The 54,998-nt window shown below is 67.6% G+C and carries 56 protein-coding genes (2 of these 56 cut by a window edge); 29 read left to right on the top strand and 27 right to left on the bottom strand.

What is annotated here, in order from left to right; genetic code table 11:
- Nucleotides 1–866, top strand: partial view of a multifunctional CCA addition/repair protein gene (locus AC3WLY_RS16210; RefSeq protein WP_492310633.1) — the 3' portion only. 376 nt of this gene lie to the left of the window's left edge; 866 of the gene's 1,242 nt are visible here — the last part of the coding sequence; the start codon falls outside the window, past its left edge; the stop codon is at nucleotides 864–866.
- Between the two features lie 43 nt (nucleotides 867–909).
- Here the strand turns inward: AC3WLY_RS16210 and AC3WLY_RS16205 are convergent, their stop codons facing one another.
- On the bottom strand, nucleotides 910–1,710 hold the full coding sequence (locus AC3WLY_RS16205; protein ID WP_310135574.1) for a helix-turn-helix domain-containing protein: 801 nt from the start codon (nucleotides 1,708–1,710) through the stop codon (nucleotides 910–912).
- Nucleotides 1,711–2,311: 601 nt separating this feature from the next.
- Here AC3WLY_RS16205 and AC3WLY_RS16200 point away from each other — a divergent pair.
- Nucleotides 2,312–4,162: a M24 family metallopeptidase gene (locus AC3WLY_RS16200; protein ID WP_492310634.1), complete on the top strand. Its 1,851-nt coding sequence runs from the start codon at nucleotides 2,312–2,314 to the stop codon at nucleotides 4,160–4,162.
- Between the two features lie 49 nt (nucleotides 4,163–4,211).
- On the opposite strand, the gene AC3WLY_RS16195 is transcribed toward AC3WLY_RS16200, so the two are convergent.
- From AC3WLY_RS16195 to flgA, 3 genes are all read right to left on the bottom strand, one after another.
- Nucleotides 4,212–4,652: a flagella synthesis protein FlgN gene (locus AC3WLY_RS16195; protein WP_072437544.1), complete on the bottom strand. Its 441-nt coding sequence runs from the start codon at nucleotides 4,650–4,652 to the stop codon at nucleotides 4,212–4,214.
- 77 nt (nucleotides 4,653–4,729) lie between these two features.
- A complete protein-coding gene (flgM, locus tag AC3WLY_RS16190) occupies nucleotides 4,730–5,059 on the bottom strand; it encodes a flagellar biosynthesis anti-sigma factor FlgM (protein ID WP_175963350.1) in 330 nt (109 codons plus the stop codon).
- A 118-nt stretch (nucleotides 5,060–5,177) separates the two neighbouring features.
- Nucleotides 5,178–6,431, bottom strand: a complete 1,254-nt coding sequence (flgA, locus tag AC3WLY_RS16185; RefSeq protein ID WP_072437542.1) for a flagellar basal body P-ring formation chaperone FlgA — start codon at nucleotides 6,429–6,431, stop codon at nucleotides 5,178–5,180.
- A 204-nt stretch (nucleotides 6,432–6,635) separates the two neighbouring features.
- Here flgA and flgB point away from each other — a divergent pair, with 204 nt between their 5' ends.
- The 13 genes from flgB (at nucleotide 6,636) to AC3WLY_RS16120 (ending at nucleotide 20,072) form a co-directional block, all read left to right on the top strand.
- Complete coding sequence (flgB, locus tag AC3WLY_RS16180; protein WP_175963352.1) at nucleotides 6,636–7,124, top strand: flagellar basal body rod protein FlgB; 489 nt, start codon at nucleotides 6,636–6,638, stop codon at nucleotides 7,122–7,124.
- A gap of 42 nt (nucleotides 7,125–7,166) precedes the next feature.
- Nucleotides 7,167–7,592 carry a flagellar basal body rod protein FlgC gene (gene flgC / locus AC3WLY_RS16175; RefSeq protein WP_006485701.1) on the top strand — a complete coding sequence of 142 codons (426 nt, stop codon included), beginning with the start codon at nucleotides 7,167–7,169 and terminating at the stop codon, nucleotides 7,590–7,592.
- Between the two features lie 52 nt (nucleotides 7,593–7,644).
- Nucleotides 7,645–8,385 (top strand): flagellar hook assembly protein FlgD, encoded by a 741-nt coding sequence (flgD, locus tag AC3WLY_RS16170; protein ID WP_175963353.1) that lies wholly within the window; start codon nucleotides 7,645–7,647, stop codon nucleotides 8,383–8,385.
- A 27-nt stretch (nucleotides 8,386–8,412) separates the two neighbouring features.
- On the top strand, nucleotides 8,413–9,654 hold the full coding sequence (flgE, locus tag AC3WLY_RS16165; protein ID WP_175963354.1) for a flagellar hook protein FlgE: 1,242 nt from the start codon (nucleotides 8,413–8,415) through the stop codon (nucleotides 9,652–9,654).
- A 19-nt stretch (nucleotides 9,655–9,673) separates the two neighbouring features.
- On the top strand, nucleotides 9,674–10,432 hold the full coding sequence (gene flgF, locus AC3WLY_RS16160) for a flagellar basal-body rod protein FlgF (protein WP_072437539.1): 759 nt from the start codon (nucleotides 9,674–9,676) through the stop codon (nucleotides 10,430–10,432).
- A gap of 34 nt (nucleotides 10,433–10,466) precedes the next feature.
- A complete protein-coding gene (gene flgG / locus AC3WLY_RS16155) occupies nucleotides 10,467–11,255 on the top strand; it encodes a flagellar basal-body rod protein FlgG (protein WP_175905256.1) in 789 nt (262 codons plus the stop codon).
- Nucleotides 11,256–11,276: 21 nt separating this feature from the next.
- Nucleotides 11,277–11,966, top strand: coding sequence for a flagellar basal body L-ring protein FlgH (flgH, locus tag AC3WLY_RS16150; protein WP_072437537.1), 690 nt, complete (start codon nucleotides 11,277–11,279; stop codon nucleotides 11,964–11,966).
- Between the two features lie 5 nt (nucleotides 11,967–11,971).
- Nucleotides 11,972–13,150 carry a flagellar basal body P-ring protein FlgI gene (locus tag AC3WLY_RS16145; RefSeq protein ID WP_072437669.1) on the top strand — a complete coding sequence of 393 codons (1,179 nt, stop codon included), beginning with the start codon at nucleotides 11,972–11,974 and terminating at the stop codon, nucleotides 13,148–13,150.
- Nucleotides 13,151–14,137, top strand: coding sequence for a flagellar assembly peptidoglycan hydrolase FlgJ (flgJ, locus tag AC3WLY_RS16140; protein ID WP_492310635.1), 987 nt, complete (start codon nucleotides 13,151–13,153; stop codon nucleotides 14,135–14,137).
- A gap of 244 nt (nucleotides 14,138–14,381) precedes the next feature.
- Nucleotides 14,382–15,137, top strand: coding sequence for a flagellar brake protein (locus tag AC3WLY_RS16135; protein WP_310135539.1), 756 nt, complete (start codon nucleotides 14,382–14,384; stop codon nucleotides 15,135–15,137).
- 171 nt (nucleotides 15,138–15,308) lie between these two features.
- A complete protein-coding gene (gene flgK / locus AC3WLY_RS16130; RefSeq protein ID WP_492310636.1) occupies nucleotides 15,309–17,240 on the top strand; it encodes a flagellar hook-associated protein FlgK in 1,932 nt (643 codons plus the stop codon).
- Nucleotides 17,241–17,257: 17 nt separating this feature from the next.
- Nucleotides 17,258–18,493 (top strand): flagellar hook-associated protein FlgL, encoded by a 1,236-nt coding sequence (gene flgL, locus AC3WLY_RS16125; protein WP_175963358.1) that lies wholly within the window; start codon nucleotides 17,258–17,260, stop codon nucleotides 18,491–18,493.
- Between the two features lie 271 nt (nucleotides 18,494–18,764).
- Nucleotides 18,765–20,072 (top strand): solute carrier family 23 protein, encoded by a 1,308-nt coding sequence (locus AC3WLY_RS16120; RefSeq protein ID WP_310135532.1) that lies wholly within the window; start codon nucleotides 18,765–18,767, stop codon nucleotides 20,070–20,072.
- 45 nt (nucleotides 20,073–20,117) lie between these two features.
- Here AC3WLY_RS16120 and AC3WLY_RS16115 read toward each other — a convergent pair whose 3' ends face one another.
- The 4 genes from AC3WLY_RS16115 to AC3WLY_RS16100 form a co-directional block, all read right to left on the bottom strand.
- Entirely contained in the window at nucleotides 20,118–20,585 is a 468-nt protein-coding gene (locus AC3WLY_RS16115; RefSeq protein WP_492310637.1) for a hypothetical protein, read from the bottom strand.
- Between the two features lie 192 nt (nucleotides 20,586–20,777).
- Nucleotides 20,778–21,284, bottom strand: coding sequence for a spore coat protein U domain-containing protein (locus tag AC3WLY_RS16110; RefSeq protein ID WP_492310638.1), 507 nt, complete (start codon nucleotides 21,282–21,284; stop codon nucleotides 20,778–20,780).
- Nucleotides 21,285–21,482: 198 nt separating this feature from the next.
- Nucleotides 21,483–21,989, bottom strand: coding sequence for a Csu type fimbrial protein (locus AC3WLY_RS16105; RefSeq protein WP_425132755.1), 507 nt, complete (start codon nucleotides 21,987–21,989; stop codon nucleotides 21,483–21,485).
- A 907-nt stretch (nucleotides 21,990–22,896) separates the two neighbouring features.
- A complete protein-coding gene (locus tag AC3WLY_RS16100) occupies nucleotides 22,897–23,781 on the bottom strand; it encodes a transcriptional regulator GcvA (protein ID WP_175963362.1) in 885 nt (294 codons plus the stop codon).
- A 96-nt stretch (nucleotides 23,782–23,877) separates the two neighbouring features.
- Here AC3WLY_RS16100 and AC3WLY_RS16095 point away from each other — a divergent pair, with 96 nt between their 5' ends.
- From AC3WLY_RS16095 to AC3WLY_RS16050, 10 genes are all read left to right on the top strand, one after another.
- The gene (locus AC3WLY_RS16095) at nucleotides 23,878–24,504 is read left to right on the top strand and encodes a chromate transporter (protein WP_492310639.1); all 627 of its coding nucleotides are present in this window, start codon (nucleotides 23,878–23,880) and stop codon (nucleotides 24,502–24,504) included.
- Nucleotides 24,501–25,028: a chromate transporter gene (locus AC3WLY_RS16090; protein WP_152864145.1), complete on the top strand. Its 528-nt coding sequence runs from the start codon at nucleotides 24,501–24,503 to the stop codon at nucleotides 25,026–25,028. The genes AC3WLY_RS16095 and AC3WLY_RS16090 overlap by 4 nt, the downstream gene beginning before the upstream one ends.
- A gap of 58 nt (nucleotides 25,029–25,086) precedes the next feature.
- On the top strand, nucleotides 25,087–25,806 hold the full coding sequence (locus tag AC3WLY_RS16085; RefSeq protein ID WP_175963364.1) for a YoaK family protein: 720 nt from the start codon (nucleotides 25,087–25,089) through the stop codon (nucleotides 25,804–25,806).
- Between the two features lie 484 nt (nucleotides 25,807–26,290).
- Entirely contained in the window at nucleotides 26,291–27,412 is a 1,122-nt protein-coding gene (locus tag AC3WLY_RS16080) for a porin (protein WP_111017804.1), read from the top strand.
- Between the two features lie 375 nt (nucleotides 27,413–27,787).
- Nucleotides 27,788–28,015, top strand: coding sequence for a hypothetical protein (locus AC3WLY_RS16075; RefSeq protein ID WP_175963365.1), 228 nt, complete (start codon nucleotides 27,788–27,790; stop codon nucleotides 28,013–28,015).
- A 244-nt stretch (nucleotides 28,016–28,259) separates the two neighbouring features.
- Nucleotides 28,260–29,615 (top strand): glutathione-disulfide reductase, encoded by a 1,356-nt coding sequence (gene gor / locus AC3WLY_RS16070; RefSeq protein ID WP_492310640.1) that lies wholly within the window; start codon nucleotides 28,260–28,262, stop codon nucleotides 29,613–29,615.
- An 86-nt stretch (nucleotides 29,616–29,701) separates the two neighbouring features.
- Nucleotides 29,702–30,076, top strand: coding sequence for a hypothetical protein (locus AC3WLY_RS16065; protein ID WP_175963367.1), 375 nt, complete (start codon nucleotides 29,702–29,704; stop codon nucleotides 30,074–30,076).
- Nucleotides 30,077–30,188: 112 nt separating this feature from the next.
- Nucleotides 30,189–30,860, top strand: coding sequence for a CsgG/HfaB family protein (locus tag AC3WLY_RS16060; protein WP_204426390.1), 672 nt, complete (start codon nucleotides 30,189–30,191; stop codon nucleotides 30,858–30,860).
- Between the two features lie 66 nt (nucleotides 30,861–30,926).
- Nucleotides 30,927–31,370, top strand: coding sequence for a DUF4810 domain-containing protein (locus AC3WLY_RS16055; RefSeq protein ID WP_492310641.1), 444 nt, complete (start codon nucleotides 30,927–30,929; stop codon nucleotides 31,368–31,370).
- A gap of 10 nt (nucleotides 31,371–31,380) precedes the next feature.
- Nucleotides 31,381–32,046: a DUF799 domain-containing protein gene (locus AC3WLY_RS16050; protein WP_425132752.1), complete on the top strand. Its 666-nt coding sequence runs from the start codon at nucleotides 31,381–31,383 to the stop codon at nucleotides 32,044–32,046.
- Between the two features lie 124 nt (nucleotides 32,047–32,170).
- Here the strand turns inward: AC3WLY_RS16050 and AC3WLY_RS16045 are convergent, their stop codons facing one another.
- The 11 genes from AC3WLY_RS16045 to AC3WLY_RS15995 all read right to left on the bottom strand — a co-directional run bounded on the left by AC3WLY_RS16045 (nucleotide 32,171) and on the right by AC3WLY_RS15995 (nucleotide 45,070).
- Nucleotides 32,171–33,472 carry an NAD(P)/FAD-dependent oxidoreductase gene (locus tag AC3WLY_RS16045; protein WP_492310642.1) on the bottom strand — a complete coding sequence of 434 codons (1,302 nt, stop codon included), beginning with the start codon at nucleotides 33,470–33,472 and terminating at the stop codon, nucleotides 32,171–32,173.
- A gap of 20 nt (nucleotides 33,473–33,492) precedes the next feature.
- Complete coding sequence (locus AC3WLY_RS16040) at nucleotides 33,493–34,797, bottom strand: NAD(P)/FAD-dependent oxidoreductase (RefSeq protein WP_492310643.1); 1,305 nt, start codon at nucleotides 34,795–34,797, stop codon at nucleotides 33,493–33,495.
- A 112-nt stretch (nucleotides 34,798–34,909) separates the two neighbouring features.
- Complete coding sequence (locus AC3WLY_RS16035; protein ID WP_492310644.1) at nucleotides 34,910–36,484, bottom strand: DUF3138 family protein; 1,575 nt, start codon at nucleotides 36,482–36,484, stop codon at nucleotides 34,910–34,912.
- A gap of 101 nt (nucleotides 36,485–36,585) precedes the next feature.
- Nucleotides 36,586–37,425 carry an ABC transporter permease subunit gene (locus tag AC3WLY_RS16030; RefSeq protein WP_034179243.1) on the bottom strand — a complete coding sequence of 280 codons (840 nt, stop codon included), beginning with the start codon at nucleotides 37,423–37,425 and terminating at the stop codon, nucleotides 36,586–36,588.
- The gene (locus AC3WLY_RS16025; RefSeq protein WP_492310645.1) at nucleotides 37,422–38,408 is read right to left on the bottom strand and encodes an ABC transporter permease subunit; all 987 of its coding nucleotides are present in this window, start codon (nucleotides 38,406–38,408) and stop codon (nucleotides 37,422–37,424) included. The genes AC3WLY_RS16030 and AC3WLY_RS16025 overlap by 4 nt, the downstream gene beginning before the upstream one ends.
- 10 nt (nucleotides 38,409–38,418) lie before the next feature.
- Complete coding sequence (locus AC3WLY_RS16020; protein WP_175963374.1) at nucleotides 38,419–39,573, bottom strand: ABC transporter ATP-binding protein; 1,155 nt, start codon at nucleotides 39,571–39,573, stop codon at nucleotides 38,419–38,421.
- Nucleotides 39,574–39,761: 188 nt separating this feature from the next.
- A complete protein-coding gene (locus AC3WLY_RS16015; protein WP_072437505.1) occupies nucleotides 39,762–40,877 on the bottom strand; it encodes a polyamine ABC transporter substrate-binding protein in 1,116 nt (371 codons plus the stop codon).
- Nucleotides 40,878–40,938: 61 nt separating this feature from the next.
- Nucleotides 40,939–42,372, bottom strand: a complete 1,434-nt coding sequence (locus AC3WLY_RS16010) for an aspartate aminotransferase family protein (RefSeq protein ID WP_492332692.1) — start codon at nucleotides 42,370–42,372, stop codon at nucleotides 40,939–40,941.
- A 38-nt stretch (nucleotides 42,373–42,410) separates the two neighbouring features.
- Nucleotides 42,411–43,748, bottom strand: a complete 1,338-nt coding sequence (locus AC3WLY_RS16005) for a glutamine synthetase family protein (RefSeq protein WP_492310203.1) — start codon at nucleotides 43,746–43,748, stop codon at nucleotides 42,411–42,413.
- Between the two features lie 28 nt (nucleotides 43,749–43,776).
- The gene (locus tag AC3WLY_RS16000) at nucleotides 43,777–44,562 is read right to left on the bottom strand and encodes a gamma-glutamyl-gamma-aminobutyrate hydrolase family protein (RefSeq protein WP_492310204.1); all 786 of its coding nucleotides are present in this window, start codon (nucleotides 44,560–44,562) and stop codon (nucleotides 43,777–43,779) included.
- A gap of 283 nt (nucleotides 44,563–44,845) precedes the next feature.
- On the bottom strand, nucleotides 44,846–45,070 hold the full coding sequence (locus AC3WLY_RS15995; RefSeq protein ID WP_072437498.1) for a hypothetical protein: 225 nt from the start codon (nucleotides 45,068–45,070) through the stop codon (nucleotides 44,846–44,848).
- 411 nt (nucleotides 45,071–45,481) lie between these two features.
- Between AC3WLY_RS15995 and AC3WLY_RS15990 the strand changes: the two genes are divergently transcribed.
- The gene (locus AC3WLY_RS15990) at nucleotides 45,482–46,033 is read left to right on the top strand and encodes a cupin domain-containing protein (protein ID WP_072437665.1); all 552 of its coding nucleotides are present in this window, start codon (nucleotides 45,482–45,484) and stop codon (nucleotides 46,031–46,033) included.
- A gap of 84 nt (nucleotides 46,034–46,117) precedes the next feature.
- Complete coding sequence (locus AC3WLY_RS15985; protein WP_310135489.1) at nucleotides 46,118–47,608, top strand: aldehyde dehydrogenase; 1,491 nt, start codon at nucleotides 46,118–46,120, stop codon at nucleotides 47,606–47,608.
- A gap of 63 nt (nucleotides 47,609–47,671) precedes the next feature.
- Here AC3WLY_RS15985 and AC3WLY_RS15980 read toward each other — a convergent pair whose 3' ends face one another.
- Complete coding sequence (locus AC3WLY_RS15980; protein WP_047899211.1) at nucleotides 47,672–47,872, bottom strand: heavy-metal-associated domain-containing protein; 201 nt, start codon at nucleotides 47,870–47,872, stop codon at nucleotides 47,672–47,674.
- Between the two features lie 347 nt (nucleotides 47,873–48,219).
- Here AC3WLY_RS15980 and AC3WLY_RS15975 point away from each other — a divergent pair, with 347 nt between their 5' ends.
- Nucleotides 48,220–48,552, top strand: a complete 333-nt coding sequence (locus AC3WLY_RS15975) for a cupredoxin domain-containing protein (RefSeq protein ID WP_034179235.1) — start codon at nucleotides 48,220–48,222, stop codon at nucleotides 48,550–48,552.
- A gap of 12 nt (nucleotides 48,553–48,564) precedes the next feature.
- Complete coding sequence (locus AC3WLY_RS15970) at nucleotides 48,565–49,401, top strand: FTR1 family iron permease (RefSeq protein ID WP_492310205.1); 837 nt, start codon at nucleotides 48,565–48,567, stop codon at nucleotides 49,399–49,401.
- A 92-nt stretch (nucleotides 49,402–49,493) separates the two neighbouring features.
- Here the strand turns inward: AC3WLY_RS15970 and AC3WLY_RS15965 are convergent, their stop codons facing one another.
- The 7 genes from AC3WLY_RS15965 to ttcA all read right to left on the bottom strand — a co-directional run.
- Nucleotides 49,494–49,712 carry a DUF6566 family protein gene (locus AC3WLY_RS15965; protein ID WP_072437493.1) on the bottom strand — a complete coding sequence of 73 codons (219 nt, stop codon included), beginning with the start codon at nucleotides 49,710–49,712 and terminating at the stop codon, nucleotides 49,494–49,496.
- A complete protein-coding gene (locus AC3WLY_RS15960; protein WP_492310206.1) occupies nucleotides 49,712–50,206 on the bottom strand; it encodes a hypothetical protein in 495 nt (164 codons plus the stop codon). The genes AC3WLY_RS15965 and AC3WLY_RS15960 overlap by 1 nt, the downstream gene beginning before the upstream one ends.
- A 92-nt stretch (nucleotides 50,207–50,298) precedes the next feature.
- Nucleotides 50,299–50,619, bottom strand: a complete 321-nt coding sequence (locus tag AC3WLY_RS15955) for a helix-turn-helix domain-containing protein (RefSeq protein WP_034179231.1) — start codon at nucleotides 50,617–50,619, stop codon at nucleotides 50,299–50,301.
- Complete coding sequence (locus tag AC3WLY_RS15950; RefSeq protein WP_072437489.1) at nucleotides 50,612–50,977, bottom strand: type II toxin-antitoxin system RelE/ParE family toxin; 366 nt, start codon at nucleotides 50,975–50,977, stop codon at nucleotides 50,612–50,614. Before AC3WLY_RS15950 ends, AC3WLY_RS15955 begins: the two co-directional genes overlap by 8 nt.
- 130 nt (nucleotides 50,978–51,107) lie before the next feature.
- Complete coding sequence (gene glmS, locus AC3WLY_RS15945) at nucleotides 51,108–52,925, bottom strand: glutamine--fructose-6-phosphate transaminase (isomerizing) (protein WP_492310207.1); 1,818 nt, start codon at nucleotides 52,923–52,925, stop codon at nucleotides 51,108–51,110.
- Between the two features lie 55 nt (nucleotides 52,926–52,980).
- Nucleotides 52,981–54,342 carry a bifunctional UDP-N-acetylglucosamine diphosphorylase/glucosamine-1-phosphate N-acetyltransferase GlmU gene (gene glmU / locus AC3WLY_RS15940; protein WP_492310208.1) on the bottom strand — a complete coding sequence of 454 codons (1,362 nt, stop codon included), beginning with the start codon at nucleotides 54,340–54,342 and terminating at the stop codon, nucleotides 52,981–52,983.
- A gap of 135 nt (nucleotides 54,343–54,477) precedes the next feature.
- On the bottom strand, nucleotides 54,478–54,998 hold the 3' portion of the coding sequence (gene ttcA / locus AC3WLY_RS15935) for a tRNA 2-thiocytidine(32) synthetase TtcA (protein ID WP_034179228.1). Its footprint extends 472 nt past the window's final position; the window shows 521 of its 993 coding nt (coding positions 473–993); the start codon falls outside the window, past its right edge — the gene reads right to left on this strand; it ends in the stop codon at nucleotides 54,478–54,480.

The following is a 54,998-nucleotide window of genomic DNA, read 5'->3' as shown; positions in this document are numbered from 1 at the left end:
TGTTCCGGCACGTGAGCGACGCGTTCGTCGAGGATCCGGTGCGGATCCTGCGCATTGCGCGCTTCGCCGCGCGGTTCGCGGATTTCACGGTCGCCGACGAAACGCTCGCGCTGATGCGTCGGATGGTCGACGCGGGCGAGGTCGACGCGCTGGTGCCCGAGCGCGTGTGGCAGGAAATCGCGCGCGGGCTGATGGAGGCCAAGCCGTCGCGCATGTTCGCGGTGCTGCGCGACTGCGGCGCGCTCGCGCGCGTCCTGCCCGAGGTCGATGCGCTGTGGGGCGTGCCGCAGCGCGCCGACTACCATCCGGAAGTCGATACGGGCGTGCACGTGATGATGGTCGTCGACTACGCGGCGAAGCAGGGCTATTCGCTGCCGGTGCGCTTCGCGGCGCTCACGCACGATCTCGGCAAGGCGACGACGCCGGCGGACGTGCTGCCGCGCCACGTCGGCCACGAGGGCCGCAGCGTCGACCTGCTCAAGCCGTTGTGCGAGCGGCTGCGCGTGCCGAACGATTGCCGCGATCTCGCGCTCGTGGTCGCACGCGAGCACGGCAACCTGCATCGCGTGATGGAGATGGGCGCGGCCGCGCTGGTGCGGCTGTTCGAGCGCAGCGACGCGCTGCGCAAGCCGGCGCGTTTCGCCGAGATGCTGCAGGCGTGCGAATCGGATGCGCGCGGGCGGCTCGGGCTCGACGCGCAGCCGTATCCGCAGGCCGAGCGGCTGCGCGTGGCGCTCGCGGCCGCGCGCAGCGTCGATGCCGGCGCGATCGCGCGCGGCATCGGCAGCGAAGCGGAGAAGATCAAGGAGGCCGTGCATCGCGCGCGGATCCAGGCCGTCGCGCAGGCGCTCGCGATCGGCGAATAGGGGGCAGGTATGAAAGGGGCGGGCGGCGCGCGCCCGCCAGCCGTTACGGCTTCTTGCGCGCGGCTGCCTTGCGCACCGGGGTCGCGGCCGCCGGACGTTTGCCGGCGGATGCGCGCGGCTTGGCCGTGGCCTTCTTTTCCGCCGCGCCGGCCGGCCGTGCCGGATCGGCGTCGCGGCCGCGTTTCGGCGCCGGTTCGCGGCGGCTCGCGCGCGGCTCGCCCGGCGCAATGCGCACGCCGGGCTCGGGCTGCCTGATTTCCATCGTCGCGGACACGAATTCGGCGCAACTGTCGTCGAACAGCGGCAGTGTGCCGACCACGATCAGTTCGGCGGGCCCGTCGCCCACGTTGGCGACGCGATGCCGCTTGCGCGCGTCGAAGTGCAGCGAGTCGCCGGGCGCCAGCGGGTAATCCTTCTTGCCGACCGTGTAGCAGATGCGGCCGGTCAGCACGTAGACGAATTCGTCGCCGCCGTGCGACACCCATTCCGAGCGGTAGCCTTCCATCATCTGCACCTTGACCGCGTTGATCTGGCTGCCGTCGAACGTGGTGGACAGCCGTTCGTACCACTGCGACGCGCTGTCGACCGCGTACGGCTTGCGGCTGCCTTCGTGCGAATCGGGCTGCGCCTGGCGCGGCTGGTCGATCAGCGCGCCGAGCGGCACGCCCAGCGCCTTCGCGACATTGACGAGCGACGACAGCGAGATACCCGTGAGATGGCGCTCGACCTGCGACAGGAACCCGACCGACAGCTTCGCTTCGGTCGCGACTTCCAGCAGCGTCTTCTTCGCTTCCCGGCGCAGGCGGCGAATGCGCTGGCCGATACGCATGAGGTCTGAATCCATGAATCTCTTTCGTGGCAACGAGTCGGGAGGCAAGGGCCTGTTCCCGCTAATAACGGGCTTGCGCTGGCTACCAGAAGGGCCGAGCGCAAGGAATGCGACGAAGCGAATACTCGACGTATTCGCGAGGAGCATGACGCCGTGCTTGGCCCTTCTGGTGGCCAGCCCCACGAATGATTTTTCCCAAACAGGGGAACGTGCGTTGCCGGAGGGGCGGTGCAGCCGCCGGGACGTTGCTTTCCGCGCATCGCACGAAGCACGGCCGTCGGGACGACGATGCCGGCGCATTGTACCGCGCGGTGTCGCCGGGCGAGGCCACGGTGCGCCTGCGTGCGGAACCGTGCCGCCGATTTTAGTCCTACGAAAATTTTGGCTTGACCTCAATTTCAGCGTGCTCTAGATTCTGTCGCGCGCATCAAACAAAGTTAAGTGAGACAAAAATTTCCGCGGACCTGCCGCTGGCACTGCACAGCGGCCCGGCGACGTGCAGTGCCGCGCGTCGCCCGACCATCGGCGCCGTGTCGCGACACGCCTGCTTCAGGCATGCGGCCGGCCGCGTCACGCCGCCGGCCGCCGACAACAATGGATAAAACGTGGGCATCCGATGATCGATCGACTGAAATACAGCTTCTCCGGCCTTCCCCCGTACGACGCGTCCGTCGCCGACGCGCAGGCCGGCCTGTCGCGCCTGCTCGACGCCGCGCGGCTCGACGCGGTGGTGGTCACGTCGCAGGACGAATACGTCACCGAGTACCTGCCGCGCAGCAATAACCCGCGCTACGCGCTGTCGGGCTTCGACGGCTCGGCCGGCTGCGGGATCTTCCTGAGCGCGGAGACTGCGCAGGTGCTCGGCGTGCCGCCGTTCGTGCTGTTCGTCGATGGCCGCTATCACCTGCAGGCCGAGCAGCAGTGCGATCCGGCGCGCGTGCGCATCGAGAAGCTCGGGATGAACCTAACGATCTGGCAGGCGATGGCCGACTGGCTGGTCGCGCATGCGAGCCGGCTCGCGCGGGTCGGCTACGACGCGCTGCGGATCAGCGTCGCGCAGCGCGACCGTCTGCTCGAGCAGACGCAGGCCGCGGTGCTCGACTGGACGAGCCTCGCCGATCGCGAGATCGACCGCGCGATCGCGCTGCCGGGCTGGGTCGTCGAGCGGCCGATCTTCGAGCTGCCGGAATCGATGACGGGCCTGAGCGTCGCGCAGAACATCGACACGCTGAACCGCAAGCTCGCCGCGCATACCGGCGCGGCCGACGGCAAGGCCGCGTTCTTCACCTGCGCGTCGGACGATCTCGCGTATCTGCTGAACAGCCGCGGCTATCACATCCCGAATGCATCGTCGCATCTCGGCTTCCTGTTCTCGGTCGGCGGGGAGGTCGCGCTGTTCCTGCCGGAAGGCTGCGACCGCTGCGAAGTCGCGCTCGAGTCGTATCCGGCGCTGCACGTGATCCGGCGCGACGTCGCGGCGCTCGAGCGCTTTCTCGCGCAGTTCGCGGTCGATCACGTGTGCTACGGCTTCGAATCGGTGAACTGCGCGCTCGTCGACGCGGTCAGCCGCGTGTGGCCGCACGCGCGGCATGCCGACTTCAATCCGGTCGAGGCGATGCGGGCCGCGAAGACGCCGGCGGTGCTCGACCGGTTCCGCGACGCGTTCGCGCGCAGCTCCGCGGCGATCGCCGAGACGATGCGCTGGGCGAAGGCCGGCGAACCGGGCGCACGCCACACCGAATACGACCTGGCGCGCACGATCAACGACGCGTACGGCGCGCGCTCGGCGGTCGCGCTGACGTTTCCGTCGATCGCGGCGAACGGCGCGAACAGCGCGTTCGCGCATTACACGGCGGCGAGCGCCGACGTCGAGCTGACGGAAGGCGAACTCGTGCTGCTCGACAGCGGTGCGTACTACGAAGCCGGCTTCGCGACGGACTGCACGCGCGTCGTGCTGCGCCGCACGCGCGCGGACACGGTCGCGCAACCGTGGCAGCGCGAGATCTACACGGTCGCGCTGAAGGCCTGCATCAAGGGGCTCGTCACGCGCTTCCCGGCCTCGGCGACGGGCGGCGACGTCGATGCGCTCGTGCGGCAGGTGTGCCGCGATCACGGCCACGACTTCGGCCACGGCACCGGGCACGGCGTCGGGATTCACGTGCACGAAGGCGGCGTGCGTTTCGCGCCGGGCGCGAAATACGGGCTGGTGCCGAATGCGGTGATTTCGGTCGAGCCGGGCATCTACGTGCCGGGCAAGGGCGGCGTGCGGATCGAGAACATCGTGATCATCCGGCCGGACGAAGCGCAGCCGGATACGGTGACGTTCGAGAACATCGTGACGGTCGGCTACGACTGGGACCTGATCGATCTCGACCTGCTGGACGACGACGAGCGCGCGTACCTGCGCGACTACGAGCGGCTGTGCGTGGCGCGCGGCACGCAGGTCACCGCGTGTCCGCTGTTGTAAGGAAGGGCAAGGCAGGCGCGCGGCCGTCGGGCGGCCGCGCGGCGCGACGTCAGCGCGTCAGCGCCGACACGCGCCCGTCGGGGCCGTAGACGCCGGCCGGTGCGGGCGCCGAGCGCAGCACCGCGAGCGCGCGCTCGTTGTAGTCCATCCGGATCCGGATCAGCATCCCGTTGTTCGCGTTGGCCTGGCGCGCGCGTTCGGCGGCCTGCTGCAGCAACTGCCAGCGGCCGGCGAGGCGTGCATCGCGCTCGGCGGCCTGGTCCATCCCTTTCTTGCCCGATGCAAAGCCGAGCGCGGACAGCTGCGTGTCGCGCGTGCGTTCGAGCTGCGCGAGCCGGTCGATCAGCTCGCTCTTCTTCTCGACGATCCCGGGCAGCATGTCGAGCGGCTCCGCCGTCGTCAGCGCTTTTTCCTCGTAGGCGAGCAGGGACGCGAACGCCTCGACCGTCGCGTGTTCGTCGTTGACCGTGGCCAGCAGCTCTTCTCTCATCGCGTCATGCTCGTCGCGCCGGAGCGCGGGGTGCGGCGCGCCGGCAAACCGGGGGGACCGGCCGCGAGGCGGCCGGCTCAGCTGCCCTGCGGGCGCTGCTGTTGCAGCAGTTCGCGGGCGGTGTTCAATACGCCGTCGGCAATCTTGTTCGCATCGATCGTCAGCGTGCCGTTGTTCAGCGCTTCCTTGATCGACTGGACCAGGCCCGTGTCGATATCGGCGTTGCCGGACGCGGATGCCGAGCGCAACTGGCCGGACAGACCCGACAGGTTCACGGTCGCGTCGCCGCCGGTCGATCCTGCGTCGGCCGCCTGCGCGGACGACTGGGCCGCGCCGGATTGTGCACGGGCCGCGCCGTTGCCGGTCGGCGCGAGGGGGCTCGGTTTCGGAGTGGAATCGATCTTCACGATGGGTTTCCTGTACGGTTTGACCCAGATAACGGCCGGGTCGGCCCGAACTTTAGCATCGTGAGCCCGAAATTCTCCGAATAAACAATTCTTTGCAATCTTGCGGCGGGATCCGTCCCTACAGCGGAATTTCCACGGTGCCGGCGTCCTTGACGATTGCCGTGACGATCTGGCCCGCCGCCATCCGCACCCGCACCGACTGGCCGGGCGCCGCATTCGCGAGCACGCTGCCCTCGGCCGAAATCGTGAAACCGGGGCCGGCCGCGACGACCCGCACCGTCTGGCCGGCCGATACCGACGCCGCGCTCTTCAGCATGTCCTGCCGCAGCGGCAGCCCGGCCGAGATGCGCGCGAGCGCGGTCGAGCCGACCGCCTGCGCCGGATCGGTGATCACCGCGAGCGGCAGCACCGTCAGGTCGCCGTCGCGCGCGACCAGGTCGGCCGCGCCCAGCGGCTCGCCGGGCGCGATCTGGCGCGCGGCGACGTAATAGGTGGCCTGCACGGCGACCTTCGCCTGCAGGTAGACGGTCCACGGCCGTTCGCCCGCGCAGCGCACGCCGACCGTCGTGCGGCCCCACAGGCGCGCGCCGGTCGGCAGGAACGGCTCGAGCGTCGTGCACGCGGCGAGCCCGCGCGGAAACGCGGTCGTGACCGTCGCGGTGGTCTTGCCTGGCAGGCCCGCGATCTGCTGCTGCAGGAACGCGAGGGCTGCGCGCCGGATCGAGTCGGGGTCCTGTTGGCCGGGCGGCGTCGCGCTCTGGGCCGCGGGGGCCGCCTGGGCCGGGTTGGCGGAAGCCGCCGGGGAAGCCGCCGGTGCGCGCGGCGCCGGCGCGGCTGACGCGGCGCGCGCTGCTGCCATGCGCGCAGCGACTGCCTGCGGCGCCGGCCGCGTGGGATTCGACGCGGGCTCGGCCGTTCCGGCGACGACCGTCGCGATGGCGTTGGGATCGGCGGCGCGCGGCGCGCCGTAGACGGTGTTCGCGCGAGCGGCTGCATAGACGGGGGCCGGCGCGGCTGCCGGTGCGGGGGCTGGCGGCGGGACGTTCGTCACGACCATCGCGCTCGCCGGTTGCGCCGCATGGCCGGCAGCGGCAGCGCCGGCCGTACCACCCGCACCTGCCGCCGCGCGTCCCGCGTCCTGCGCCATGCCTGCGCCCGAACCCGTCCCCGCATTCCCGCCGAACTGCCCGCCGCTCGCCGCATTGGCGTGCGCGAGCGCGGTTTCGGCCGTTTCGCCGCGTCCGGGAATCACGATCGTCCCGTCGTCCGCGTGCGCGGCCGGGGCGGCGATCCATAGCGCCGCGGCGAGCGCAAACGCACGCCGGACGTGCGTGAGCCGCCCGTTCCTGCCGCGAAGTGCGCTGCCAGTCATCGCCTTGCCCTCGATCCGTTGATCCGATTTGCATTCTAGGGAGCGGGGCCGCTGCGCAAACGATGAATAGAGGGGGGCTTTGCCGCGTTATTCGCCCGATTGCCGGTTGCGTGCCGCGCCTACCATCGCTGTCATGGAAAAAAGCCTCTCGGGTCGCCATCCGGCGCGAGGGGCGTGCAGCGCTTCATACGGAGAGACGCACACATGCTGGACAAACTCGATGCGGAATTCGCGTTCGGCCGACAGGCGCTCGACGTGCGCGCCTATCGGCAGGAACTGCTGTCGTCGAACATCGCGAACGCCGACACGCCCGGCTACCGGGCCCGCGACGTCGATTTCGCGTCGACGCTCGCGCGCTCGCTGAAGCAGACGAACGGCGGCCTAGCGCCGAGCAACGCCGCGCAACTGCCGATGACGCAGCCGGCCGGCGTGACGAGCGGCATGTCGATGGTGTCGACGGCGGCGGGCCACATGGCCGGCACGGCGAAGCTGATCCCGACGGGTGGCCCGGCGGACGACTACGGCCGCGCGCAGTACCGGATGCCGCTGCAGCCGTCGCTCGACGGCAACACGGTCGATCTCGACGTCGAACGCGTGCAGTTCGCGAACAACGCGCTGCACTACGAAACCGGGATGACCGTGATGACCCAGCAGATCAAGGCCATGATCGCCGCGATCTCGACGAACTCGTAAGCGCGCCGCTTCCGAACCCGCGCACAAGCACAAGGAGCCTCCATGCCTTCGTTGATGAACATCTTCGGCGTCGCCGGTTCGGCGCTGTCCGCGCAATCGCAGCGCCTGAACGTCACCGCGTCGAACCTCGCGAACGCCGACAGCGCCACCGGCCCCGACGGCAAGCCGTACAAGGCCAAGCAGGTCGTGTTCGCGACCGACCCGATGGGCGGCGCGCGCACCGCGTCGGGCCAGGGCGTGGGCGGCGTGCGCGTGACGAAGGTGATGGACGACCCGTCGCCGATGAAGTCGACCTACGACCCGGCGAACCCGGCCGCCGACGCGAACGGCTACGTGCAGATGCCGAACGTCGACCCGGTGCAGGAGATGGTGAACATGATCTCGGCGTCGCGCTCGTACCAGGCCAACGTCGAGACGCTGAACACCGCGAAGACGCTGATGCTCAAGACGCTGACGATCGGCTCGTGAGCCGCGCGCCGACCGACCCCAACCTGACTGTTCCGATAGAAGGCCACCCAGGATGACTTCCTCCAGCACGACGATCGGCGGCAACGGCACGAACGTGTCGACCCTGCCGACCGACACGATGAACACCAACAAGGTGTCGTCGACCAACGGCACGTCGGCGAGCGACCTGCAGGCGACGTTCCTGAAGCTGCTCGTCACGCAGTTGCAGAACCAGGATCCGACGAGCCCGGTCGACAGCTCGCAGATGACGTCGCAGCTCGCGCAGATCAACACGGTGAGCGGCATCGCGCAGCTGAACACGTCGCTCACGTCGCTGTCGACGCAGCTCACGGCTGGCCAGCAGACGCAGGCCGCGCTGCTGATCGGCACGAACGTGCTCGCGCCGGGCAACGCGGTCGCGGTGAAGGGCGGCGCGGCGTCGCCGTTCGGCGTGTCGCTGGCGAGCTCGGTGTCGAACCTGACGATCACCGTGAAGAACTCGGCGGGCGCCGTCGTGAACACGATCAACGCGGGCGCGCAGTCGGCCGGCACCGTGCCGTTCAACTGGACGCCGACCGACGCGGCGGGCAATGCGCTGCCGGACGGCAAGTACACGATCAGCGCGTCGTATACCAACAGCGCCGGCACGCCGCAGGCGGCCACGACGCTCGCGGCCGCGCAGGTGCAGAGCGTGATCAAGCAGGCAGACGGCACGGCGGGGCTCGTGCTGTCGAACGGCACGACGGTGGGGCTCACCCAGGTCGCGTCGATTTTCCCGAATACGTCGTCGTCCGGCGGCACTACGTCCAACTGATTCAGCTTCCCCGAAACGGAGACCGAAATGGGTTATCAACAGGGTCTGAGCGGCCTCGCCGGCGCATCGAACGCGCTCGACGTGATCGGCAACAACATCGCGAACGCGAACACGGTCGGCTTCAAGTCGAGCACCGCGCAGTTCGCCGACATGTACGCGAACTCGGTCGCGACGTCGGTCAACACGCAGATCGGCATCGGCACGTCGCTCGCATCGGTGCAACAGCAGTTCGGCCAGGGCACGATCAATACGACGAACTCGTCGCTCGACGTCGCGATCAACGGCAACGGCTTCTTCCAGATGTCGAACAACGGCGTGACGACGTACTCGCGCGACGGCACGTTCCAGCGCGACAAGAACGGCTTCATCGTCGACTCGCAGGGCCGCAACCTGATGGGCTACGCGGCCGGCTCGGGCGGCGTGATCAACGCCGCGCAGACCGTGCCGATGCAGGCGCCGACGTCCAACATCGCGCCGACCGCGACGACCAAGATCACCGGCCAGTTCAACCTGAACTCGCAGGACACGGTGCCGGCCAAGACGCCGTTCAACGCGACCGACACCACGACCTACAACTACTCGACGTCGATCCAGGTGTACGACTCGCTCGGCGGTTCGCAGGCGGTCAACATGTACTTCGTGAAGTCGGCGGCCGGCACGTGGGAAGCGTACGCGGGCGTCCAGGGCGGCGCCACGACCGATCTCGGCACGGTCACGTTCAATTCGTCGGGCGCGATCCAGAGCACGACGACGGGCACGCCGCCCGCGCCGACCGCGTCGCTCGGCCAGTTCCAGTTCACCGTGCCGAACACTGACGGCTCGGTGACGCCGCAGAGCCTCACGCTCGACCTGACCGGCACGACGCAGTACGGCGGCAAGGACGGCGTGAACAACCTCGCGCAGGACGGCTACGCGAGCGGCACGCTGACGACCTTTTCGATCGGCGCCGACGGCAAGCTGACCGGCAACTACTCGAACGGCCAGACCGCCGTGCTCGGCCTGATCGCGCTCGCGAACTTCAACAACCCGAACGGGCTGGTCAACCTCGGCGGCAACCAGTATGCGGAGTCCGCCGCGTCGGGCGTGCCGCAGGTGTCCGCACCGGGCAGCACGAACCACGGCACGCTGCAGGGCAGCGCGCTCGAGAACTCGAACGTCGACCTCACGTCGCAGCTCGTCAACCTGATCACCGCGCAGCGCAACTACCAGGCGAACGCGCAGACGATCAAGACGCAGCAGACCGTCGACCAGACGCTCATCAACCTGTAAGCGCGGATAACCGGCAGCCATGGACCGACTGATCTACACGGCGATGACGGGCGCGTCGCAGTCGCTCGACCAGCAGGCGATCGTCGCGAACAACCTCGCGAACGCATCGACGACGGGCTTTCGCGCGCAGCTCGCGACGTATCGCGCGGTGCCGATGAATTTCGGCGACGGCAGCAACATCGACCCGACGACGACGCGCACCTACGTGCTCGCGTCGACGCCCGGCGCGGATTACGCGCCGGGTCCGATCACGCGCACCGGCAATCCGCTCGACGTCGCCGTGCAGGGCGCCGGCTGGCTGTCCGTGCAAACGGCCGACGGCAGCGAGGCGTACACGCGCGCCGGCAACCTGCATGTCGACGAGAACGGCCAGCTCGTCAACGCGAGCAACCTGCCGGTGATCGGCAACGGCGGCCCGATCTCGGTGCCGCCGAACGCGGAAGTGACGATCGGCAAGGACGGCACCGTTTCCGCGCTGATGCCGGGCGACCCGCCGACGGCGGTCGCGATCGTCGACCAGATGAAGCTCGTCAATCCCGATCCGGCCACGCTCACGCGCGGCAACGACGGATTGTTCCGCACCGCCGACGGCAATCCGGCCGACGCCGCCCCGAACGTGGTCGTCACGCCGAATTCGCTCGAAGGCAGCAACGTCAACCCGGTGACCGCGATGGTCGCGATGATCGACAACGCGCGCGCGTTCCAGCTTCAGTCGAAGCTGATCCAGACGGCCGACCAGAACGAGCAGACGGCGAACCAGCTGCTCAACTTCAGCTGAGCGCCCGCGCCAGCCCACGCAGGAGACCTTACAAGTGAACCGTTCGCTCTACATCGCCGCCACCGGCATGAATGCGCAGCAGGCGCAGATGGACGTGATTTCGAACAACCTCGCGAACACCAGCACGAACGGCTTCAAGGCGTCGCGCGCGGTGTTCGAGGATCTGCTTTACCAGACGATCCGCCAGCCCGGCGCGAACTCGACGCAGCAGACCGAGCTGCCGTCGGGCCTGCAGCTCGGCACCGGCGTGCAGCAGGTCGCGACCGAGCGCCTGTACACGCAGGGTGGCCTCACGCAGACCGGCAACTCGAAGGACGTCGCGATCAACGGCGCGGGCTTCTTCCAGGTGCTGATGCCGGACGGCACGAATGCGTACACGCGCGACGGCTCGTTCCAGACCAACGCGCAGGGCCAGCTCGTCACGTCGAGCGGCTACCAGGTGCTGCCGGCGATCACCGTGCCGCAGAACGCGCAGTCGCTGACGATCGGCAAGGACGGCGTCGTGTCGGTCACGCAGCCGGGCTCGGGCAACGCGGTGCAGATCGGCTCGCTGCAGATCGCGACCTTCATCAACCCGACCGGGCTCGAGGCGAAGGGCGAGAACCTGTTCGCGGAAACGACGTCGTCGGGCGCGCCCAACGTGTCGCAGCCGGGGCTGAACGGCGCGGGCGTGCTCAACCAGGGTTATGTCGAAGCGTCGAACGTGAACGTCGTGCAGGAGCTCGTCAACATGATCCAGACGCAGCGTGCCTACGAGATCAACAGCAAGGCCGTGACGACGTCCGACCAGATGCTGCAGACCGTCACGCAGATGAAGAGCTAACCGGAACACCCCGCCGTCGCCATGAAGCAGGTTCGCCTCCTCCCGTCAGCCACCGTCCGCGCCGCGTGCGCGGTCGCGGTGGCGGCGCTCGCCGGTTGCGCGCAGATCCCGCGCGATCCGATCATCCAGCAGCCGATGACGGCGCAGCCGCCAGCGCCGATGTCGATGCAGGCGCCCGGCTCGATCTACAACCCCGGCTACGCGGGGCGGCCGCTGTTCGAGGATCAGCGGCCGCGCAACACCGGCGACATCCTGACGATCGTGATCGCGGAAAACATCAACGCGACGAAATCGTCGGGCGCGAACACGAACCGGCAGGGCAACACCGGCTTCGACGTGCCGACGGCCGGCTTCCTCGGCGGGCTGTTCGCGAAGGCGAACCTGTCGGCGGCCGGCAACAACAAGTTCGCGGCGACGGGCGGCGCGAGCGCGGCGAACACGTTCAACGGCACGATCACGGTGACCGTCACCAACGTGCTGCCGAACGGCAACCTCGTCGTCAGCGGCGAGAAGCAGATGCTGATCAACCAGGGCAACGAATTCGTGCGCTTCTCGGGCATCGTCAACCCGAACACGATCTCGGGCGCGAACTCGGTCTACTCGACGCAGGTCGCCGACGCGCGGATCGAATACTCGGCGAAGGGCTACATCAACGAAGCCGAGACGATGGGCTGGCTGCAGCGCTTCTTCCTCAACATCGCACCGTGGTGATGACGATGCGCAAGCCCCTGTTCAACCGCCTGTCGTCCCGCGCACGGGCGTTCGCGCGGCTCGCCGTCGCGTTCGCGGCCGCGGCCTGCGTGTTCGGCGCGGCGCCCGCGCACGCGGAACGCCTGAAGGATCTCGCGCAGATCCAGGGCGTGCGCGACAACCCGCTGATCGGTTATGGCCTCGTCGTCGGCCTCGACGGCACGGGCGACCAGACGATGCAGACGCCGTTCACGACGCAGACGCTCGCGAACATGCTCGCGAACCTCGGCATCTCGATCAACAACGGGTCGGCCAACGGCGGTTCGTCGTCGCTGAACAACATGCAGTTGAAGAACGTCGCGGCCGTGATGGTGACCGCCACGCTGCCGCCGTTCGCGCGGCCCGGCGAGGCGCTCGACGTGACCGTATCGTCGCTCGGCAACGCCAAGAGCCTGCGCGGCGGCACGCTGCTGCTCACGCCGCTGAAGGGCGCGGACGGGCAGGTGTACGCGCTCGCGCAGGGCAACATGGCGGTCGGCGGCGCGGGTGCCAGCGCGAACGGCAGCCGCGTGCAGGTGAACCAGCTCGCGGCCGGCCGGATCGTCGGCGGCGCGATCGTCGAGCGTTCGGTGCCGAACGCGATCGCGCAGATGAACGGCGTGCTGCAATTGCAGCTGAACGACATGGACTACGGCACCGCGCAGCGGATCGTGTCCGCGGTCAATTCGAGCTTCGGCCCGGGCACCGCGACGGCGCTCGACGGCCGCACGATCCAGCTCGCGGCGCCGGCCGACTCGGCGCAGCAGGTCGCGTTCATGGCGCGGCTGCAGAACCTCGACGTGAGCCCGGACAAGGCGGCGGCGAAGGTGATCCTGAACGCGCGCACCGGCTCGATCGTGATGAACCAGATGGTCACGCTGCAGAGCTGCGCGGTCGCGCACGGCAACCTGTCGGTCGTCGTCAACACGCAGCCGGTCGTGTCGCAGCCGGGGCCGTTCTCGAACGGGCAGACGGTGGTGGCGCAGCAGTCGCAGATCCAGCTCAAGCAGGACAACGGCGCGCTGAAGATGGTGACGGCCGGCGCGAACCTCGCCGACGTCGTGAAGGCGCTGAACACGCTCGGCGCGACGCCGGCGGACCTGATGTCGATCCTGCAGGCGATGAAGGCGGCCGGCGCGTTGCGCGCCGACCTGGAGGTCATCTAAATGGCAGCGAATCTTCCGAACGCGAACGACCTCACGCAGCGCTTCGCGCTCGACGTGCAGGGTTTCGACGCGCTGCGCGCGCAGGCGAAGCAGTCGCCGCAGGCCGGCGCGAAGGCCGTCGCGGGCCAGTTCGACGCGATGTTCACGCAGATGATGCTCAAGAGCATGCGCGACGCGTCGCCCGACGGCGGGCTGTTCGATTCGCATACGTCGAAGATGTACACGTCGATGCTCGACCAGCAGCTCGCGCAGCAGATGTCGACGCGCGGGATCGGCGTCGCCGACGCGCTGATGAAGCAGCTGCTGCGCAATGCGGGGCAGGGCGCGGGCAGCGACACGGCGGCCGACGTCGGTACGGGTGGCTTGGGCTCGGGTGGCCTCGGCACGGCCGGCAACGAAGGCAGCCTCGCCGCGATGAACGCGATGGCGCGCGCGTACGCGAACGCGGCCGGCAACAACGGCGGGCTCGCGGGCGCGCGCGGCTACTCGGCCGGCAGCGCACTGACGCCGCCGCTGAAGGGCGCGAGCGGCGCGCCGGACGCCGACGCGTTCGTCGACCGGCTCGCGGCCCCCGCACAGGCGGCCAGCGCGTCGACCGGCATCCCGGCGCGCTTCATCGTCGGCCAGGCCGCGCTCGAATCGGGCTGGGGCAAGCGCGAGATCCGCGCGGCCGACGGCTCGACCAGCTACAACGTGTTCGGCATCAAGGCGAACAAGGGCTGGACGGGCCGCACGGTGTCGGCGTTGACGACCGAATACGTGAACGGCACGCCGCGCCGCGTGGTCGCGAAATTCCGCGCTTACGACTCGTACGAGCACGCGATGACCGATTACGCGAACCTGCTGAAGAACAATCCGCGCTACTCGGGCGTGCTGAGCGCGAGCCGCAGCGTCGAAGGCTTCGCGCACGGGATGCAGAAGGCCGGTTACGCGACCGACCCGAACTACGCGAAGAAGCTGATCTCGATCATGCAGCAGATCGGGTGACGGGCCAGGGCCTGCGCCCGCCGATAACAGGCTCCGGCCCACCGTCAATTACCCTCTCAGGACCGCGCCCGGCATACCGCCGCGCGCGGTTTCAACGTTTGCGCGAAAAAAAACGGGAAATCGATCTAAACTTTCGGTCAGCACTGCCGCTAAGTGTGAGAGACCTGCGACCGGGCCTTGTTCTGGCCCGGTTTTATTGCGCACCGGTTGCCCGTGCGCCCATGACAAGAAAGACCGGCTAGCCATGAATATCGAAACGTCGACGGACCCCAGCCTGGACGCAGGCCACTCCGGGCCCGACTATGCCCGCCGCAATCCGCTGGAAATCGGCGTGCAGCTGCGCAACCTCGTGAACCGCGGCGATTTCCTGACCGTCCAGTATCCGGGCGGCCAGCTCGTCACGCGCCTGCTCGAGGTCGACGTCGGCGCGCGGACGTTCACGTTCGACTGGGGCGCGCTGTCCGAGCAGAACGCCGGCATCCTCGGCGCGTCGCACTGCACGTTCGCGGCGTCGCCGGAGGGCGTGCGCGTCGAATTCACCACGGGCACGCCGCGCGAGACGCGCTACGAGGGGCTGCCCGCGTTCGTCGCCGATTTCCCCGACGTGCTGATGTGCATCCAGCGCCGTGAATATTTCCGGGTCGACGCGCCGATCGTCGATCCGTTCCTGTGCCGCGGCAAGCTGCCGGACGGCGAGAGCTTCCTGTTCGAGGTGCACAACCTGTCGCTCGGCGGCGTGGGGCTGCGCACGGCCGACGAACGCGTCGAGGCGCTCGAGGTCGGCACGCTGCTGCCCGACGTCGAGCTCGAGCTGACCGGCCACGGCAAGCTGTCGCTCGACCTGCAGCTCGTGTCGCAGCGCTCGACGCAGATGCCGAACGGGTCGCGGCGCTACCAGCTCGGCTTCCGCTACATGTCGCTGCCGGGCAGCGCCGAGAACACGCTGCAGCGGCTGATCACGCAGCTCGAAATGAAGCGCCGCTCGCTCGTGCGGGCCTGACGCGCACGCGGCCGCCGGCCCGCACGGGCCGCCCGCCGGACGCTTCGACCAGCGACGCGCGTGTCGCGCGTCGCACGTGCATTTTTTCCTCAATTTTTTCGATCCGCGGCCGTTATACCGGGAGTTACGCAACCCGGCGGCCGCAGCGCGGCCGGCTCATCAGGATCGCGCATGTCCAACTCACTCATGAACCTCGGCGTCAGCGGCCTGAATGCCGCGCTCTGGGGCCTCACGACGACCGGCCAGAACATCAGCAACGCCGCGACGCCGGGCTATTCGGTCGAACGCCCCGTCTATGCCGAGGCGAGCGGCCAGTACACGAGCAGCGGCTACATGCCGCAGGGCGTGAACACCGTCACCGTGCAGCGGCAGTACAGCCAGTACCTCAGCGACCAGCTGAACGGCGCGCAGACGCAGGGCGGCGCGCTGTCGACGTGGTATTCGCTCGTCTCGCAGTTGAACAACTACGTCGGCAGCCCGACAGCCGGCATCTCGACCGCGATCACGAGCTACTTCACGGGGCTGCAGAACGTCGCGAACAACGCGTCCGACTCGTCGGTGCGGCAGACCGCAATGAGCAACGCGCAGACGCTCGCGAACCAGATCACGGCGGCCGGCCAGCAGTACGACGCGCTGCGCCAGAGCGTGAACACGCAGCTCACGAGCACCGTCACGCAGATCAACGCGTACACCGCGCAGATCGCGCAGCTGAACCAGCAGATCGCGTCCGCGAGCAGCCAGGGCCAGCCGCCGAACCAGCTGATGGACCAGCGCGACCTCGCGGTGTCGAACCTGTCGAACCTCGCGGGCGTGCAGGTCGTGCGCAACAGCGACGGCTACAGCGTGTTTCTCGCCGGCGGCACGCCGCTCGTCGTCGCGGACAAGAGCTATCAGCTCGCGACCGTCACGTCGCCGTCCGATCCGAGCGAGCTGACCGTCGTGTCGCAGGGGATCGCCGGCGCGACCCCGCAGGGGCCGAACCAGTTCCTGTCCGACGCGTCGCTGTCGGGCGGCACGCTCGGCGGCCTGCTCGCGTTCCGCAGCCAGACGCTCGACCCCGCGCAGGCGCAGCTCGGCGCGATCGCGACCAGCTTTGCCGCGCAGGTCAACGCGCAGAACGCGCTCGGCCTCGACCTGTCGGGCAACGTCGGCGGCAACCTGTTCACGACCGGCTCGCCGATCATCTACGCGAACCAGGGCAACACCGGCAACGCGGCGCTGTCCGTGTCGTTCGCGAACGCAGCGCAGCCGACCACGGGCGACTACACGCTGTCGTACGACGGCACGAACTACACGCTGACCGACCGTGCGAGCGGCACGGTGGTCGGCTCGTCGGCGTCGATGCCGGCGTCGATCGGCGGGCTGAACTTCTCGTTCACGTCGGGCTCGATGAGCGCCGGCGACAAGTTCACCGTGCAGCCGACGCGCGGCGCGCTGAACGGCTTCGGCCTCGCGACGTCGAACGGCTCGGCGATCGCGGCGGCGGCGCCGTACGTGCCGTCGGCCACCACGACGAACACGGGCACCGGGACGATCGGCGGGTTGTCGGTCACGAGCCCGGCGGCCGCGGCCAATGCGCATAACTACACGATCACGATGGGCGGGACGTCGGCCGCGCCGACCTATACGGTCACGGACAACACGGCCGTGCCGCCGACGACCACCGGCGCGCAGCCGTACCAGGCCGGCACGCCGATCACGCTGACGGCCGGCGTCACGGTGACGGTGTCGGGCACGCCGGCGGTGGGCGACACGTTCACGGTCGCGCCGAACACGGGCGGCACGAACGACGGCAGCAACGCGCTCGCGCTGTCGAAGCTCGTCAACTCGAAATCGTTCGGCAACGGCTCGACCACGTTGACGGGCGCATACGCGAACTACGTGAACAGCATCGGCAACACGACGAGCCAGCTGAAGTCGTCGAGCGCCGCGCAGACCGCGCTGGTCGGCCAGATCACGCAGGCGCAGCAGTCGGTGTCGGGCGTGAACCAGAACGAGGAAGCGGCCAACCTGATGCAGTACCAGCAGCTCTACCAGGCGAACGCGAAGGTGATCCAGACGGCGTCGACGCTGTTCCAGACCGTGCTCGGCCTGTTCAACTGATTTCGGGGACCGAAGCGATGAGGATTTCCACCACCCAGTTCTACCAGCTGAACGTCGCTCAGATGAGCGACCAGCAGGCGCAGCTGTCGCAGCTGTACCAGCAGATCTCGAGCGGCGTGAGCCTCGCGACGCCGGCCGACAACCCGCTCGGCGCGGCGCAGGCCGTGCAGTTGTCGATGACGTCGGCGACGCTGTCGCAGTACGCGTCGAACCAGAACGCCGCGCTGTCGTCGCTGCAGAAGGAAGACCAGACGCTCATCAGCGTCAACAACCTGCTGAACAGCATTCATACGGTCGTGATCCAGGCCGGCGACGGCTCGCTGTCCGACAGCGACCGCTCGGCGCTGTCGACGCAGCTGCAGGGCTATCGCGACCAGCTGCTGACGCTCGCGAACTCGACGGACGGTTCGGGCAACTACCTGTTCTCTGGCTTCCAGTCGACCACGGCGCCGTTCTCGAACGCGTCGGGCGGCGGCGTGACCTACAGCGGCGATATGGGTTCGCGGGAGGTGCAGATTGCCGACACGCGTTCGATCTCGCAGGGCGACAACGGCGCAAACGTGTTCCTGTCGGTGCCGATGCTCGGCAGCCAGCCGGTGCCGCTCGCCGGCGCGGGCAACACGGGTACGGGCACGATCGGCGCAGTGTCGATCACGAGCCCGTCGGCCGCGACCAACGCGCACCAGTTCACGATCGCATTCGCCGGCACGGCGGCCGCGCCGACCTATACGGTGACCGACAACTCGGTCGTGCCGCCGACCACGACCGCCGCGCAGCCGTATTCGGCCGGCGCGGGGATCGCGCTCGGCAGCGGCCTGTCGGTGCCCGTGTCGGGCACGCCCGCGCCCGGCGACACGTTCACGGTCACGCCCGCGCCGAAGGCCGGCACCGACGTGTTCGCGGCGCTCGATACGATGATCGCCGCGCTGAAAGTGCCGATCAGCAGCAACACGACTGTCGCGGCCGCGCTCGCGAACGCGATGACCACCGGCACGACGAAGCTGAACAACATGATGACGAACGTCCTCACCGTGCAGGCGTCGGTCGGCGGCCGCGAGCAGGAAATCAAGGCGATGCAGACGGTGAACCAGACCAACACGCTGCAGGTCACCAGCAACCTCGCTGACCTGACGAGCACCAACATGGTGTCGACGATCAGCCAGTTCCTGCAGATGCAGAACGCGCTGACGGGCTCGCAGAAGGCTTACGCGCAGCTTCAGAACCTGTCGCTGTTCCAGTACATCAATCCGTGATGCACGGTGCGCCGGCGGCGATGCGAGCACACGCTTGCGTCGCCGCCGGCGCCATCCGCCGCCGCCCGCGCGCAACGCACGGGCGGCCGCTTCACCGGGCCGCACGGCCGCGCGCCGGTTCGCGCATGCGGCGAGCCGCGCCCGCGCTTTCCGGTGGCCCGTTCGGGCTTGCCGTGCTTGCCAGCCCCATTCCCGCTCCGTAAACTCGCGCCAGATTCCAGACCGGTGCGCCCTCCGCAGCCGGCGACAGACCGACAGGAGCCCTTTCCCCATGTCCGATTCCTACTTCCCGCGCTGGCGGGTGCAATCGACCGGCGCGGCGTCGCGCGTGGTCGGTCCCGACGAGCGCCTGCCGTGGCCGCAGATGGTCGCGATGGGCGTGCAGCACGTCGTCGCGATGTTCGGCTCGACCGTGCTCGCGCCGCTCCTGATGGGCTTCGACCCGAACCTGTGCATCTTCATGTCGGGCATCGGCACGCTGCTGTTCTTCGCGCTGGTCGGCGGGCGCGTGCCGAGCTACCTCGGCTCGAGCTTCGCGTTCATCGGCCTCGTGATCGCGGTGACGGGCTACGGCGGTAGCGGCCCGAACCCGAACATCCCGGTCGCGCTCGGCGGGATCGTCGCGTGCGGCGTCGTGTATGTCGCGCTCGGCGCGCTGGTGCAGGCGATCGGCACGCGCTGGATCGAGACGCTGATGCCGCCCGTCGTGACCGGCGCGGTCGTCGCGGTGATCGGGCTGAACCTCGCGCCGATCGCGGTCAAGGGCGTGTCGGCGTCGACCTTCGATTCGGTGATGGCGCTCGTCACGGTGCTCTGCGTCGGCGGCGTCGCGGTGTTCGCGCGCGGGATGATGCAGCGCCTGCTGATCCTCGTCGGGCTTGCGATCGCGTACGCGATCTACGCGATCGCGACCAACGGGATGGGTCTCGGCAAGCCGATCGACTTCGCGATCGTCGGGCATGCCGCGTGGTTCGGCGTGCCGGCGTTCCGTACGCCGGTGTTCGACCCGCACGCGATGCTGATGCTCGCGCCGGTCGCGGTGATCCTCGTCGCCGAGAACCTCGGCCATATCAAGGCCGTCAGCGCGATGACGGGGCGCAACCTCGACCGCTACGTCGGCCGCGCGTTCATCGGCGACGGCCTGGCGACGATCGTGTCGGGCAGCGTCGGCGGCACGGGCGTCACGACCTACGCGGAGAACATCGGCGTGATGGCCGTCACGCGGATCTATTCGACGCTGGTGTTCGCGGTCGCCGCGCTGATCGCGATCGGGCTGGGCTTCTCGCCGAAATTCGGCGCGGTGATCCAGACGATTCCGGGCCCGGTGCTCGGCGGCGTGTCGATCGTCGTGTTCGGGCTGATCGCGGTGACGGGCGCGCGGATCTGGGTCGTCAACAAGGTCGACTTCTCCGACAACCGCAACCTGATCGTCGCGGCCGTCACGCTGGTGCTCGGCGCGGGCGACTTCTCGCTGAAGTTCGGCGGCTTCGCGCTCGGCGGGATAGGCACCGCGACCTTCGGTGCGATCATCCTGTACGCGATCCTGCGCAAGGAAAAGGAGCCGGGCCCGGTGCTGTGAGCCGCGGCGCGGATCATCGCCGCGGGCCCCGGCGAGCGTCGGGCATCACGGGTTGGGCTGCACCGAAAACGTAATCGGCCATGCGAAGGTCCCGTCCTTCGCCTTCGATGCGAACACGAAGCGATAGGTCACAGTGAAGGTCGTGTTCAGCGCCGTATACGGCACGGCGATCTTGCCGCCCGTCGCCGGCAGCACGACCTTGTCGCCGATTCCGCTGATCTCGATCGAGCTGAACTGCGACTGGCTGGCGGCGGCAACCTGCACCAGCACCGTGTACCCGGCCCGGTCGTTGGTCTGGACCGCGAGCGTCGTCCCGGCGGGGTTGTTGGCGTTCGGCACGCTCAGGTTGCCGATGGTCGTGTCCTTGTTCGCGATCACGAGCTGGGTCGGACTGGTCTCCTTGATCCGCGCATACGCCTGGACCGTCGCGCCGACCTGCAGCGACCGGTTGGCCTGCTTCGCATCGGTCTGGCCCGGCGCGGCGCCGAGCAGCGCGATCGATAGCGCGGCCATTGCGGCAAACAGCCGCCGCGCGTGGCGGGCGGCCCGCGGCGGGGCGAGAGGCGCCGCGCGGGTCGGTCCGCATGGGCCGCACCGCGATGCGGCGGCGCTCGCTGTCTCGGTTCGATTCATGGTCTGCCCCCGTTGTCCGAGTTGGTGATGGCGATCGACGGCGGTACGCGCATGCCTGCGCCGCCGTCGCGCCTAGTAGTTGAACAGGATCGTGATGTTCGTGACCGCGTATCCGCCCGGCACGACGTTCTGGCCGCCGCGGATCAGTCCGTACACGGTTGCGTTGAAGGCGCCGGCGCCCGTGATCTTGCCCCACGAAATCACCGACGTGCCGCTCGTGCCGTCACCCCAGATCGACGTGTGCGCGCTGTCGAGATACAGGTTGTAGCCCAGCGTTTGCGTGCCGCCGGTCCTCGTCATCAGGCGATTCGCGAAGGTGCCGCCGCCCGGGCTCGCCGTCACCGTGGGCGTGGCGTTGCCGTTGCCGCTGCAGTTGACCGAGATCGTGACCGCGGAGGTGGCGGCGTTGAGCGTGTCGTACGTGCGGAATACCATCGACGACGGCGCATTCATCGTGCAGGTCGTCGCCGCGAGCGCGGGCAGCGCGGCCAGCATGCCCGCGCCGGCCGCGAGCGCCGCGGCGGCGGCGCGCAGGTGCGTCGGCCGGTCATGCCGCCCGGCATGCTTGCGATGTCTCATGGTGTGACTCCCTTGCAAAGATGTTGCCTGGCTGTCGACGCATGCGGCGGCGAGCGTCACGGCCGCGATCCAGGTCGCGAGTTTGCGCACGTTCTGTTTCGTGACAGATCCACCTCCAAGAGATTCGCTTCGCCACGCGCGGCGGCTGCCGGTGGGGAGGGCCCGTGCATGCGGGATGCGGCGGGCCCCCGCGCGGCACTAAAACGTCACGGTGACCGTCACCGTATCGGCGTAGTTGCCCGGCGCCGCATTGGGCTGATCGGGCACCTTGCCGTAGACGGTCTTGGTGATCGCCTGGGCCATCGCCATGCCTGCGCCCGTGCCGTTGACGGTGTCGGTCGGCGGCGTGTTGCCCCAGACGACCGTGCGGCTCGAATCCTGGTACAGCGTGTAGTTGAGCTGATTCGAGCCGCTCGTCATGATGCGGTTGGCCACCGTCGCGCCGGACGTGGTGCCCGCATCCAGGCCGATGTTGAAATTCGTGCCGTTCGTGCAGCGCACCGTGATCGCCGACTGCGCCGTCTGATCGTTGGTGCCTGGCGTATAGGCGGGGAAGGTCAGCGCGCTTGCCGAGTCGATCAGGCAGGTTGCGTTGACGGTGGCGGACACGCCGAAGGTCGAGCTGGTTTGGCCGGCCGACGCCGCGACGGCCACGCAGGCGAGCGATGCGGCAAATGCCGCCTTGGTCAGTAAGGATTGCGTCATGATGGGTTTCCCCCTTGAAAGCTGGAATGGCGGCCGGTGCGACGAGAGGGTCGTTCGGGACGGGGTCTCGATCGTCCGGATGCGCGATGAGTTTTCTGGTTGCATCGGAATCGGGTCGTTTGCTGGGTGGGCACCTTCTTCGTGTCGGTATGCGCCGGCCGGACCGGCGCGGCGCCTGGGGCTCGGGAGGCCTGGCTTCGGCGCTGCGGGGCGTACGACATCCCGCAGCCGTCGCCGCCCGCGCGCTTGTCTGCGCGCGGGGCGGCGGCCGGCGGCAATGCCCGCGCGAACGGCGCGGGACGTCGTCGCGGCGCGCATGCGCCCGGCAGGGGCTTCCCGGGGGGCGCCTATCGAATCGAGGCGTCGTGACGTCGGGTGACGGTGCGGACCGTGTCGGCGCATCGGATGTCGACGGTGCGAAGTCGCGCCGCCGGCATCAGCCGATGCGTCACAGGAGCAGTGATAGGAACAGTGAGGCGAGACAGCAGCCGTGTGACGGCCGAAATGATTTTCGACATGATTTCCCCGACCTGCTTGATGAATGTTTGTCGCCTGCATCGAGCCGCTTGGCCGTGCAGTCGTTTTTGTCTGCACGGTTGCATGAGCAAGCAGCGGGCCAGCGCGCGGATTGCCGCGCGGACAGGGGCCGAGCGGTCGCTGCCTGCAGCCGTGCAACGTGTCGGAGGCGGTAATGTTTCAGGCGTGAAACCTGCGGCGGCAGAGCCGGTCGGCGGCGCGCCGGGCCTGGTGCGGAACGGCCGGACCGAAGGGGGATCGCAGGTGCGGCGCGACGGCGATTCCGCAGGAGAAACGGACGCGCCGCATGCGGAACGGTTTCAACCTTGCAACGCGTGCGGGGCGGCGGCGCATCGCTGCCGTTTCGATCAGGCGCCGGGTGCGCGGCGCGTCATGCGTTCGCATTCGACTGCGCTTCCAGCCACGCGCAGAACTGCGCGACGAGCGGATCGTCGGCCGGCGCGCGCGGCGCGATCCACCAGTAGCTGCGCGTCGCGATGCGCGGCCCGGACAGCGGCATCACGAGCCGGCCGCTCGCGAGCTCGTCGTCGATCAGCGGCAGCGGGCCGAGCGCGACGCCGAGCCCGTCGACGGCAGCCTGCAGCGCCAGGTAGAAGTGGTCGAACGACTGCCGCTTGCGCCCCTTCATCACGACGCCGGCTGCCGCGAACCAGTCGCGCCAGCCTTCCGGCCGCGTATCCGAATGCAGCAGCACGTGCCGTGCGAGATCGTCCGCGCGCGCGATCGGCGCGCGCTTGAGCAGCGCCGGGCTGCAGACCGGAATCACGCTTTCGTCGAGGAAGTGGCCGCTCGTGCAGTTCGGCCAGTGGCCGGGGCCGCGGCGGATCGCGACATCGAAGCCGTCGAGCGCGTCGAGCGGCGCGTTCGACGTCGACAGTTTCAGTTCGACGTTCGGCACGTCGCGCTGGAATCGCGACAGGCGCGGCAGCAGCCATTTCATCGCGAAGGTCGGCAGCGCATTGATGCGCAGCACGCGCGCAGCACCCGTGTTGCGCAACTGCTCGGTCGCGTGCGCGATGCTGTCGAACGCCGCACGCACGGTGTCCAGGTAACGGCGGCCTTCGTCGGTGAGCTTCACGCGCTTGCCGTAGCGGTGGAACACCGGCTTGCCGAGCCACGCCTCGAACGCGGCGATCTGCCGGCTGATGGCACCGTGAGTCACATGCAGCTCGTCGCCGGCGGCGCTGAAGCTTTCATGTCGTGCCGCTGCTTCAAAGGCCCGAAGCGCGGAAAAGGGCGGGAGATCGCGTGCCATGCTTGTGATTCTAGATCACAAGGGCGCGCCGATAAAATCGTTTTGCCGGGATCCTGAACGGCGGTAACCTCGGCTGACCGTTTGATGAGGATCCCCATGCAATCCGTTTCCCCGCAGCCTGCCGCGTCACCTCGCAGCGTCGGTCTCGCCGAGCTGTTCACCGGCTTCCTGTCGCTCGGCCTCATGTCGTTCGGCGGCGCGCTGCCGTTCGCGCGGCGCACGATCGTCGACGAGCGCAAGTGGCTGTCCGCCGACGAATTCACCGATCTGCTCGGCCTGTGCCAGTTCCTGCCGGGCGGCAACGTGATCAACCTGTCGGTTGCCGTCGGCATGCGCTTTCGCGGCATCGCCGGCGCGTTCGCGGGCATTCTCGGGCTGATCGCGGGCCCGACGCTCGTCGTCGTCGCGCTCGGCGTGCTGTACGCGAAGACGCAGAACGATCTGCACGTGCAGCACCTGTTCGCGGGGCTCGCCGCCGCGGCCGCCGGGCTGCTCGTCGCGATGGCCGTGAAGGTCGCGAAGCCGCTGCGGCACGCGCGCGCGGCGGCTGGCATCGCGGCGCTCGCGTTCGCCGCGATCGCGGTGCTGCGCATTCCGCTGCCGACCACGATGCTCGTGTTGACACCTGTCAGCGTCTGGATCGCGTCGCGGCGTCGCGACGCGGGCACGCCGCAGCCGGCGCAGGCTGTGGTGCGAGATACGCAGCCCGGAGGCCGGCCATGAACGACACGCTGGTCGCGATCGCGACGATCTTCAGCCAGTTGTCGCTGCTCGCGTTCGGCGGCGGCAATACGATCCTGCCGGAGATGCAGCGGCAGGTCGTCGACGTGCATCACTGGATGAGCGCGCACGAGTTCACCGCGCTGTTCGCGCTGGCCCAGGCGGCGCCCGGGCCGAACATGATGATCGTGTCGCTGGTCGGCTGGCACGTGGCCGGCTGGGCCGGGCTGCTCGTCGCGTCGCTCGCGAAGTTCGGGCCGTCGTCGATCGTCACCGTGCTTGCGCTGCATGCATGGGAGCGCTTTCGCGACCGGCCGTGGCGCCGCTACGTGCAGCAGGGGATGATGCCCGTCACGGCCGGGCTCGTCGCGGCGAGCGCGGTGCTGATCTCCGACGCGTCGAACCGCACGGCGATCCAGTGGGGCATCACGGCCGCCTGCGCGCTGCTCGCGTGGCGCACGCGCATCCATCCGCTGTGGCTGCTCGCGGGCGGCGCGCTGATCGGGCTCACGGGCATCGGGCAGTGAGCGAAGGACAAGCCATCTCCCGTGCCGCATACTGGCGCGAATTTTCACGGGAGGATCGATGGATCTCGACGGCGCCAGCCGCAATCTCACCGTCGCCGCGTTGCTGACGCTGTCCGGCGGCTACCTCGACGCGTACACGTACGTCGGCCACGGCCACGTGTTCGCGAACACGATGACCGGTAACGTCGCGCTGCTCGGCATCAACCTGTCGGCCGGCGAATGGGCCGCCGCGCTGCATCACGTGCCGCCGCTCGTCGGCTTCGTGATCGCGGTGTTCGTCGCGCACCTGCTCGGTCTCGCCGCGCAGCGCGGCTGGATGCGGCATACCGCGTTCGCGAGCCTGATCGTCGAGATCGCGTTTCTCGGCGTCGCCGCGAGCGGCCTCGTCGGCGCGTCGAGCGCGTGGCTGATTCCGGGCATCTCGTTCGTCGCGACGCTGCAGACGCTGTCGTTCACCCATCTCGAGGAACTGTCGTACACGTCGGTGATGACGACCGGCAACCTGCGGCGTGCCGCGCAGAAGCTGTTCGTCGGGTTGATCCCGCGCTACGACGCGGGTGCGCTGCACGACTCGGCGCTGCTCGCGACGATCAGCTTCTGCTTCCTGGCCGGCGCGGTGGTCGGCGGCCTCGTGACGCGGCTCGCGCCGGACGTCGCGCTGTGGGGCGCCGTGCTGCTGCTTGCGGGCGCGTTCGCGGAGATCGTGCGGCGCGCGTGGCGTCGCGCGGGGAGCGGCGGCGGCAGTAGCGACGACGACGGGGCGGCGCAAGCGGCCTGATGTGTGTTTTACGCGGCAGCCGTTGGCGCCGCGTTCCGGATTGACCGCGTCACCGCTTAATCAATTCACCGAGTCACTACCGAATCACGATCCGCCGGCGCACCCGAACGTGGGCCGGTTGCACCGGTCGCGCCCGCTGCCGGCCTTCGCGACATGTTCCGGTTGCATCGACCGCGCCAACCCGCCCGCCGCGATACGCCATTTACCGCGTCGCACCATCGCCGACCCTTACAGTGCCGTGCACACCCGCCGATGCCGTCGCGAACCGTCCCGCCGGCGCGCGACGCAAGCCCGGCACGGCCCGGCGCGGGAAACGTTGTTCCCGGGCGACAGTCGCGCGATTACCGCGCGTTTCAATTTCTTTCAGCGATTGCACTCGTCTTATGATTCAGGCCACATCGTGCGCGCCAAGAGCGTGTGCGATCGCCACCCGGCTGCGCACGCGGCCGGCAATGAACGGAGACACCCACAAAAAGGAAAGCTCATGAAGCAGACCACCCGACTCGCAGCCATCGCAGGGGGCGCCGCGCTCGCATTCGCCAGCCAGTACGCGGCCGCACAAAGCTCGGTCACGCTCTGGGGCGTCGCCGACGTCAGCGTCCGGTATCTGACCAACGCGAACGCCAAGAATGACGGACTGCTGTCGATGTCCAATGGCGCGATCACCAACAGCCGCTTCGGCATCTACGGCACGGAAGACCTCGGCAGCGGCCTGAAGGCCGTGTTCAACCTCGAAAGCGGCGTGAACCTGCAAAACGGCGCATTCGCCGACAGCGGCCGCCTGTTCAATCGTGCGGCATACGTCGGCCTGCAGAGCCCGTACGGCACGGTGACCCTCGGCCGCCAGAAGACGCCGCTGTTCGATCTGCTGTCGGATACCTATGATCCGCTGACGGTCGGCAACTACCTCGAAAATGCATGGCTGCCGGTCGCACTTGGCGGCGGGCTGTATGCGGACAACCAGATCAAGTACACGGGCAAGTTCGCGGGCCTGACCGCGAAGGCGATGTACTCGACGGGCACCAACTACGAATCGACCGGCGCCGGCGGCTTCTCGGGCCAGATTCCGGGTTCGCTCGGCAAGGGCAATGCGTGGGGCGTGTCGCTGTCGTACGTGATGGGCCCGCTCAGCATCGCGGCCGGCGCGCAGCAGAACAGCGACAACTCGGCGCGCAAGCAGACCATCTACCACGCGAACGTCGTGTACGCGTTCAGCAAGGCGAAGGTCTACGCGGGCTACCTGCGCTCGAAGGACGACACCGGCTTCGTCGACAGCCTGCTCGCGCAGCAGACGATTCCGGTCGCGAAGGGCACGGGCCGGATCGACGACGGTCCGTTCGCGGGCGTGAGCTGGCAGGTCAGCACGCCGCTGACGTTGACGGGCGCGTTCTACTACGACCACATGCGCAATGCGATGACCGCGAACGGTACGCTCGCGAGCGGCAACCGCTACGCGATCGTCGGCATCGCCGAGTACGCGCTGAGCAAGCGCACCGAAATCTACGGCACCGTCGACTTCAACAAGACGAACGGCGCGGCGAACGTCGAGCTGCCGGGCCGCAGCAACCAGACGGGCATCGCGATCGGCCTGCGCAATATCTTCTGACGAACGTCGGAACGCACGCGCCGGCATTCGGCCGGCACGCATCGAAGAGGCTCCGCAAGGCGCCTCTTTTTTTTCGTCATGCGGCGTTCATACGCGCACACGACTATTCGGCAATCGCTTCATCACGGATTCCCCGCGCCGTAAGCGATCCGTCGGCATTCCAGAACATACTTTTACAGTACGCGCGAACGCTTTCCGCTACGCTGCGTGCATCGTCCGCTGCGTGCCGCCGTGCACGCGCGTGCGTCGTTCCGGTGGCGCTCGTCGAGCGTGGCCGGCCTGGTGCGTAACTTGTGTATCCGGTGATGACAGACACGGTCTGCCGGTTTTTTTCGTGGGACGATCGGCCTCACGATTTCTTGAAAGGGGATGACGATGGGTATCCTGGACACCGTGGGCGAAATCGCCGGCGCAGTGGCGGCAGTCGAAGCCGCGGAAAAGCTGGATCCGGATGCGGGCCTGCTGACAAAGGCGGCAGCGGCCGTCGCCGGCTTCAAGGGCGCCGAAGCGATCGAGGGCATGCTCGAGAAGAAGGAAGAGAAGCCCGAACAGGCGGCGGACGATACGCAGGCGACGGACGGCAGCGACACGTCGCAGGCATGAGCATGGCGGCCGGTTCGGCCGCGGGCGCGCGCCTCGCGCGCCCGGGCGGACCGGTGCCGCGCGGCCGGCAGGTCGGGCATGTGGTCGATCGGTGACGCATGGCACACCCGGCAGCTGGTTTGACCGGCGAGAGGCGACGCTTCTCGCCGTTTTTTATTGGGCGCGCGCCGGGTCGTGCCGTGCGCCGCAAGAATTCCGGAATCTTGCTATCGTGCCGTCATCCGAACTGCGATGAGGCAATGCGATGGATTTCGACTACGACCTGTTCGTCATCGGGGCCGGCTCGGGCGGCGTGAGGCTCGCGCGGATGTCGGCGTCATACGGCGCGCGCGTCGGCATAGCGGAACAAGAGCAGATCGGCGGCACCTGCGTGCTGCGCGGCTGCATTCCGAAGAAGCTGCTCGTCTACGCATCGCACTACCCGCACGAAGTCGAGGACGCGCAGGGCTTCGGCTGGACCTTCGGCGCCGGCACGCTCGACTGGCCCGCGCTGATCGCCGCGAAGGATCGCGAGATCAATCGGCTGAGCGACATCTACATCAATTTGCTGCGGCAATCGGGCGTCGAGATGCACGCGGGGCGCGCGACGCTCGTCGATGCGCACACCGTCGCGATCGGCGAACGCACGATCCGTGCGCGCCACATCGCGATCGCGACCGGCTCGCGTCCGTCGCTGCCGCATCGGCCCGGCATCGAGCATGCGATCACGTCGCGCGAGGCGCTGTCGCTCGCGACGTGTCCCAAGCGCATCGCGGTAGTCGGCGGCGGTTATATCGCGGTCGAGTTCGCGGGCATCTTCAACGGCTTCGGCAGTCGCGTCGACCTGTTCTATCGCGGCGAGAAGATTCTGCGCGGCTTCGACGACGACGTGCGTCGATTCCTGACCGACGAGATGACGAAGCAGGGCGTCGCGATCCACGCGCGCACGGTGGTCGAATCGATTTCCCGCGCGGACGACGGCACGCTGAGCGTGCGCGTCGGCGATGCGCAGCACGGGCCGTACGACGCGGTGCTATATGCGACCGGCCGCGTGCCGAATGTCGACGGGCTCGGGCTCGAGCAGGCGGGTGTGATGCTCGACGCACGCGGCGCGATTGCGGTCGATGCGTATTCGGCGACGTCGGTCGCGTCCATCCACGCGATCGGCGACGTCACGTCGCGGCCGCAGCTCACGCCGGTGGCGACGCGCGACGGCGGGCTGCTCGCACGCACGCTGTTCGGCGGGTCGCGCGTCGCGGCCGATCACGAATGGGTGCCGTCGGCCGTGTTCAGCCAGCCCGAGGTCGCGACGGTCGGGCTGACCGAGGCCGATGCGCGTCGCGCGTATGGCGACGTCGACATCTACCGCACGTCGTTCAAGGCGCTGCGCCACACGCTGTCGGGCCGCGACGAGCGCACGCTGATGAAGCTCGTCGTCGCGCGCGACAGCCAGCGCGTGATCGGCGCGCACATGGTCGGCCGCGATGCGGGCGAGATCATCCAGGGGATCGCGATCGCGATTCGCGCGGGCGCGACGAAGGCGCAGTTCGACGACACGATCGGCATCCATCCGACCGCGGCCGAGGAGTTCGTGACGATGCGGCAGAAGGCGGCCGACTAGCGGCGCGGGGTGACGCACAGACGCGCCGGCGGCATAACAATCGGGCGCATTCGATTTCCTGCCCCGATTGCTTTCCACATGCCGGGATGTTGAATCGTGTCTTATTCGGCATCTATCGGTGTGCGCCAATCGCCGATCATCCGCTCGCGACGGCATCGGCCAATGAGCAGTGGACAGGGAGCGCGGCGACCGGGTTCGTCCAGCGTCGATTCCGGGCGATCGCCGCCGCCGTGCTGCCGCCACACGAAATTCGTCAATTATCAAAAACACGTTCCGTCTCGATAAACACGTTTGGTATCATCGCGCAAAATCATACGGGGGGCCGTATCATGCGCGATCAACAGCGCAGCATCCGCAATAACGGGGTAACGGGCGCGCACGTGCATGTCGCGTGTTCTGCCGCCTTTCCGCTTTTCGCCGCGACACGCCTGTTGCGCGCATCTTTCCTTCGAATATCGTAGTCGCCCGTCCGGCGATGAATCAGGCCGCGCGTGCGCCGCGTCGATGCGCGCACGTCCGTGCCGACACGCCCGTTCCGGGCATTCTTTCCACGCAAGGAGACCAGCAGTGAAAATCCAGACACGACGCACCGTACTCGTGGCGGCAGCGGTCGTCGCAGCGCTGTCCGGCTGCGCGACCGAATCGTCGCGCACGCTCGACGTGCCGGCCGTGAGCAGCGCGCAGAAGCCTTACGCGGGCAAGCCCGTTGCGATCGCGGTCGGCAAGTTCGACAACCGCTCGAGCTACATGCGCGGCATCTTCTCCGACGGCATCGACCGCCTCGGCGGACAGGCGAAGACGATCCTCGTCACGCGCCTGCAGCAGAGCCGGCGCTTCAACGTGCTCGATCGCGAGAACCTCGACGAGATCAAGCAGGAAGCCGGCTTCATGAAGAAGGCACAGGCGGTGAAGGGCGCCAACTACGTGGTGACGGGCGATGTGACCGAATTCGGCCGCAAGGACGTCGGCGATCACCAGTTGTTCGGCATCCTCGGCCGCGGCAAGACGCAGGTCGCGTACGCGAAGGTCAACCTGAACATCGTCGACACGACGACGTCGGAAGTCGTCGCATCGAGCCAGGGCGCGGGCGAGTTCAGCCTGTCGAACCGCGAAGTGATCGGCTTCGGCGGCACGGCCGGCTACGATTCGACGCTCAACGGCAAGGTGCTCGACCTGGCGATCCAGGAGGCCGTGAACCATCTCGCCGAACAGGTCGACGCCGGTGCGCTGAAGACCGCGCAGTAAGCGCTGCAGGCGCCGGGGCCGGCGCCGCATGCGATCGATTCACCACGACATCAAAGAGAAAAGACCATGAAACGGGGTAACTGGCTGCCGGCGACGGCCGCCGCATTGCTGCTCGCCGGCTGCGCGAGCTCCACGCCGCCGCTCTATCAGTGGACGGGCTATCAGCCGCAGGTGTACGAATACTTCAAGGGGCAGAAGTCGCCGCAGGAGCAGATCGACGCGCTCGAAAAGGCGTTGAAGGACATCCGCGGGAAGGGCCATATGCCGCCGCCGGGCTTCCATGCGCATCTCGGGATGCTGTACGCGAGCGTCGGCAACGAGCAGCAGGCCGAGCAGGAACTGCAGGCAGAGAAGCAGCTGTTCCCGGAATCGTCGACCTACATGGATTTCCTGCTGAAGAAGAAGACCGGCGCAGCGAAACCCGCGGATCAGAAGGCTGCCGGGCAGAAGGCTGCCGACCAGACGATCGCCGGGCAGAAGAACGCCGATACGAACACCGCCAAACAGTGACGCGCCCGCCATGTTCAAGACTCTCTCATTCAAGCTGATGTCCGTGCTGTCGATCGTCGCGCTGCTGAGCGCGTGCGCGCACCCGGTGAAACGACCCGATTACACGGCGTTCAAGAAGAGCCAGCCACGCTCGATCCTCGTGCTGCCGCCGATCAACGAGACCTCGGACGTCGCGGCCACCTACGGGGTGCTGTCGCAAATGACGCTGCCGCTCGCCGAGTCCGGCTACTACGTGGTGCCGGTCGCGGTGATGGACGAGACGTTCAAGCAGAACGGCCTGACCAACGCGGCCGAGATCCAGGGAACGTCGCCCGCGAAACTGCGCGAAATCTTCGGCGCGGATGCCGCGCTGTATTCGAAGGTTTCGCAGTACGGCACCGTATACCGGATTCTCGCGAGCGCGACGGTCGTGTCCGCATCGGCGAAGCTCGTCGACCTGCGCACGGGCGACGTGCTGTGGCAGGGCCGGGCGAGCGCGAGCAGCGACGAGGGCGGCAACAACGGCGGTGGCGGCCTGATCGGCATGCTTGTGGTGGCCGCGGTCAAGCAGATCGCGAACACGTTGATGGATCAGAGTCACGACGTCGCCGCGTTCACGAGCGGCCGGCTGTTGTCGGCCGGGCCGCCGAGCGGGTTGCTGTATGGGCCGCATTCGCCGAAGTACGGCACGGACTGACCGACTCAGGCTGCCCCGCTGCATAGGGGCATCGAAACGGAGCGGCCGCGCACGTCAGGTGCGCGGCCGTTTTGCGTCGATCCGGCCGGAAAAATGCGGAAAGCGGCCGGCGCCGCGCAGCGGCTCAATGCACGCCGAACGCGTCGAGCAACCGGTACCAGCTCATCGCGAGCACCAGCGCCGGCGTGCGCAGTGCCGCGCCGCCGGGGAAGTCGCGATGCCGGATCTTGCCAAACAGGTCGAACCGGCTCGCCTGTCCGTCGATCGCCTCGGCGATCAGCTTGCCCGCGAGCGCGGTCGTGTTCACGCCGTGCCCCGAAAATCCCTGCGCGAAGTACATCGTCGGCGCGACGCGGCCGAAGTGCGGTGCGCGGTTCATCGTGATGTCGACGAAGCCGCCCCATGCGTAGTCGACCTTCACGTCCGCGAGCTGCGGGAACGTCTTCAGCATGTCCGCTCGCATCGCGGCCGCGAGATCGCGCGGCTCTCGCGTCGAGTAGCTGACCTTGCCGCCCCACACGAGCCGCGTGTCGGGCGCCGGCCGGAAATAGTCGAGCACGAAGCGGCTGTCGCAGATCGCCGCGCGCGCGGGCATCAGCGCGGCGGCGCGCGCTTCGCCGAGCGGTTCCGTCGCGATCACGTAGGTGCCGACCGGCATGATCTTCTTCGACAGCGCGGGCGCGAGCGTGCCGACGTAGGTATTGCATGCGAGCACGACGAAACGCGCGCGAACGTTGCCGCCGCTCGTCTCGACGACGTGGCCGCCCGCGACGTCGCGCACGCGCGTCACGCAACTGTCCTCGTGGATCCGCACGCCCGCGCCGGTCGCCGCGCGGGCGAGGCCGAGCGTGTAGTTGAGCGGATGCAGGTGGCCGCTGTCCGGGTCGTACAGGCCGCCGCAATAGCGGGCGGACTGCACGTAGTCGCCGAGTTCGTCGGCTTCGACGAAGTGGAAGCGGTCGTAGCCGAAGCGCTTCGCGGCTTCGTCGCGCCAGCGCTTCAGCGCATCGGCGTCGCGCGCGGTGTTCGCGGCGGTCAGGTAGCCGGGCACCAGCGCGCAGTCGATGTCGTGCCGCGCGATGCGCGACTTCACGAGTGACAGCGTTTCGAGCCCCATGTCCCAGATGCGCTTCACGTCGCCTTCCGGCATGAATTGCCCGAACGTGTCGATGTCGCACGCAAAGCCGCCGATCAACTGGCCGCCGTTGCGGCCGCTCGCCGCCCATCCGACCCGCGACGCTTCGAGCACGGTCACCGAGTGGCCGCGCTCGGCGAGGTTGAGCGCGGCGGACAGGCCCGTGAGGCCCGCGCCGATCACGCACACGTCGGCGTCGGTCGTGCCGCCGAGCGGCGCGTGGCGGGTCGTATCGTTGGCGGTCGCCGCGTAGTAGGACGCGACGTGCGGCTGGTTGGCGAATGTCTGCATGGTCAGGAGAACGGAGAAAGTCAGAATAGCTCGCGCACGCGGTGGTACAGCATTCCGAGTTCGAGCGCGGGTTGCCGCCATGCGTCGCCGCCGGGGAAGCGCCGGTGGCGCATGCGCGCGAACAGGTCGAACGCGCGCGTGTCGCCCGCGATCGCGCCGGCGACCGCGCGTCCGGCGATGCCGGTGAGCGCGACGCCGTGCCCGCTGAAACCCTGCACGTAGAAGAAGTTCGGATCGAGCGCGCCGAAATCCGGCGCGCGGTTGCGCGTGACGTCGACGAAGCCGCCCCACGCGTGGTCGACGCGCACGTCGGCGAGTTGCGGAAACACGCCGGCCATCCGTTGCCGGATCGTTTCGGCGAGCGTCGCGGGCGACGCGCCGGCCGAATTCGCGCGGCCGCCGAACAGCATCCGGTGGTCGGCCGACAGCCGGAAATAGTCGAGGAAAAAGTTGTTGTCGCACACGGCTTCGCGCCGCGCGATCAGTGCGTCGGCGCGTGCCTGGCCGAGCGGCTCGGTCGCGATGATGTACGACGCGATCGGCGCGATGCGCGCGGCGGTCGCGGCCGGCAGCACGCCGCCGGGGCCCGCGTTGCAGCACGATACGACGTAGCGGCAGCGCACCTCGCCAGACGGCGTGCGTACGACGGGCCGCACGCCGCGCACGATGTCGAGTGCGGGCGTGTGCGCATACAGCGCGACGCCTTCGCGGCGTGCGGCATCGGCGAGGCCCAGGCAATACTTGAGCGGATGCAGGTGGCCCGACAGCGGATCGTGCACGCCGGCCAGGTAGCGCGTCGACGCGATGCGCGCACGGATCGCGCCGGTGTCGAGCCACGCGAGCGACGGATGGCCCCAGCGCGACGTCGCGGCATCCATCCATGCGCGCAGGTCGTCGATGCGGCGCGGCTTCGTCGCGACCGTCAGGTAGCCGCGTGTGAAGTCGCAGTCGATTCCGTAGCGCGCGATCCGCTCGGCGATCAGCGCGACGCCGTCCAGCGACAGCGACCACGCGGCGCGCGCGCCGTCGGCGCCGAGCTGCCGCTCGATCTCGTCGTCCTTCGCGAAGCCGGTGATCGCCTGGCCGCCGTTGCGGCCCGATGCGCCCCAGCCGGGCCGGTGCGCATCGATCACGGCGACCGACAGCCCGCGCGCGCGGCAGTCGAGCGCCGTCGACAGGCCCGCGAAGCCGGCGCCGATCACGCAGACGTCGACGTCGATTCCATCGTCGAGCGCAGGATCGTCGACCGCGGGCCGCGTGGCCGTCGCTTCGTAGTACGAGTCGCGCGCGAGCGCATCGGCGCGGCGGGTGAAAGACTGCGTCATCAAATCGGCTCCCTCTTTACGGCTGGCATTCGGTGCGCGACGCACCGCGATCCGGCCGGCAAAAACGGCGCGGGACGCCGTGCACGCGGCACGGCGTCCCGCGTGTGCTGCGTCAGAACGAATAGATGAACTGCGTCGCGAGCAGGTCGTTGGACTTGCCGTACGAACCGTCGTTGCGCAGGAACACCTTGTTGTTCGCCCAGTCGTGCCGGTATTCGACCTTCACGGTGATCTGCTGGGTCGGATAGAACAGCAGGTCGAGCGCGACGTCCTGGCGCACGGCGCCCTTGCACTCGAAGCCCAGGCCGCCGCCGGCCTTCGACATCGCGAGGCAGTCCGCGTCGACGCCGAAGCCGTTGTTCGGATCCATCCCGTTGCCGTTCAGCGCGATGCCGCCGCCGCCGCCGCCGTTCTTCGTATTGGCGAGCAGGTCGTAGCGCAGTGTCACGCCCATGCGGCCGACCACCGGCGCGTTGAACTTGCGGTGCGCGAGCAGCGACAGGCCGTACCATTGCGCGAGCCCGCCATTGAACGCCGCATGCTGCTGCCTGCCGTAGTCGACTTCGGCGTTGTACTGAATATCGGCAAGCGTGTAGGTCGCGTCGAGTTCGCCGAAGAAGAACGAACCGTATGCGCTCGGCGCCGCACCGCCCGGGCCGTAGTGGACGACGCCCTGGTCGTCGATCGCGCTCGCGAGCGTCTGCCGCCCGATGTTGAAAGACCCGCCGATATCGAGCGCGCTCGACCACGTGTAGTCCGCGCGCGCGGTGAAGGTCGGCACCTTGTTGCTGGTGCTGATCGGATCGCCGAGCGCATTGGTGCCCGTCTGCGTGACCGAGCCGTACGTGCGGTACTGCTCGTTGCCGAGGAAGAACTTCCACGCCCAGTTGCCCTTCGTGTAGTTCGCGCCGACACCGACGTAGCTGCCCGGATCCGAGAAATCGTACAGCAGGTTGTGCGTGAGCGTGAGCATCTGGTTCGACTGCTGCACCTCGTAGCCGCCGAAGCTCGGGATCAGGCCGGCGACCAGCGTCGTCGTGGCGGTGATCGGCACGTTGATGACCGCCGTGTTCAGCAGGTTGTCGGTGATCGAGCCGCGCGAGTTCTGCAGCAGCGTGATGCCGTTGCCGCGGTTCGGCATCAGCGTGATCTCGGCCGACGGCGCCATCGGGCCGACGCCGAAGGTCTTCTTGATGTCGAGGTAGAGATCGCCGAACGTGCTGTTGAAGTAGTTGTACGCGTTCTCGTGGTTCGCGAACAGGAACGACGACGTGCCGGCCGCGCGGTTGTAGATGTAGGTCGGATCGATGTAGCCCGTCACCGACAGGCCGGCGAGCGGGCCCGTGCTGGCCGCGTCGGTCAGCGAGTCGACCTTCAGCTGCTGGTTCGCGATCTGCTGCTTCATGTCGCTGACCTCGTCGTTGGTCAGCGTGGCCTGTGCGCGGCCGTAGTCGGGCGAGCCCGGATCGACGGCTACGGCAACCGGCGCCGCGCCGGCCTTCGCACCGGCCTGCGCGACCACGGCGCCGCCCGGCTTCGCGGCGAGCTGCGCCTGCATCGCCTTCATCTGTTTCTGCAGCGCCGCGACCTGCGCCTGCAGCGCCTTGATCTCGGCGGATGTCGAGCCGGCCAGCGCGATGCCCGGCAACGCGCCGGCCACCAGCAGGCAGATCAGTTTCTTCTTCATTGCGGATTCTCCTTGTCGTGCGCCAGTCAAAGTGCGATCGGTTCGCGCGCCGCATGGTGCGGCGCGCGGGTCTTGTTATCGAGGAAAGGGAAAGGGGAGGCTCACGCCACCGCGAACGCCGCCTTCATGTCGGCCACGCGGCGCCGCTCGCGCGCGATCATCATCCGGTTCACGACGATCACGCCGATCGTCACGGCCGTGATGAACAGCGTCGCCAGTGCATTCATCTCCGGGTTCAGCCCGAGCCGCACGCGCGAGAACACCACCAGCGGCAGCGTCGTCGAACCCGGCCCCGACAGGAACGCCGACAGCACCAGGTCGTCGATCGACAGCGTGAACGACAGCAGCCAGCCCGACAGCAGCGCCTGCGAGATCAGCGGCAGCGTCACCACGAAGAACACCTTCAGCGGCGTCGCACCCAGATCGAGCGCGGCCTCTTCCAGCGACTTGTTCATCTCCTTCACGCGCGACTGCACGATGATCGCCACGTACGACACGCACAGCATCACGTGACCGATCCAGATCGTCACCATCCCGCGGCCCTTCGGCCAGCCGAACATCTGCTCCAGCGCAACGAACAGCAGCAGCAGCGAGATGCCCTGGATCACTTCCGGAATCACCAGCGGCGCGTTGATCATCCCCGTGTACAGCGTGAAGCCCCTGAAGCGGCCGAAGCGCGCGAGCACGAAACCCGCCCACGTGCCGATCACGACCGACGCGGTGGCCGTCAAGAGGCCGATCTTCAGCGACAGCCACGCGGCGCTCAGCAGCTCGTCGTCCTGCCACAGCGACGCGTACCACTTCAGCGAGAAGCCCGACCACACCGTCACCAGCTTCGACTCGTTGAACGAGTACACGACCAGGCTGATGATCGGGATGTACAGGAACAGGAAGCCGAAGGCGAGAACGCCCGTCGACAGCGGTTTGCTCGGCTTGATCATTTCGCTTCCTCCAGTTCCTTGACCTGGTAGTACTGGAACAGCGCCATCGGCACCAGCAGCAGCATCACCATCGCGACCGTCACCGCGGACGCCATCGGCCAGTCCATGTTGTTGAAGAATTCATCCCACATCACGCGGCCGATCATCAGCGTGTCGGCGCCGCCGAGCAGTTCCGGAATCACGTACTCGCCGACCGCCGGGATGAACACCAGCAGGCTGCCGGCGATGATCCCGTTCTTCGACAGCGGCAGCGTGATCCGCGTGAACGCGACCCACGGCCTGGCGCCGAGGTCGTACGCGGCTTCGAGCAGCGTGAGGTCCATCTTCACGAGGTGCGCGTACAGCGGCATCACCATGAACGGCAGGTACGAATAGACCATCCCGATGTAGACGCCCGCATCGCTGTGGTACAGCCGCAGCGGCGTGTGGATGATGCCCAGCGCGATCAGCGTGTGGTTCAGCAGGCCGTCGTCCTTCAGGATGCCGATCCATGCGTACACGCGGATCAGGAACGACGTCCAGAACGGCAGCATCACGGCCATCATCAGCACGTTGCGCCGGTTCGGTTCCGCACGCGCGATGTAGTACGCCATCGGATAACCGATCAGCAGGCACAGCACCGTCGACACGGCGGCCATCTTCAGCGAGCTGAGGTAGGTCGCGATGTACAGGTCGTCCTGCAGCAGGAACGCGTAGTGCGACAGCTGCAGCGCGAAGTGCACGACGCCGTCCTTGAACTCGACGAGCGACGTGTACGGCGGGATGCCCATCACCTGGTCGGCGAAGCTGATCTTCAGCACCAGCACGAACGGCAGCGCGAAGAAGACCGCGAGCCACAGGAACGGCACGCCGATCGCGACGCCGCGGCCCGACGGCAGGAAGCGCGACAGCGCGGCGAAGCGGCCCGGGCGAGCCCGGCCGGCGCCGGCGCTCGCGGCGCCGGTCGACACCGGCGCGGACGGAGTGGAAGCGGAGGTTCTCATCGTGTCGTCCTCACTGCGTCAGCACGACGCCGCTGGCCGGCGACCACGACACGAACACGTCGTCGTTCCAGGCCGGTGCCGCGTCGGTCAACAGATGCGAGCTCGACAGGTTCGACACGACCGTCTTGCCGCTCGGCAGGCGCACGTGATACAGCGAGTACGCGCCCATGTACGCGATGTCGGTCACGACGCCGCGCGCCCAGTTGTGCTTCGAACCCGGCTTCTCGCGCGACACGTGCACGCGCTCCGGGCGCACCGAGATGCCGACCGGCATCCCGAGCGGGCCCGTCACGCCGTGGCTCACGTACATGCGCGCCTCGAGGTCGTCGCTTTCGACGAAGATGTGATCGGGCTCGTCCTCGACGACACGGCCTTCGAACAGGTTCGTCGAGCCGATGAATTCGGCGGAGAAGCGGCTGTTCGGAAATTCGTACACCTCGCCCGGCGTGCCGATCTGCACGATCCTGCCTTCGCTCATCACCGCGAGCCGGCTCGCCATCGTCATCGCCTCTTCCTGGTCGTGCGTGACCATCACGCAGGTCACGTCGACCTTCTCGATGATGTTCACGAGTTCGAGCTGGGTCTTCTGGCGGATCTTCTTGTCGAGCGCGGACATCGGCTCGTCGAGCAGCAGCAGCTTCGGGCGCTTGACCAGCGAGCGCGCCAGCGCGACGCGCTGCTGCTGGCCGCCGGACAGCTGATGCGGCTTGCGCTTCGCGTACTTGCTCATCTGCACGAGCGCGAGCGCATCGGCCACGCGCTCCTTGATTTCGTTCTTCGGCGTGCCTTCCTGCTTCAGGCCGAACGCGACGTTCGATTCGACCGTCATGTGCGGGAACAGCGCGTACGACTGGAACATCATGTTCACCGGGCGGCGGTACGGCGGCAGCGACGCGAGATCCTCGCCGTCGACGAAGATCTTGCCGGAGGTCGCCGTTTCCAGCCCGGCGAGCATGCGCAGCAGCGTCGACTTGCCGCAGCCCGAGCTGCCGAGCAGCGCGAACAGCTCGTTTTTCGCGATCGTCAGGTTCACGTTGTCGACGGCCGTACTGTCGCCGAATTTCTTCACGACGTTTTCGATGCGCACGAACGCGTCGTTTTGCGTACGGGCCGCGGCGGCCGGTTGGGTCTGTCGTACAGCAGCGGAAGAGGGTATCGATTGCATGGGAGTCACCATTCGTTCTTCACGGATTGCAGGCGTGAGCGTCCCCGCACGAGGCGCGCAACGCGACTCGCGGACAACGGCTCGTGCCGGATGGAACAGTGCGCGCGGCGCGCGCGGGCGGACGGAGGTCCGCGAATCTCAGGTGCGCAGGCGTGGAGCGATGCCTGCGCCGCCGTGATGCATGGCGATCAGTGGCCGGTTTTCAGCTGCGCCCACAGACGGTTCTCGAGGCGCAGGATGTCGGCCGGCATCGGCTTCATCAGCACCATCTTCTTCAGCACGTCTTCAGGCGGATAGACGGTCGGGTCCTGCGCGACGGCCGGTGTGACGAACTGGTGCGCGGCCTTGTTCGCGGTCGGGTAGAACACCGTGTTGGTGATCGCCGCGTTGACCTTCGCGTCGGAGACGTAGTTGATCCACTTCAGCGCGGCCTCGGGGTGCGGCGCATCCTTCGGGATCACCATCACGTCGAACCACAGCAGGCCGCCTTCCTTCGGGTTCGAGAACTTGATGTCGTACGAGCGCTTCGCTTCCGACGAGCGGCGGTGTGCGATGCCGACGTCGCCCGACCAGCCGAGCGCGACGCACACGTCGTTGTTCGCGAGGTCGTTGATGTAGCCGGACGAGTTGAACTGGGTGATGTACGGGCGGACTTTCTTCAGGACTTCGAATGCAGCCTGGTAGTCGCCGGGGTTCTTGCTGTTCGGATCCTTGCCCATGTACTGCAGCGTGGCGGCGAACACGTCGACGGCCTGGTCGAGGAACGACACGCCGCAGCCCTTCAGCTTCGCCATGTTGGCCGGATCGAACACCAGTGCCCAGCTGTCGACGGGCGCGTTGTCGCCGAGCGCTTTCTTCACTGCCTGCACGTTGTAGCCGATGCCGTCCGTGCCGTAGGCCCAGGGGACGCCGTACTGGTTGCCCGGATCGGCATCCGAGATCATCTTCATCAGCAGCGGGTCGAGGTTCGCGAGGTTCGGGATCTTCGACTTGTCGAGCTTCTGGTACACGCCGGCCTGGATCTGCTTGGCCATGTAGTTCGACGTCGGCACGACGATGTCGTAGCCCGAACTGCCGGCAAGCAGCTTCGCCTGGAGCGTATCGTCGCTGTCGTAGTTGTCGTACTTGACGTGGATGCCCGTCTGCTTCTGGAAGTTCGGGATCGTGTCCGGTGCGATGTAGTCGGACCAGTTGTAGACATTCAGCTCGTCGGCATGCGCCGACGGGCTGGCGACCGACGTGAACGCTGCCGCGGCGGCGAGGGCGGCAACGGAACAGGCTTGGCGAAGAAAGCAGGCACGCATGGTGGAGTTCCCCTGGTTATGGCAGCGTGCGGCGCCCGCCGCACGCCTGTAGGCAAGGCCGTTACGAAATACCCAGTTGCTGGGCGGTTGCATCGACGGCCTTCTTCGCCTTCGACACGAGTTCATCGATTTCCTGACGCGAGATCACGAGCGGCGGCGACAGCAGCATCCGGTCGCCGGTCGCACGCATGATCAGGTTGCCGTTGAAGCAGAAGTCGCGGCAGATCGTGCCGACGTCGCCGCCGTTCGCGAAGCGGCGGCGTTCGGCCGGCGCTTCGGCGAGCTGCAGGCTCGCGACGAGGCCGTGGCCGTGCACTTCGCCGACGATCGGGTGACGCGCGAAGGTTTCGCGCATCAGCGCCTGGAAGTACGGGCCCGTGTCGTTCTTCACGCGCTCGACGATCCCTTCGTCGCGCAGCAGCTTCAGGTTCGCGACCGCGACGGCCGCGGCGACCGGATGGCCCGAGTACGTGAGGCCGTGGTTGAATTCGCCGTTGTCGATGATCGGGCGTGCAACCCGCTCGTGGATCCCGACCGCGCCCATCGGCACATAACCCGACGTGAGGCCCTTCGCCATCGTGATCAGGTCCGGCTCGAAGCCGAAGTGCTGGTGCGCGAACCATTCGCCGGTGCGGCCGAAGCCGCCGATCACTTCGTCGGCGACCAGCAGGATGTCGTACTTGCGGCAGATCCGCTGGATTTCCGGCCAGTACGTCGACGGCGGGAAGATCACGCCGCCCGCGCCCTGGAACGGCTCGCCGATGAACGCCGCGACGTTCTCCGCGCCGAGTTCGAGAATCTTCGCTTCGAGCTGCTGCGCACGCGCGAGGCCGAACGCTTCGGGCGTTTCGCCCGGCTGCGCTTCGCCGAAGAAATACGGCTGATCGATATGCACGATGTGCTCGACCTTCGACGGCATCTGCTCGTGCATGTAGCCCATCCCGCCGAGCGTGCCGCCCGCGATCGTCGAGCCGTGGTAGCCGTTCTTGCGCGAGATCACGTACTTCTTCTGCGGCTTGCCTTGCACGCGCCAGTACTGGTGCACGAGGCGCAGCACGGTGTCGTTGCCTTCCGAGCCGCTGTTGCAATAGAAGAAGTGGTTGAAGCCGGCGGGCGTCACTTCCGCGAGCATTGCCGACAGTTCGATCACCGGCGGGTGCGTCGTCTTGAAGAAGGTGTTGTAGAACGGCAGTTCCTGCAGCTGGCGATACGCGGCATCGGCGAGTTCCTTGCGGCCGTAGCCGACGTTCACGCACCAGAGGCCGGCCATCCCGTCGATGACCTTGTTGCCGTCCGAGTCCCACAGGTAGACGCCGTCGGCCTTCACGATCACGCGGCTGCCCGCGCGGTTCAGCGCGCCCATGTCCGAGAACGGGTGGATGTGGTGCGCGGCGTCGAGCGCGCGGTATTCGGCGGTCGAGCGTGCCTGCGTCGCGCGCGGCGCGACGGCCGGCGCGGCCGGCTGGATCCAGGCAGATTCGTTGCGGTAAGTCATGTTTCCTCCGTGATTCCGTATGGCGGTTGTGCGCGCGCTTAGACGTGCAGCAGCAGGTGGCGGCGTTCCCACGAGCTGATCACGCGGAAGAACGCTTCGTATTCGGTTTCCTTCAGCGCGAAATACGCCTTCAGGAACTTTTGGCCGAGGATTTCGCCGAGCGGCTCGCACGCGGCCATCAGCGTCAGCCCTTCCTCGAGGTTGCGCGGCAGCTGGTACGGCAGTTCGTAGCCGTCGCTGACGAGCGGCTCGGTCGGCTCCAGGCGCTGCGTCATGCCGAGGTAGCCGGCCGCGAGCGTCGCGGCGAGCGCGAGGTACGGATTGCAGTCGACGCCCGGAATCCGGTTCTCGATGCGGCGCGCCGACGGGCCCGAGTGCGGGATGCGGAAGCCGACCGTGCGGTTGTCGTAGCCCCACTGCACGTTGATCGGCGCGGCCATGAAGCGCGACAGGCGACGATACGAGTTGATGTATGGCGCGAAGATCGGCATCAGCGCCGGCGTGTACTTCTGCAGCCCCGCGAGGTAGTTGTAGAACATCGACGTCGCGCCGCCGGTTTCCTGCGACGTGAACAGGTTCTGGCCCGTTTCCTCGTCGACGATGCTCTGGTGCACGTGCATCGCCGAACCCGGCTCGTTTTCCATCGGCTTGGCCATGAACGTCGCGTACATGTTATGACGCAGCGCGGCCTCGCGCACCGTGCGCTTGAACAGGAACACCTGGTCGGCCAGCGACAGCGCGTCGCCGTGCATGAAGTTGATCTCCATCTGCGCGGCGCCGACTTCGTGGATCAGCGTGTCGATGTCGAGGTTCTGTGCTTCGCAGTACTCGTAGATGTCCTCGAACAGCGGATCGAACTCGTTGACGGCCTCGATCGAATACGACTGGCGGCCCGTTTCGGGGCGTCCCGTGCGGCCGACCGGCGGGCGCAGCGGCAGGTCGGGGTCCTTGTTCATGTCGACCAGATAGAACTCGAGTTCCGGTGCGACCACGGGCTTCCAGCCCTTCGCGTTGTACAGCTCGAGCACGCGGCGCAGCACGTAGCGCGGCGAGATCTCGACCGGCGAGCCGTCGAAGTGCACGCAGTCGTGGATCACCTGCGCGGTCGGGTCGACGGCCCACGGGATCAGGCGGATCGTCGACTCGTCGGGCACGCACACCATGTCGGGATCGGTCACGCCGGTCAGCGAGCCGTCTTCCGGATATTCGCCGGTGACGGTCTGCACCATCACGGCCTGCGGCAGCCGCATCGATTCGCCGGACGTGAACTTGTTGCGCGGCGTGATCTTGCCGCGCGCGATGCCGGCCATGTCGGGAATGATCGCCTCGACTTCGGTGATCCGGTGTTGCTTCAGAAAACTTTCGATGTCTTGCATGTCTGTTCTCGTAAGTGGGGCGGCGCGCTCAGGCGAGCGCGGCGGCGGCCGTGGCGCGCGTGCGGGCAGTGCGGCGGGCGCGGCAGGCGTCGCCGAAGGCGCGGAAGATCGCGCTCGACAGCGGATCCTGTGCATGCCGCCATTCCGGGTGCCATTGCACGGCGAGTGCGAAAGCCGGGGCATCGACGACGCTGACGGCCTCGATCAGGCCGTCCGGCGCGACGGCCTCGACGGCGAGGCCGGAGCCGAGCTGCGCGATGCCCTGCTGGTGCAGCGAGTTCACGCGCACTTCATCGCGGCCGCCGGCGAGCGCATGCAGCTTGCCGCCGGGCGTCAGGTGCACGACGTGTGCGGGGCCGTATTGCGTGTCCATCGGCGCGGCGTCGTCCTCGCGGTGATCGGCGAGGCCCGGCACGTCGTGCACGCGCTGGTGCAGCGTGCCGCCGTAGACGACGTTCAGCTCCTGGAAGCCGCGGCAGACGGCGAGCACCGGCACGCCCGCGGCGATCGCCGCACGCAGCAGCGGCAGCGTCGTCGCGTCGCGTGCCGGGTCGTGCTTCGTACCGGGTGCGCTCGGCTCGCCGCCGTACAGGTGCGGCTCGACGTTCGAGTAGCTGCCGGTAAACAGCAGGCCGTCGACCGTGTCGAGGATGTCGTCAGCCGACTGGCGCTCGCCGAGCGCGGGCAGCACCATTGCGAGCGCCTGCGCGCCGTCGACGATCGCGGCGACGTATTTGTCGCCGACCGTATGCGACGCGTGTGCGCCGATTTGCGTGTGGTCGGCGGTGATGCCGACGAGAGGTTTCCTTTCCATGACGTCAATCAGTAATCCGTAGGGCTGTGGCGTGCGTCGGGTCTGATACTGCAAAACGCAGGCACGACACGGCCCCGCAGCCTGGCGCAGAGCGCAAGGCCGCTGGTGAATGGGCGCAGCGGGATGACGTGGCGATCCGCGCTGCGCGCGACGATCAGGCCGTCGTTCGTTCGGATGCGATACGCGACGCGGCAACGAATGCGCGAACGCGTTCCGTCACCGCATGGACGATGCGGTTGGCGAATCGGCAAACGAAACGAACGACGTAAAGAAAGGAGAGGCGCTACGGCAGCAGCGACGCCACTTCGTCGGTATCGACGGCGACGAATGCGCGTGCGGAAACGGCGTTGTGGCGCCGAACGGAACGACGGGACAGGATGGTGTAGATCGACAGATGCTGCAGGCGAGGACTATGCCAGCCGCAACTGCCATCGGAAGGGGACGCCGCGCTGCGCGAACTTCGCGCCACGCTTCGATCCCACCTCACCAGAGGGCCACGGACTCTCACGATTACACTCGACTGGGTTGTTGAAAGTATTGAACACCTGACCGTTTCGACGCGCTGGGCGTTTAAAATAATCAAGGCGCCGGTTACACGTCATTTACATGATGGGCAGCAATTTTTGCGTTGCAATAACGCGTTTTGCTGCCTGTGAAAGCCAAATGACGCTGACCTGAGAGCCAGCATATACGAGTCAAAAACGGCGTCAAATGTTTTTTAACGGTCCTGTATCAGGGCTTTCCCGAGCAGTGAAAACAAAGATTCACAAAAGGAATAATCGGAACGGTGTTCATTATTTCGAACGCCTTTCAGGGTTTTCCCCGCTGATGCACGGCATAAAGTGATTAGAATATTCAACGGCTGTCCACTGCGTCGTTTCACTTTGTCATCGCACTTATCGTGTCCGAAACCGAATCGATGTCCACCGAAGTCGCCGAGCGCCTGCGTTTCGTGCGCAACAAGCATGGCCTGTCGCAGCGCGAACTCGCGAAGCGCGCCGGCGTGACCAACGGCACGATCTCGCTGATCGAACAGGGCCGTGTGAGCCCGTCGGTCGGCTCGCTGAAGAAGCTGCTCGAATGCATCCCGATGAGTCTCGCGGAGTTCTTTACGTTCGAGCTCGTCGAATCGCGCACGGTCGTATCGCGTCGCGCCGAGATGCCGAACCTCGGCAACGACACGCTCGCGTTTCATCTGGTCGGCGCGAGCGTGAAGGACCGCAACATGTGCATCCTGCGCGAGATCTACCAGCCGCACGCCGATACGGGCCCCGAGATGCTCGTGCACGCGGGGCACGAGGGCGGCGTCGTCGTATCGGGTCGGCTCGAGCTGACCGTCGACGGCGCGACGTGGCTGCTCGACCCCGGAGACGGCTACTACTTCGAAAGCCGTTTGCCGCACCGTTTTCGCAATCCCAGCGCGGAACAGATCTGCGAGGTCGTGTCGGCCAATTCGCCGGCAACCTTCTGACCGCGCGTCACCGCATTCGCGGCCGGCCGCGCATGATGCGCGCGGCGCGTCGCACCGCGAATGCCACAACATTGAGGCATCCTGATGAACAAGTTGACTTTGGCTGACTGGCAGGACAAGGCGGCGTCGCTCGAGATCGAAGGGCGCGCATTCATCGACGGCGCGTTGCGCGACGCGCAAGGAGGCAAGACGTTCGACTGCGTGAGCCCGATCGACGGCCGCGTGCTGGCGAAGGTCGCCGAATGCGGCGAAGCCGACGTGAACGCGGCGGTGGCGGCCGCGCGCCGCGCGTTCGACGCGGGCGTATGGGCCGGCCTGAACCCGCGTGCGCGCAAGGCCGTGCTGCTGCGCTGGGCCGCGCTGATGCACGAGCATCTCGACGAACTGTCGCTGCTCGAGACGCTCGACGCGGGCAAGCCGATCGGCGACACGACGACGGTCGACGTGCCGGGCGCCGCGTATTGCGTCGAATGGTTTGCGGAAGCGATCGACAAGGTCGGCGGCGAAGTCGCGCCGGCCGATCATCATCTCGTCGGTCTCGTCACGCGCGAGCCGGTCGGCGTGGTGGCGGCCGTCGTGCCGTGGAACTTCCCGATCCTGATGGCCGCATGGAAGTTCGGCCCCGCGCTCGCGGCCGGCAACAGCGTCGTGCTGAAGCCGTCGGAGAAATCGCCGCTGACCGCGATCCGCGTCGCGCAGCTCGCATACGAAGCCGGCATCCCGGCAGGCGTGTTCAACGTCGTGCCGGGCGCGGGCGTTCCCGGCAAGCTGCTCGCGCTGCATCGCGACGTCGACTGCATCGCGTTCACCGGCTCGACGGCGGTCGGCAAGCTGATCATGCAGTACGCCGCGCAGTCGAATTTGAAGCGCGCATGGCTCGAACTCGGCGGCAAGTCGCCGAACATCGTGCTTCCCGATTGTCCCGATCTCGACCGCGCCGCGCAGGCCGCGGCCGGCGCGATCTTCTACAACATGGGCGAGATGTGCACGGCCGGCTCGCGGCTGCTCGTGCATCGCGACATCAAGGACGTATTCATCGAGAAGCTCGTGGCGGCCGCGCGGGCTTACGTGCCCGGCAACCCGCTCGATCCGTCGGTGTCGATGGGCGCGATCGTCGACGGCATCCAGCTCGAGCGCGTGCTCGGTTATATCGAGGCGGGGCGCAGCGAAGGCAGGCTCGTCACGGGCGGTGCGCGCGTGAAGGAGGAGACGGGCGGCTTCTATGTCGAGCCGACGGTGTTCGAGGTGAAGCCCGATGCGAAGATCGCGCGCGAGGAGATCTTCGGGCCCGTGCTGTCGGTGATCGTGTTCGACGACGTCGACGAGGCCGTGCGGATCGCCAACGACACCGAATACGGGCTGGCCGCGGCCGTATGGACGTCGAACCTGACGACCGCGCACGACGTGTCGCGCCGGCTGCGCGCGGGCACGGTGTGGGTGAACTGCTACGACGAGGGCGGCGACATGAACTTCCCGTTCGGCGGTTACAAGCAGTCGGGCAACGGCCGCGACAAGTCGCTGCATGCGCTCGAGAAGTACACCGAGCTGAAGTCGACGCTGATCCGGCTGCGCTGACGCGGTGCCGCGGGCGCAACGCCGCCAGGCGGTTCGCCCGCGGTCCGCAGCCAGAAGCACGCGTTATGCGGTGCGCAGCGCGGGGTGGAAGCCGGCGGCCTCGATGATCGACTGCACGCGCTCGGCGCCTTGCGCCGATTCGACCTTGACGATCTTCGTCGCGACGTCGATGTCGAGCTTCGCGGCGGGATCGGCGGCCGTCACCGCGCGCGTGATTGCATTGGCGCAGCCGCCGCAGGTCATGTCCTGGACTTCGAATTCCATCGTGTTCTCCTGAGTTGACGATTGACGAGCATGGTCAGCATGAAGCTTGCCATGGTGGGAGGGTCAAGCGCATTCATGCCGCCTGATGCATGCGTTGTCGCCCGGCGCGGCGAAATGATTCGTCAGGGTGAGGTCAGACAAATAGGGGGGCAGTCGCATGCGTCAGTCGGAATCTTTCCCGATTGACGCCGATGCGCGGCCGCCGTCGTGCGACGAGCGCCTTGCCTGGCAACGCGCGGTGCGCATGTGTGAAGCGCTATCTCCATAATGCTGGTAAGGGTACGCGATATGGAAATGCGAATCGATCTTACTATCAATGTCCTTCGACATTCCATTTCATTACGTACATGAACCGTTTCGCACTGGGTTTCGCCGCTGTCCTGCTGGGCGCGTCGGCCGCCACCGCATTCGCCGCCGACGACGTCGTCAACCTGACGCTGAAGGACCACAAGTTTTCGCCCGATGGCGTGACGATTCCGGCCGGCAAGAAAGTGAAGTTCGTCGTGAAGAACCTCGATGCGACGCCCGCGGAATTCGAGAGCGACGACTTCAAGGCCGAGAAGGTCATTCCCGCCGGCAAGTCGGCCGAGATCCTGGTCGGGCCGCTGAAGGCCGGCACCTACGAGTTTCACGACGAGTATCACGAAGCGCAGTCGAAGACCCACCTGACCGTCAAGTAAGCGAATCCCGCCATGCTGTCTACCGCGCTGATTGTCTTTCGTGAAGTGCTCGAGGCCGCGCTGGTGGTCTCGATCGTGATGGCCGCCACGAAGGGCGTGCCGCGGCGCGGCTGGTGGGTAGGCGGCGGGCTCGTCGGCGGCGTGGTCGGCGCGGGCCTGATCGCGGCGTTCGCCGACGTGATCTCGCAGTGGGCGTCCGGCATGGGGCAGGAAGTATTCAACGCGGGCGTGATGTTCGTCGCGACGCTGATGCTGGCCTGGCACTGCATCTGGATGAGCCGGCACGGCCGCGAGATGGCGCTGCACATGGGCGAAGTCGGACGGGCCGTCGCGGCCGGCAGCCGGCCGCTGACGGGGCTGGCGATCGTGGTCGGCGTCGCGGTGCTGCGCGAAGGCTCCGAGGCCGTGCTGTTCCTGTACGGCATCGCCGCGGGCGATCCGGGGCAGACGCCGCAGATGATCGTCGGCGGGCTGCTCGGCGTGCTCGGCGGAGCCGGGCTCGGTTATGCGATGTATGCGGGCCTGCTGCAGATTCCGCTGAAGCGCCTGTTCTCCGTCACCAACGGGCTGATCGTGCTGCTGGCGGCCGGGATGGCGAGCCAGTGCGTCGGTTTCCTGCTGGCGGCCGGCCTCGTGCCGTCGTGGGGCGATGCGATCTGGGACACGTCGTGGCTGCTGAAGGAGTCGAGCATCGTCGGCAAGGCGCTGCATACGCTGATCGGCTATACCGCGCGTCCGGCGGGCATCCAGATCGCCGCGTACGTCGCGACGCTGGCGGCGATCGTCGTGCTGACGCGGTTCGTCGGTCGTCCGCATGCGACGATGAGGCCGCCACGGCATGCCGCGTGAGTTTTCCCGGGTTTGAACGAAAGAAGGGGCGTCCATGACGCCCCTTCTTTCGTTTGCGGCTCGCGGTCAGCCCGAGGTCGGCTGCGCGCCGGTCAGCGGTGGCTGTCGATCCACGCGCGGGCCCATTCGAGCCCGGCCTCGCGCGCGTCGTCCTCGGTGTCGAATACGCCGAGCACGCCGGACGCTTCGACGAGCTTGTTGTTCTGCGTGATCGTGCCGCTCGCCGCGAAGCGTTCGGGCTGCAGAATCTCGTCCTGCTGCAGGATCGCGTGGCCCCAGATCTGGTAGCCGAGGTAGTTTTGCGCTTCCATTATCGAGTCACCTCCGCGGAGCGGTTGTGCGTGCCGACCCGCAGCACGTTGCCGTCCGGCGTGTATTGCCGCGGGATGTCGGAGAAGTTGAGCGCGTGCGTCTCGTCGGGGCCGGCGGGCTGCATCACCGTGAGACGGCCCGGCGCGGGCTGCGCGACGGGGCGCGGTGCGACCGGCGCCTCGGCCGCGGCGGGCGGGCGAGGCGAGCCGGCTTTCACGGTTTGCGTGACACGACGCTTGTGCGGTTTCGCAGCGGCTTTCGGCGTTGCGCTCGCGTGCTTCTCGGCGCTCTTGCCGGCGCGTGCATCGGCGCCCGCGTGCGCGGCCGGCGTATGGGCGTCCGGCGTACGGCCTTCCGGCGTACGGCCTTCCGGCGTACGGGCCGCCGGCCGTCGCGCCTCGGGCGGGTTCCAGACCTCGACGTAGTGCTCGGCGGCCCAGCTCGTCGACGCGAACGTCAGCGCCAGCAATCCGCATCCAAACAGTCTTACCATTGTCTCTCCGTCATATTCGTTGCGGCTCGCGTCGCGGTGTCCGGTGCGGACCGCGTTCGGTCGGCCGCTTATGCGCATTCGGGGAAGTCGGCTCAGGAGAACACCTCGAGCCCGTGTTTCTCGACGATCTGGAGCATCCGCGCGGCGATGCCGCTCGGCCGTTTGTCGCCCTGTTCCCATTGGCGGATCGTCGACGTCGTCGTATTCAGGTAGAGCGCGAATACGCTCTGGCTGACGTTGACGGATTTGCGGATGCGGGCGATCGCTTGCGGATCGAACTGCGGGGCGGCTTCGATGCAGAGATCGTCGTATTCGCGCATCGTTTTCTTGTCGATCAGGTTTGCGCGATAGAGGCCCGACGCGGCGCTGTGGATCGCCTCCGTTGCGTCGCTCTTGAATCGACTCTTAGCCATTGCAAATCTCCACAAGCTCTTTCAGTGCGATCAGCGTCGCGATATCGGCGTCGGTGCGGCGCCCGACATCCGCGGCGAGCTTTCTGAAGGCGCGCAGTTCGCGTTCGTCGATGTTGCCCCTGTCGCGTTTTGCGAACAGGAACACGAAAACCCACGCCTGCCCGACCTTGCTCAGCACGATCCCGCGGTGCCGATTCCCGTCCAGGCGCTTTTTCCAGACGTTGCCGCCGAGCTCGACGCCCTGGCCGCGCGCCAGTTCCCGCGCGGCGCGGCAGAGTTCGGCATCGGCGATTCCTGCCTTTCTGGCTGCCTTGTGAAACCACTTCGTCTTGAAGACGCGTCGTACGGAAGCAGGCATGTCGGGCCGGTCTAGTTAGCACAGGATTATATACCACTACGTGGTACATATTTCGACCTGGCCGAATGGCCTGCTTCTCACCGATACGCAGCCGGGACGGCCCGGCGAGGGCCATCCCGGTCGTCCTGCCTTACTCCACCGTCACCGATTTCGCGAGGTTCCGCGGCTTGTCGACGTCGGTGCCGCGCGCACACGCGGTGTGATACGCGAGCAGTTGCAGCGGCACGACGTGCAGGATCGGCGACAGTTGCCCGTAGTGTTCCGGCATCCGGATCACGTGCAGGCCGTCGTCGTTGACGATCTGCGTATCGGCATCGGCGAATACGTACAGCTCGCCGCCGCGCGCCCGCACTTCCTGCATGTTCGACTTCAGCTTCTCGAGCAGCGTGTCGTTCGGCGCGACCGTGACGACCGGCATCGCTTCCGTGACGAGCGCGAGCGGCCCGTGCTTCAGTTCGCCGGCCGGATAGGCCTCGGCGTGGATGTACGAGATTTCCTTCAGCTTCAGCGCGCCTTCGAGCGCGATCGGGTAGTGCAGCCCGCGGCCGAGGAACAGCGCGTTTTCCTTGCGCGCGAATTCCTCCGACCACGCGATGATCTGCGGCTCGAGCGCGAGCACGCTGTTCAGCGCGGCCGGCAGGTGGCGCAGCTGCTTCAGGAACTCGGCTTCCTGCGCGGCGTCGACGTGCCCGCGCAGCTTGCCGAGCGTCGCGGCCAGCACGAACAGCGCGACGAGCTGCGTCGTGAACGCCTTGGTCGACGCGACGCCGATCTCGGTGCCCGCGTGCGTCAGGAACTGCATTTCGGTCAGGCGCACCATCGCGCTCGTCGCGACGTTGCAGACCGCGAGCGTATGCGTGTGGCCGAGCGACTGCGCATGCTTGAGCGCCGCGAGCGTGTCGGCCGTCTCGCCCGACTGCGAGATCACGAGCACGAGCTGGCGCGGGTTCGGCACCGACTCGCGGTAGCGGTATTCGCTCGCGATCTCGACCTGGGTCGGGATTTTCGCGATCGATTCGAGCCAGTACTTCGCGGTGAGGCCCGAGTAGTAGCTCGTGCCGCACGCGAGGATCAGCAGGCTGTCGATGTCCACGAACGCGGCGGGCGCGGCGTCGCCGAACAGCGTCGCGTCGAACGCGTCGGTCTGCGGCACGGTATCGCCGATCGCGCGCGGCTGCTCGAAGATTTCCTTCTGCATGAAGTGGCGATACGGGCCCAGCTCGACCGCGCCGCCGTATGCGCTGACTACGCGGATTTCGCGCTGCACGGTGGCGCCGTGGCGGTCGACGATCTTCACGCCGTCGAGCGACAGCTCGCACACGTCGCCTTCCTCGAGGAACGTGAAGCGGTCGGTGCTGCCCGCGAGCGCGAGCGCATCGGACGCGAGGAAGTTCTCGCCGTCGCCGTGGCCGACGACGAGCGGCGAACCCTGGCGCGCACCGACGACGGTGTGCGGCTGGTCCTTGTGGATCACGGCGATCGCATACGCGCCGTGCAGCTGCCGCACGGCTTCGCGCACCGCGTCGAACAGGTTGCCGCGGTACAGGCTGTGCACGAGGTGCGCGATCACTTCGGTGTCGGTCTGCGACACGAATTCGTAGCCCTTCGCGCGCAGCGCTTCGCGCAGCGGCTCGAAGTTCTCGATGATGCCGTTGTGGACGAGCGCGAGCGCGTCCGACGAGAAGATCGGGTGCGCGTTGTGCGTGACGGGCGCGCCGTGCGTCGCCCAGCGCGTGTGCGCGACGCCGGTCGTGCCTTCGAGGTGCGATTCGCGCACCTGCGCGTCGAGATCGGCGACGCGCGCGACGCTGCGCGCGCGCTTCGGAGCGCCCGGCTCGAGCACGGCGACGCCGCACGAGTCGTAGCCACGGTATTCGAGGCGCCGCAATCCTTCGATCAGCACCGGAACGATATTACGCTGCGCAACTGCGCCGACAATGCCGCACATGAATGGGTCAGTCCTGTAAGTCGACGCGGGCGCCGCCGGGGCGCCCGCAAAGGGTTCAGCTTTTCTTCTTGACCGGGCGGACGTAGCCGCTCTTCGTCGTCTGGGTCTTCTCGTTCAATGCGAGCAGGCCGTCGGCAACGTCCTTCCAGATCGTCGTGCCGGCCGCGATCGTCACGCCGCGGCCGACGCGCACGGGCGCGACGAGCTGCGTGTCGGAGCCGACGAACACGTCGTCCTCGATCACGGTGCGGAACTTGTTCGCGCCGTCGTAGTTGCAGGTGATCGTGCCCGCGCCGATGTTCACGCGCGCGCCGATGTCGGCGTCGCCGATATACGTGAGGTGGTTCGCCTTCGAGCCGTGGCCGATCACCGCGTTCTTCACCTCGACGAAGTTGCCGACGTGCGCTTCGTCCGCGAGCTGCGCGCCGGGGCGCAGCCGCGCGTACGGGCCGATCACGGTGTTCGCGCCGAGCTCGGCGCCGTCGATGTGCGTGAATGCGTCGATGCGCGTGCCGGCGCCGACCGACGCGTTGCGGATCACGCAGTTCGCGCCGATCGTCACGTTGTCGGCGAGCGTCACGTTGCCTTCGAACACGCAGTTCACGTCGATCGACACGTCGCGGCCGCAGCGCAGCGTGCCGCGCACGTCGATGCGCGCCGGATCGGCGAGCGTGACGCCGTCGACGAGCAGCGCTTGCGCGACGTTGCGCTGGTGGATGCGCTCGAGTTCGGCGAGCTGCGCCTTGCTGTTCACGCCGAGCGTTTCCCATTCGTCGTCGGGCTGCGCCGTGACGACCTCGAAACCGGCCTCGATCGCGAGCTCGACGACGTCGGTCAGGTAGTACTCGCCCTGCGCGTTTTCGTTCTTCAGCGCGCCGAGCCACATCGACAGCTGGGCCGTGGGCGTGACGATGATGCCGGTGTTGATTTCGGCGATCTTCAGCTGTTCCGGCGACGCGTCCTTCTGCTCGACGATGCGCGTGACGATGCCTGCCGCGTCGCGCACGATGCGGCCATAGCCGGTCGGATCGTCGAGCGTGACGGTCAGAATCCCGTAGCGGCCGTCGCGCGCGGCGTCGACGAGACGCCGCAGCGTCGACGCGCGGGTGAGCGGCACGTCGCCGTACAGCACGAGCGTCGGTTGCGCGGGATCGAGCAGCGGCAGCGCCTGGCGCACCGCGTGGCCGGTGCCGAGCTGCTCGGTCTGCACCGCGAACTGGACGTCGGGCGCGGCGACGGCAGCCTGGACCCGCTCGGCGCCGTGACCGACGACGACGACGAGCCGGGACGGCTGCAGCGTGCGCGCGGTGTCGATGACGTGGGAGAGGAGCGGCCTGCCGGCCAGGGGGTGAAGCACTTTCGGCAGCGCGGAACGCATGCGCTTGCCGGTGCCTGCCGCCAAAATCACGATATTCATGGCGCCAGCTTGTCAGAGGAGTTCGAAGCCGTCCATTTTAGCATGCGGCCCCCGCCGTTCCGGGCCCGCCGCGCGGGCCCGGCGGCGCCGGAAAGGGCGGCCGGCGCCCCGTTCCGGCGGGTCTTCCGACCCCGCTTACAGGTCGTCGAACTGGACGATCGAGATCGGCTGGGCGGCGCCCGGCGCCGCGGCGTCGTCGCCCGACGCGCACGGTTCCTCGTCGAACGCGATATCGCCCTGCGGATCGGCAACGCCCGTCGCGCGCAGCGACGTGAACGGGAACAGCGTCGTGTCCATCAGGTGCGACGGCACGACCTTCGCGAGCGCGTTGAACATGTTCTCGACGCGGCCCGGGAAGCGCTTGTCCCATTCGCGGATCAGCGCCTTCATTTCCGCGCGCTTCAGGTTCGGCTGGCTGCCGCACAGGTTGCACGGGATGATCGGGAATTCGCGCAGCTCCGCGTATTTCTCGAGATCGGTTTCCTTCACGTACGCGAGCGGGCGGATCACGATGTTCTTGCCGTCGTCCGACTGCAGCTTCGGCGGCATCCCCTTCAGCTTGCCGCCGTAGAACATGTTGAGCAGCAGCGTCTGCACGATGTCGTCGCGGTGGTGGCCGAGCGCGATCTTGGTCGCGCCGAGCTCGCCGGCCACGC

It is taken from the genome of Burkholderia sp. FW306-1C-G01B, assembly GCF_058781685.1.
Note: the sequence above shows the minus strand (reverse complement) of the source record. Positions and strands in the feature narration are given on the sequence as shown.

What these genes read in the sequence shown, in the direction of transcription:
- AC3WLY_RS16010 (WP_492332692.1), bottom strand. Translation starts at nt 42,372, where the DNA reads ATGACTTACCGCAACGAATCTGCCTGGATCCAGCCGGCCGCGCCGGCC.
- flgL (WP_175963358.1), top strand. Translation starts at nt 17,258, where the DNA reads ATGAGGATTTCCACCACCCAGTTCTACCAGCTGAACGTCGCTCAGATG.
- flgJ (WP_492310635.1), top strand. Translation starts at nt 13,151, where the DNA reads ATGGCAGCGAATCTTCCGAACGCGAACGACCTCACGCAGCGCTTCGCG.
- AC3WLY_RS16095 (WP_492310639.1), top strand. Translation starts at nt 23,878, where the DNA reads ATGCAATCCGTTTCCCCGCAGCCTGCCGCGTCACCTCGCAGCGTCGGT.
- AC3WLY_RS16120 (WP_310135532.1), top strand. Translation starts at nt 18,765, where the DNA reads ATGTCCGATTCCTACTTCCCGCGCTGGCGGGTGCAATCGACCGGCGCG.
- flgA (WP_072437542.1), bottom strand. Translation starts at nt 6,431, where the DNA reads ATGACTGGCAGCGCACTTCGCGGCAGGAACGGGCGGCTCACGCACGTC.
- AC3WLY_RS16090 (WP_152864145.1), top strand. Translation starts at nt 24,501, where the DNA reads ATGAACGACACGCTGGTCGCGATCGCGACGATCTTCAGCCAGTTGTCG.
- AC3WLY_RS15965 (WP_072437493.1), bottom strand. Translation starts at nt 49,712, where the DNA reads ATGGAAGCGCAAAACTACCTCGGCTACCAGATCTGGGGCCACGCGATC.
- flgB (WP_175963352.1), top strand. Translation starts at nt 6,636, where the DNA reads ATGCTGGACAAACTCGATGCGGAATTCGCGTTCGGCCGACAGGCGCTC.
- AC3WLY_RS15950 (WP_072437489.1), bottom strand. Translation starts at nt 50,977, where the DNA reads ATGCCTGCTTCCGTACGACGCGTCTTCAAGACGAAGTGGTTTCACAAG.
- AC3WLY_RS15975 (WP_034179235.1), top strand. Translation starts at nt 48,220, where the DNA reads ATGAACCGTTTCGCACTGGGTTTCGCCGCTGTCCTGCTGGGCGCGTCG.
- AC3WLY_RS16050 (WP_425132752.1), top strand. Translation starts at nt 31,381, where the DNA reads ATGTTCAAGACTCTCTCATTCAAGCTGATGTCCGTGCTGTCGATCGTC.
- AC3WLY_RS16000 (WP_492310204.1), bottom strand. Translation starts at nt 44,562, where the DNA reads ATGGAAAGGAAACCTCTCGTCGGCATCACCGCCGACCACACGCAAATC.
- AC3WLY_RS15980 (WP_047899211.1), bottom strand. Translation starts at nt 47,872, where the DNA reads ATGGAATTCGAAGTCCAGGACATGACCTGCGGCGGCTGCGCCAATGCA.
- flgC (WP_006485701.1), top strand. Translation starts at nt 7,167, where the DNA reads ATGCCTTCGTTGATGAACATCTTCGGCGTCGCCGGTTCGGCGCTGTCC.
- AC3WLY_RS16080 (WP_111017804.1), top strand. Translation starts at nt 26,291, where the DNA reads ATGAAGCAGACCACCCGACTCGCAGCCATCGCAGGGGGCGCCGCGCTC.
- AC3WLY_RS16110 (WP_492310638.1), bottom strand. Translation starts at nt 21,284, where the DNA reads ATGAGACATCGCAAGCATGCCGGGCGGCATGACCGGCCGACGCACCTG.
- AC3WLY_RS16020 (WP_175963374.1), bottom strand. Translation starts at nt 39,573, where the DNA reads ATGCAATCGATACCCTCTTCCGCTGCTGTACGACAGACCCAACCGGCC.
- glmU (WP_492310208.1), bottom strand. Translation starts at nt 54,342, where the DNA reads ATGAATATCGTGATTTTGGCGGCAGGCACCGGCAAGCGCATGCGTTCC.
- AC3WLY_RS16035 (WP_492310644.1), bottom strand. Translation starts at nt 36,484, where the DNA reads ATGAAGAAGAAACTGATCTGCCTGCTGGTGGCCGGCGCGTTGCCGGGC.
- AC3WLY_RS16100 (WP_175963362.1), bottom strand. Translation starts at nt 23,781, where the DNA reads ATGGCACGCGATCTCCCGCCCTTTTCCGCGCTTCGGGCCTTTGAAGCA.
- flgH (WP_072437537.1), top strand. Translation starts at nt 11,277, where the DNA reads ATGAAGCAGGTTCGCCTCCTCCCGTCAGCCACCGTCCGCGCCGCGTGC.
- AC3WLY_RS16200 (WP_492310634.1), top strand. Translation starts at nt 2,312, where the DNA reads ATGATCGATCGACTGAAATACAGCTTCTCCGGCCTTCCCCCGTACGAC.
- AC3WLY_RS16105 (WP_425132755.1), bottom strand. Translation starts at nt 21,989, where the DNA reads ATGACGCAATCCTTACTGACCAAGGCGGCATTTGCCGCATCGCTCGCC.
- AC3WLY_RS16030 (WP_034179243.1), bottom strand. Translation starts at nt 37,425, where the DNA reads ATGATCAAGCCGAGCAAACCGCTGTCGACGGGCGTTCTCGCCTTCGGC.
- AC3WLY_RS15990 (WP_072437665.1), top strand. Translation starts at nt 45,482, where the DNA reads ATGTCCACCGAAGTCGCCGAGCGCCTGCGTTTCGTGCGCAACAAGCAT.
- AC3WLY_RS16135 (WP_310135539.1), top strand. Translation starts at nt 14,382, where the DNA reads ATGAATATCGAAACGTCGACGGACCCCAGCCTGGACGCAGGCCACTCC.
- AC3WLY_RS16005 (WP_492310203.1), bottom strand. Translation starts at nt 43,748, where the DNA reads ATGCAAGACATCGAAAGTTTTCTGAAGCAACACCGGATCACCGAAGTC.
- AC3WLY_RS16040 (WP_492310643.1), bottom strand. Translation starts at nt 34,797, where the DNA reads ATGACGCAGTCTTTCACCCGCCGCGCCGATGCGCTCGCGCGCGACTCG.
- AC3WLY_RS16205 (WP_310135574.1), bottom strand. Translation starts at nt 1,710, where the DNA reads ATGGATTCAGACCTCATGCGTATCGGCCAGCGCATTCGCCGCCTGCGC.
- AC3WLY_RS16055 (WP_492310641.1), top strand. Translation starts at nt 30,927, where the DNA reads ATGAAACGGGGTAACTGGCTGCCGGCGACGGCCGCCGCATTGCTGCTC.
- AC3WLY_RS16015 (WP_072437505.1), bottom strand. Translation starts at nt 40,877, where the DNA reads ATGCGTGCCTGCTTTCTTCGCCAAGCCTGTTCCGTTGCCGCCCTCGCC.
- flgD (WP_175963353.1), top strand. Translation starts at nt 7,645, where the DNA reads ATGACTTCCTCCAGCACGACGATCGGCGGCAACGGCACGAACGTGTCG.
- glmS (WP_492310207.1), bottom strand. Translation starts at nt 52,925, where the DNA reads ATGTGCGGCATTGTCGGCGCAGTTGCGCAGCGTAATATCGTTCCGGTG.
- AC3WLY_RS15955 (WP_034179231.1), bottom strand. Translation starts at nt 50,619, where the DNA reads ATGGCTAAGAGTCGATTCAAGAGCGACGCAACGGAGGCGATCCACAGC.
- AC3WLY_RS16085 (WP_175963364.1), top strand. Translation starts at nt 25,087, where the DNA reads ATGGATCTCGACGGCGCCAGCCGCAATCTCACCGTCGCCGCGTTGCTG.
- AC3WLY_RS15970 (WP_492310205.1), top strand. Translation starts at nt 48,565, where the DNA reads ATGCTGTCTACCGCGCTGATTGTCTTTCGTGAAGTGCTCGAGGCCGCG.
- flgK (WP_492310636.1), top strand. Translation starts at nt 15,309, where the DNA reads ATGTCCAACTCACTCATGAACCTCGGCGTCAGCGGCCTGAATGCCGCG.
- AC3WLY_RS16195 (WP_072437544.1), bottom strand. Translation starts at nt 4,652, where the DNA reads ATGAGAGAAGAGCTGCTGGCCACGGTCAACGACGAACACGCGACGGTC.
- AC3WLY_RS16025 (WP_492310645.1), bottom strand. Translation starts at nt 38,408, where the DNA reads ATGAGAACCTCCGCTTCCACTCCGTCCGCGCCGGTGTCGACCGGCGCC.
- AC3WLY_RS16045 (WP_492310642.1), bottom strand. Translation starts at nt 33,472, where the DNA reads ATGCAGACATTCGCCAACCAGCCGCACGTCGCGTCCTACTACGCGGCG.
- AC3WLY_RS16145 (WP_072437669.1), top strand. Translation starts at nt 11,972, where the DNA reads ATGCGCAAGCCCCTGTTCAACCGCCTGTCGTCCCGCGCACGGGCGTTC.
- flgE (WP_175963354.1), top strand. Translation starts at nt 8,413, where the DNA reads ATGGGTTATCAACAGGGTCTGAGCGGCCTCGCCGGCGCATCGAACGCG.
- AC3WLY_RS16115 (WP_492310637.1), bottom strand. Translation starts at nt 20,585, where the DNA reads ATGGCCGCGCTATCGATCGCGCTGCTCGGCGCCGCGCCGGGCCAGACC.
- flgF (WP_072437539.1), top strand. Translation starts at nt 9,674, where the DNA reads ATGGACCGACTGATCTACACGGCGATGACGGGCGCGTCGCAGTCGCTC.
- AC3WLY_RS16065 (WP_175963367.1), top strand. Translation starts at nt 29,702, where the DNA reads ATGTTGAATCGTGTCTTATTCGGCATCTATCGGTGTGCGCCAATCGCC.
- gor (WP_492310640.1), top strand. Translation starts at nt 28,260, where the DNA reads ATGGATTTCGACTACGACCTGTTCGTCATCGGGGCCGGCTCGGGCGGC.
- AC3WLY_RS15960 (WP_492310206.1), bottom strand. Translation starts at nt 50,206, where the DNA reads ATGGTAAGACTGTTTGGATGCGGATTGCTGGCGCTGACGTTCGCGTCG.
- AC3WLY_RS15985 (WP_310135489.1), top strand. Translation starts at nt 46,118, where the DNA reads ATGAACAAGTTGACTTTGGCTGACTGGCAGGACAAGGCGGCGTCGCTC.
- AC3WLY_RS16075 (WP_175963365.1), top strand. Translation starts at nt 27,788, where the DNA reads ATGGGTATCCTGGACACCGTGGGCGAAATCGCCGGCGCAGTGGCGGCA.